General features: G+C 68.4%; 48 protein-coding genes (1 of these 48 running past the window's edge). 21 read left to right on the top strand and 27 right to left on the bottom strand.

What is annotated here, in order from left to right; translation table 11 throughout:
• A protein-coding gene (locus ABD705_RS00240) for a cation:proton antiporter (RefSeq protein ID WP_344779328.1) crosses the window boundary here: on the bottom strand, positions 1-1,061 show its 5' portion. Its footprint begins 685 nt before the window's first position; the window shows 1,061 of its 1,746 coding nt (coding positions 1-1,061); the start codon lies at positions 1,059-1,061; its stop codon lies off the left edge, out of view.
• Between the two features lie 261 nt (positions 1,062-1,322).
• On the opposite strand from ABD705_RS00240, the gene pip reads away from it, so the two are divergent.
• Positions 1,323-2,300, top strand: coding sequence for a prolyl aminopeptidase (gene pip, locus ABD705_RS00235; protein WP_344779326.1), 978 nt, complete (start codon positions 1,323-1,325; stop codon positions 2,298-2,300).
• 18 nt (positions 2,301-2,318) lie between these two features.
• On the opposite strand, the gene ABD705_RS00230 is transcribed toward pip, so the two are convergent.
• From ABD705_RS00230 to ABD705_RS00205, 6 genes are all read right to left on the bottom strand, one after another.
• Positions 2,319-3,944: a GMC family oxidoreductase gene (locus ABD705_RS00230; protein WP_344779324.1), complete on the bottom strand. Its 1,626-nt coding sequence runs from the start codon at positions 3,942-3,944 to the stop codon at positions 2,319-2,321.
• A gap of 13 nt (positions 3,945-3,957) precedes the next feature.
• Complete coding sequence (locus ABD705_RS00225; RefSeq protein WP_344779321.1) at positions 3,958-6,108, bottom strand: aldehyde dehydrogenase family protein; 2,151 nt, start codon at positions 6,106-6,108, stop codon at positions 3,958-3,960.
• A gap of 214 nt (positions 6,109-6,322) precedes the next feature.
• Positions 6,323-7,576 carry a kynureninase gene (locus tag ABD705_RS00220; protein WP_344779319.1) on the bottom strand — a complete coding sequence of 418 codons (1,254 nt, stop codon included), beginning with the start codon at positions 7,574-7,576 and terminating at the stop codon, positions 6,323-6,325.
• Entirely contained in the window at positions 7,566-8,537 is a 972-nt protein-coding gene (locus ABD705_RS00215) for a hypothetical protein (protein ID WP_344779317.1), read from the bottom strand. The genes ABD705_RS00220 and ABD705_RS00215 overlap by 11 nt, the downstream gene beginning before the upstream one ends.
• A gap of 1 nt (position 8,538) precedes the next feature.
• The gene (kynA, locus tag ABD705_RS00210) at positions 8,539-9,399 is read right to left on the bottom strand and encodes a tryptophan 2,3-dioxygenase (RefSeq protein WP_344779315.1); all 861 of its coding nucleotides are present in this window, start codon (positions 9,397-9,399) and stop codon (positions 8,539-8,541) included.
• 28 nt (positions 9,400-9,427) lie between these two features.
• Positions 9,428-9,688: a glutaredoxin domain-containing protein gene (locus ABD705_RS00205; RefSeq protein WP_344779313.1), complete on the bottom strand. Its 261-nt coding sequence runs from the start codon at positions 9,686-9,688 to the stop codon at positions 9,428-9,430.
• Positions 9,689-9,874: 186 nt separating this feature from the next.
• Here ABD705_RS00205 and ABD705_RS00200 point away from each other — a divergent pair, with 186 nt between their 5' ends.
• From ABD705_RS00200 to ABD705_RS00180, 5 genes are all read left to right on the top strand, one after another.
• Entirely contained in the window at positions 9,875-11,020 is a 1,146-nt protein-coding gene (locus tag ABD705_RS00200) for a glycosyltransferase (RefSeq protein ID WP_344779311.1), read from the top strand.
• 46 nt (positions 11,021-11,066) lie between these two features.
• Entirely contained in the window at positions 11,067-11,234 is a 168-nt protein-coding gene (locus ABD705_RS00195) for a hypothetical protein (RefSeq protein ID WP_344779309.1), read from the top strand.
• 267 nt (positions 11,235-11,501) lie between these two features.
• A complete protein-coding gene (locus ABD705_RS00190; RefSeq protein ID WP_344779307.1) occupies positions 11,502-12,533 on the top strand; it encodes a glycosyltransferase in 1,032 nt (343 codons plus the stop codon).
• A 49-nt stretch (positions 12,534-12,582) separates the two neighbouring features.
• The gene (locus ABD705_RS00185; RefSeq protein WP_344779305.1) at positions 12,583-13,365 is read left to right on the top strand and encodes a phosphatase PAP2 family protein; all 783 of its coding nucleotides are present in this window, start codon (positions 12,583-12,585) and stop codon (positions 13,363-13,365) included.
• Between the two features lie 146 nt (positions 13,366-13,511).
• On the top strand, positions 13,512-17,720 hold the full coding sequence (locus tag ABD705_RS00180) for a LamG-like jellyroll fold domain-containing protein (RefSeq protein WP_344779303.1): 4,209 nt from the start codon (positions 13,512-13,514) through the stop codon (positions 17,718-17,720).
• On the opposite strand, the gene ABD705_RS00175 is transcribed toward ABD705_RS00180, so the two are convergent.
• The 11 genes from ABD705_RS00175 to ABD705_RS00125 form a co-directional block, all read right to left on the bottom strand.
• Positions 17,721-18,698, bottom strand: a complete 978-nt coding sequence (locus ABD705_RS00175; protein WP_344779302.1) for a glycosyltransferase family 2 protein — start codon at positions 18,696-18,698, stop codon at positions 17,721-17,723.
• The gene (locus ABD705_RS00170; RefSeq protein WP_344779301.1) at positions 18,688-19,776 is read right to left on the bottom strand and encodes a glycosyltransferase WbsX family protein; all 1,089 of its coding nucleotides are present in this window, start codon (positions 19,774-19,776) and stop codon (positions 18,688-18,690) included. Before ABD705_RS00170 ends, ABD705_RS00175 begins: the two co-directional genes overlap by 11 nt.
• Entirely contained in the window at positions 19,773-20,465 is a 693-nt protein-coding gene (locus ABD705_RS00165) for a polysaccharide deacetylase family protein (RefSeq protein WP_344779300.1), read from the bottom strand. Before ABD705_RS00165 ends, ABD705_RS00170 begins: the two co-directional genes overlap by 4 nt.
• A 131-nt stretch (positions 20,466-20,596) precedes the next feature.
• Positions 20,597-21,256, bottom strand: a complete 660-nt coding sequence (locus ABD705_RS00160) for a hypothetical protein (RefSeq protein ID WP_344779299.1) — start codon at positions 21,254-21,256, stop codon at positions 20,597-20,599.
• 140 nt (positions 21,257-21,396) lie between these two features.
• Positions 21,397-22,830 (bottom strand): hypothetical protein, encoded by a 1,434-nt coding sequence (locus ABD705_RS00155; protein WP_344779298.1) that lies wholly within the window; start codon positions 22,828-22,830, stop codon positions 21,397-21,399.
• Positions 22,831-22,853: 23 nt separating this feature from the next.
• Complete coding sequence (locus ABD705_RS00150) at positions 22,854-23,792, bottom strand: glycosyltransferase family 2 protein (RefSeq protein WP_425562000.1); 939 nt, start codon at positions 23,790-23,792, stop codon at positions 22,854-22,856.
• 22 nt (positions 23,793-23,814) lie between these two features.
• Positions 23,815-24,795 (bottom strand): glycosyltransferase family 2 protein, encoded by a 981-nt coding sequence (locus ABD705_RS00145; protein WP_344779296.1) that lies wholly within the window; start codon positions 24,793-24,795, stop codon positions 23,815-23,817.
• Positions 24,792-25,625 (bottom strand): hypothetical protein, encoded by an 834-nt coding sequence (locus tag ABD705_RS00140; protein WP_344779295.1) that lies wholly within the window; start codon positions 25,623-25,625, stop codon positions 24,792-24,794. Before ABD705_RS00140 ends, ABD705_RS00145 begins: the two co-directional genes overlap by 4 nt.
• Before the next feature lie 5 nt (positions 25,626-25,630).
• Positions 25,631-26,461, bottom strand: coding sequence for an ABC transporter permease (locus ABD705_RS00135; protein ID WP_344779294.1), 831 nt, complete (start codon positions 26,459-26,461; stop codon positions 25,631-25,633).
• 1 nt (position 26,462) lies between these two features.
• Positions 26,463-27,536 carry an ABC transporter ATP-binding protein gene (locus tag ABD705_RS00130; RefSeq protein ID WP_344779293.1) on the bottom strand — a complete coding sequence of 358 codons (1,074 nt, stop codon included), beginning with the start codon at positions 27,534-27,536 and terminating at the stop codon, positions 26,463-26,465.
• 176 nt (positions 27,537-27,712) lie between these two features.
• The gene (locus tag ABD705_RS00125) at positions 27,713-28,771 is read right to left on the bottom strand and encodes a glycosyltransferase family 4 protein (protein WP_344779292.1); all 1,059 of its coding nucleotides are present in this window, start codon (positions 28,769-28,771) and stop codon (positions 27,713-27,715) included.
• Between the two features lie 64 nt (positions 28,772-28,835).
• On the opposite strand from ABD705_RS00125, the gene ABD705_RS00120 reads away from it, so the two are divergent.
• The 3 genes from ABD705_RS00120 to ABD705_RS00110 are packed head-to-tail and all read left to right on the top strand — an operon-like array spanning position 28,836 to position 32,097.
• Positions 28,836-29,990, top strand: coding sequence for a glycosyltransferase family 4 protein (locus tag ABD705_RS00120; protein ID WP_344779291.1), 1,155 nt, complete (start codon positions 28,836-28,838; stop codon positions 29,988-29,990).
• Positions 29,987-30,901 carry a glycosyltransferase gene (locus tag ABD705_RS00115; RefSeq protein WP_344779290.1) on the top strand — a complete coding sequence of 305 codons (915 nt, stop codon included), beginning with the start codon at positions 29,987-29,989 and terminating at the stop codon, positions 30,899-30,901. The genes ABD705_RS00120 and ABD705_RS00115 overlap by 4 nt, the downstream gene beginning before the upstream one ends.
• Before the next feature lie 26 nt (positions 30,902-30,927).
• Entirely contained in the window at positions 30,928-32,097 is a 1,170-nt protein-coding gene (locus ABD705_RS00110; RefSeq protein ID WP_344779289.1) for a glycosyltransferase family 4 protein, read from the top strand.
• Positions 32,098-32,117: 20 nt separating this feature from the next.
• Here ABD705_RS00110 and ABD705_RS00105 read toward each other — a convergent pair whose 3' ends face one another.
• On the bottom strand, positions 32,118-33,260 hold the full coding sequence (locus ABD705_RS00105; RefSeq protein WP_344779288.1) for a glycosyltransferase family 4 protein: 1,143 nt from the start codon (positions 33,258-33,260) through the stop codon (positions 32,118-32,120).
• Between the two features lie 62 nt (positions 33,261-33,322).
• On the opposite strand from ABD705_RS00105, the gene ABD705_RS00100 reads away from it, so the two are divergent.
• The 5 genes from ABD705_RS00100 (at position 33,323) to ABD705_RS00080 (ending at position 39,121) form a co-directional block, all read left to right on the top strand.
• On the top strand, positions 33,323-34,651 hold the full coding sequence (locus tag ABD705_RS00100; RefSeq protein WP_344779287.1) for an O-antigen ligase family protein: 1,329 nt from the start codon (positions 33,323-33,325) through the stop codon (positions 34,649-34,651).
• On the top strand, positions 34,534-35,676 hold the full coding sequence (locus ABD705_RS00095; protein WP_344779286.1) for a glycosyltransferase family 4 protein: 1,143 nt from the start codon (positions 34,534-34,536) through the stop codon (positions 35,674-35,676). Before ABD705_RS00100 ends, ABD705_RS00095 begins: the two co-directional genes overlap by 118 nt.
• A gap of 8 nt (positions 35,677-35,684) precedes the next feature.
• Positions 35,685-36,815, top strand: a complete 1,131-nt coding sequence (locus tag ABD705_RS00090) for a glycosyltransferase (protein WP_344779285.1) — start codon at positions 35,685-35,687, stop codon at positions 36,813-36,815.
• 70 nt (positions 36,816-36,885) lie between these two features.
• Entirely contained in the window at positions 36,886-38,562 is a 1,677-nt protein-coding gene (locus tag ABD705_RS00085) for a polysaccharide biosynthesis tyrosine autokinase (protein WP_344779284.1), read from the top strand.
• Between the two features lies 1 nt (position 38,563).
• Positions 38,564-39,121, top strand: coding sequence for an arsenate reductase/protein-tyrosine-phosphatase family protein (locus ABD705_RS00080; RefSeq protein WP_344779283.1), 558 nt, complete (start codon positions 38,564-38,566; stop codon positions 39,119-39,121).
• A 120-nt stretch (positions 39,122-39,241) separates the two neighbouring features.
• On the opposite strand, the gene ABD705_RS00075 is transcribed toward ABD705_RS00080, so the two are convergent.
• Complete coding sequence (locus tag ABD705_RS00075) at positions 39,242-40,756, bottom strand: sugar transferase (protein ID WP_344779282.1); 1,515 nt, start codon at positions 40,754-40,756, stop codon at positions 39,242-39,244.
• Between the two features lie 264 nt (positions 40,757-41,020).
• The gene (locus ABD705_RS00070) at positions 41,021-42,196 is read right to left on the bottom strand and encodes a glycosyltransferase family 4 protein (RefSeq protein ID WP_344779281.1); all 1,176 of its coding nucleotides are present in this window, start codon (positions 42,194-42,196) and stop codon (positions 41,021-41,023) included.
• A gap of 79 nt (positions 42,197-42,275) precedes the next feature.
• Here ABD705_RS00070 and ABD705_RS00065 point away from each other — a divergent pair, with 79 nt between their 5' ends.
• Positions 42,276-44,225: a glycosyltransferase gene (locus tag ABD705_RS00065; RefSeq protein ID WP_344779280.1), complete on the top strand. Its 1,950-nt coding sequence runs from the start codon at positions 42,276-42,278 to the stop codon at positions 44,223-44,225.
• Here ABD705_RS00065 and ABD705_RS00060 read toward each other — a convergent pair.
• Positions 44,202-45,974 carry a DUF4012 domain-containing protein gene (locus ABD705_RS00060; protein WP_344779279.1) on the bottom strand — a complete coding sequence of 591 codons (1,773 nt, stop codon included), beginning with the start codon at positions 45,972-45,974 and terminating at the stop codon, positions 44,202-44,204. The two genes, ABD705_RS00065 and ABD705_RS00060, sit on opposite strands and share 24 nt — an antisense overlap.
• 557 nt (positions 45,975-46,531) lie before the next feature.
• Between ABD705_RS00060 and ABD705_RS00055 the strand changes: the two genes are divergently transcribed.
• Entirely contained in the window at positions 46,532-47,383 is an 852-nt protein-coding gene (locus ABD705_RS00055) for a nuclease-related domain-containing protein (protein WP_344779278.1), read from the top strand.
• A gap of 33 nt (positions 47,384-47,416) precedes the next feature.
• Here ABD705_RS00055 and ABD705_RS00050 read toward each other — a convergent pair whose 3' ends face one another.
• Both ABD705_RS00050 and ABD705_RS00045 read right to left on the bottom strand, forming a co-directional pair.
• Positions 47,417-48,826 carry a dihydrolipoyl dehydrogenase family protein gene (locus ABD705_RS00050; protein WP_344779277.1) on the bottom strand — a complete coding sequence of 470 codons (1,410 nt, stop codon included), beginning with the start codon at positions 48,824-48,826 and terminating at the stop codon, positions 47,417-47,419.
• Between the two features lie 53 nt (positions 48,827-48,879).
• A complete protein-coding gene (locus ABD705_RS00045) occupies positions 48,880-49,932 on the bottom strand; it encodes an EamA family transporter (protein ID WP_344779276.1) in 1,053 nt (350 codons plus the stop codon).
• A 39-nt stretch (positions 49,933-49,971) separates the two neighbouring features.
• Between ABD705_RS00045 and ABD705_RS00040 the strand changes: the two genes are divergently transcribed.
• The 4 genes from ABD705_RS00040 (at position 49,972) to ABD705_RS00025 (ending at position 53,824) form a co-directional block, all read left to right on the top strand.
• Positions 49,972-50,550, top strand: coding sequence for a CGNR zinc finger domain-containing protein (locus ABD705_RS00040; RefSeq protein ID WP_344779275.1), 579 nt, complete (start codon positions 49,972-49,974; stop codon positions 50,548-50,550).
• Between the two features lie 225 nt (positions 50,551-50,775).
• Positions 50,776-51,735, top strand: coding sequence for a cytochrome c oxidase assembly protein (locus ABD705_RS00035; RefSeq protein WP_344779274.1), 960 nt, complete (start codon positions 50,776-50,778; stop codon positions 51,733-51,735).
• Complete coding sequence (locus tag ABD705_RS00030; protein WP_344779273.1) at positions 51,732-52,604, top strand: cytochrome c biogenesis CcdA family protein; 873 nt, start codon at positions 51,732-51,734, stop codon at positions 52,602-52,604. Before ABD705_RS00035 ends, ABD705_RS00030 begins: the two co-directional genes overlap by 4 nt.
• On the top strand, positions 52,601-53,824 hold the full coding sequence (locus tag ABD705_RS00025; RefSeq protein ID WP_344779272.1) for a redoxin domain-containing protein: 1,224 nt from the start codon (positions 52,601-52,603) through the stop codon (positions 53,822-53,824). The genes ABD705_RS00030 and ABD705_RS00025 overlap by 4 nt, the downstream gene beginning before the upstream one ends.
• Before the next feature lie 25 nt (positions 53,825-53,849).
• Here the strand turns inward: ABD705_RS00025 and ABD705_RS00020 are convergent, their stop codons facing one another.
• Positions 53,850-54,734 (bottom strand): alpha/beta hydrolase, encoded by an 885-nt coding sequence (locus ABD705_RS00020; RefSeq protein WP_344779271.1) that lies wholly within the window; start codon positions 54,732-54,734, stop codon positions 53,850-53,852.
• Between the two features lie 103 nt (positions 54,735-54,837).
• Here ABD705_RS00020 and ABD705_RS00015 point away from each other — a divergent pair, with 103 nt between their 5' ends.
• Complete coding sequence (locus tag ABD705_RS00015; protein ID WP_344779270.1) at positions 54,838-55,860, top strand: LLM class flavin-dependent oxidoreductase; 1,023 nt, start codon at positions 54,838-54,840, stop codon at positions 55,858-55,860.
• 106 nt (positions 55,861-55,966) lie between these two features.
• On the opposite strand, the gene ABD705_RS00010 is transcribed toward ABD705_RS00015, so the two are convergent.
• Both ABD705_RS00010 and ABD705_RS00005 read right to left on the bottom strand, forming a co-directional pair.
• Complete coding sequence (locus ABD705_RS00010) at positions 55,967-56,821, bottom strand: cation diffusion facilitator family transporter (protein WP_425561999.1); 855 nt, start codon at positions 56,819-56,821, stop codon at positions 55,967-55,969.
• Positions 56,822-57,009: 188 nt separating this feature from the next.
• Positions 57,010-57,378, bottom strand: coding sequence for an ArsR/SmtB family transcription factor (locus ABD705_RS00005; protein ID WP_344779268.1), 369 nt, complete (start codon positions 57,376-57,378; stop codon positions 57,010-57,012).
• Positions 57,379-57,671 lie beyond the last annotated feature (293 nt).

Here is a 57,671-nt window from a genome sequence, read left to right as displayed (position 1 = left end):
TCGGCGACGGCATCCAGCCGGTCGCCCAGGTGCTCCAGTCGGGCGCGGTTCATCCGCCGTGCGCGGCGTCCCTGCCCCCAGACGACGAGCGACACGTATCCGGCGCGCACGGCCAGCACGATGCCCAGCGCCGACAGCGCCAGCCAGGTGCCGTGCCACAGACCGGAGCTGTCGATGAGGTTCTGCGTGACGATGTCGCGCAGCTCCAGGCCCATGATCAGGAAGACCGCGCCCTCGAGCACCAGCTCCACGGTGCGCCAGTTCAGGGTGTCGCTCAGCCGCTCCTCGGGGGTGAGGCGCCGGGGCGCGCCCTGCCCGGTCACGATGCCGGCCACGACGGCGGCGACCAGGCCCGAGCCGCCCAGCTGCTCGGTCGGCAGATAGGCCAGGAACGGCACCGCGAAGCTGATGGCGGTGCCTGCCGCTGAATTGCGCACCCAGTGCCGCGCGCGCAGCAGCAGCCATCCGACCACCGCGCCGACTGCGATCGCGATCAGCACGCCCCAGGCGAACGCGCCGACCGCCCCCCACAGCGAGAAGCCGGCGGCGATGGCGGCGATCGCGGTGCGCAGCAGCACCAGGGCGGTCGCGTCATTGAGCAGGCTCTCGCCCTCGAGCATCGTGACCACGCGCGGCGAGATGCCCAGGCGCTTGACGATGGAGGTGGCGACGGCGTCGGTGGGGCTCAGGATCGCACCCAGGGCGATGCCCAGCGGCAGGCCGACGCTCGGGATCACGAGCCAGAAGAACACCCCCAGCACGAGTGCGCTGACCACGACGAGCACGACCGAGAGCCCGGCGATCGGAGCGAAGTCGCGACGGAACTCGATGGCCGGCAGGCTCACCGCAGCCGAGTACAGCAACGGCGGCAGCACGCCGATGAGGATCCACTCCGGCGCGATCGGTGGAACATCCACGAACGGCAGCAGCGCGATGCCGCCGCCGACGGCCACCAGCAGCAGCGGTCCGGCGACGCCCAGCCGCCGGGCGAGCCCGTTGATCAGGGCGATGAGCACTACCGCGAAGACGGCGATCAGCAGCGTCAGCAGTGCCTGATCCATCAGTGCCCTTCCGTGCTGACCGCTCAGGCGCATCCCGGCCGCATCCCCCGACGGCTACCCGAACTCATCCTCTCTCGAGAATCAGCATCCCGACCGAGACCTTGTGCGACGCCCTGAGTCTCGGCCAGAATACTGATTCTCGCGGGTCGGCGGCAATGCCGGGCCTTCGGGGCGCGGCGCCAGGATCCCCGCGCCGGCGGCGATCACCGGGTAGCGTGAACGCATGACGTTCAAAGAATATGCGGACGTCGGGGGGAAGCTGTGAGTGGTCTGACACATCTTGACGACATTCTGTATCCGTCGATCGAGCCGTACGGCGACGGGATGCTGGTGGTCGGCGACGGCCACCGGGTGTATTGGGAGCAGAGCGGAAACCCCGACGGCAAACCGGTGATCTTTCTGCACGGTGGCCCGGGCGGCGGCACGGCGCCCTGGCATCGGCGCTTCTTCGACCCGGAGAGGTACCGGATCGTGCTGATGGACCAGCGCGGCAGCGGCCGATCGACGCCGCACGCCTCCGCGCCCGACGCCGACCTGAGCCGCAACACGACCTGGCACCTGGTCGCCGACATCGAGCTGCTGCGCAAGAACCTCGGCATCGCCGCGTGGCAGGTCTTCGGGGGATCATGGGGCAGCACGCTGGCGCTGGCCTATGCGCAGGCGCACCCGCACGTGGTCACCGAGCTGGTGCTGCGCGGCATCTTCACGCTGCGCTCCCACGAGCTGGAATGGTTCTACGAGGGCGGCGCCGCAGTGCTGTTCCCCGACCTGTGGGAGGACTTCCTCGCGCCGATCCCGGTGCTTGAGCGATCGCGGCTGATCGAGGCGTACCACCGGCGGCTGTCCGACCCGGACCCCGCCGTGCACGTGCCGGCGGCCCTGGCCTGGACGCGCTGGGAGGCGGCCACGGTGTCGCTGCTGCCCGATCCGCAGCGGGTCGACGAAGCCAGCCGGTCCGAGCACGCCGTGGCGTTCGCCCGCATCGAGAACCATTACTTCGTGCACGGCGGGTGGCTGCGGGAGGGTCAGCTGATCGAAGACGCCGGCGTCCTGGCCGAGATCCCCGCGGTGATCGTGCAGGGCCGTTACGACGTCTGCACCCCGATCATGACGGCGTGGGACCTGCACCGTGCGTGGCCGCAGGCGCAGCTGCAGGTCGTGCCCGATGCCGGGCATGCGGCATCCGAGCCCGGCATCGCCCGCGCGCTGCGCGCCGCCACCGACCGCTTCGCGGCCTGACCACTCCGGCGCTGCCGGTCAGCGGCCGCGGATCAGGTCTGCCGCGACCTCGCCGATCACGATCGACGGGGCGTTGGTGTGCCCGCGGATGATGGTCGGCATGACGGATGCATCGGCCACGCGCAGTCCGCGCACTCCGCGCACGCGCAACCGGGGGTCGACGACGGATGCCGTGTCCTGCCCCATCCGTGCGGTGCCCACCGGGTGGTACAGGGTGTGCGAATAGCGGCGCAGCGACAGCTCGTCCCGCTCGTCGGCGCTCATCGACCCGGCGTCCTCCGGCTGCACCCATCCGCCGGTGAGCACCGCACGAAGCGCCGGGGTGTCGATCAGCCGCTCGCAGACGGCGAGTCCGGCGCGCATCGTGCGCGCGTCCGCACCGTCCGGGTCGGAGAGGTAGGCCGGGTCGATCAGCGGCGCCCGGGCCGGGTCGGCCGAGGCCAGCCGGATCGTGCCACGGCTGCGCGGCTGGATCAGGATCGCACCGACCGTGAGCCCCTCCGCCGGCAGCGGCACGAGGCCTTCGCCGACATACGGGGCCGCCGCGAAGATGATCTCGATGTCGGGCAGGTCGTCGGGCGCCCCGACTTCGTCGGCGACGCCGGTGCGCACGAAGCCGTACGCCTCGGCGACGTTGGAGGTCAGCATCCCCCTGCGCCGGGTCAGGTAGGCGACCAGCTGCGCCGGCTTCTCGGCGGTGTACAGCGTGCCGCCGACCGCGGCGGGGGCGAGCCCCGCGACGAGGTGGTCCTGCAGGTTCGTGCCGACGTCGGGCGCGTCCACGCGCACCGTGATGCCGTGCTCGGCCAGGTGGGCCGCCGGCCCGATGCCCGAGAGCATGAGCAGTTGCGGCGTGTTGATCGCCCCGCCGCAGAGGATCACCTCGCGGTGCGCGAGGGCCTGCCGGGTCACGCCGTCGATGTCGACATAGACGCCCGTCGCCCGCGGCGTCTGCGCGTCGGCGCCCTCTGCGAACGTGACCCGTCGCACCAGCGCGCCGGTGATCACTCGCAGGTTGCGCCGGCGGCGGGCCGGGCGCAGATACGCGTCGGCGGTGGATGCCCGTGCCCCACGGTGGTGCGTCACCATGGTCTGCGAGAAGCCCTGCCCGTCGGGCAGGTTCGGCGCCGTGACCGGGTAGCCGGCCTCTGCGGCGGCGGCCAGGAACGCGGCGGTGTGCGGCCGCGGGTCGCGCTGATGCTCGACCGGCTGCGCGCCGTCGGTGCCCTGTGTGGGGTCGGCCGGGTCTGCGGTGCATTCCACCCGCAGGAAGTACGGCACCAGGGACTCCCACGACCATGCCGGTCCGGCGGCATCCGCCCACGCGTCGTAGTCGGCGCGGAAGCCGCGCACCCACATCATCGCGTTCAGCGACGACGACCCGCCGAGCGTCTTGCCGCGCGGCCAGTACACCGTGCGGCCTTCGAGCTGCGGCTGCGGCACGGTGTCGTAGTTCCAGTCGTAGCCACCGCGGAACAGCTTCGAGAACGCCGCCGGGATGTGCAGCTCGAGCGCCTTGTCGGGTCCGCCGGCCTCCAACAGCAGCACCGAGGTGGTGGGGTTCTCGGACAGTCGGGCGGCCAGGGCCGCTCCGGCGGATCCGGCGCCGACGATCACGTAGTCGGCTTCGAGGGCGTCTGTCATGGTGCTCCGTCGGTCAGGATCGCATGGCCCGGGTCAGGGTGGCCAACAGGCGCGGCACGCTGTGGTCCATGTACCAGCGGGTCAGGCCCTCGGCGACGAGGGTGCTGGTGCGCGAGTCGACGAACCACGGCGGCTTGGGCAGCACCGAGAACCGGTTCTTGCCGCCGAGTGATCGCGGGAACGGCCGGAACGGGCCGCGCAGCACCGAGCGCTCCACGCCGGCCAGCAGCAGCGAGTTGTGCACGACGCCCACGCCGCTGGCGACGTCCTGCACGGTCGCACCCGGGTAGGCGCCCCACGACAGGATCGGGGTGGCGAACAAGACACCGGTCCACCCGTTGATCGCGATGCCGCCGTAGCGCAGCTCGGCGATCGCCCGGTCGAATCCGTCGCCCAGCACCGCCTCGGTGGCCGGGTCGATCAGCACGTTCGCGCCGAGCGTTCCGGCCAGCTTCTCGTTGGCGTGCGCGACGGCGGCGTCGAGGAACTCCTGGCCGTTGCCGGCCAGTTCGACCACGCCCAGCACCGGGGCGAAGTACTCGGTGGTCTCCAGAGCGGTCGCATCCGCGCCGGCGCCGATGTCGATCAGCGCCCGGGTGCCGTCGGCGCTCCATGCGGCATCCGGATAATCGGCGCGTGCGCGCGCCAGTTTCTCGTCGCTGCGCGGGTACCAGACCGGCCGACGCGGCGCCGCGGTGTAGGCGGACCGCAGCGCCGCCAGGAACGCCTCGCGCTGCGGCCAGTCCGCGCCCACGATCACGACCTGGCCGGCGATGCAGTTGTGCCCGCTGTTGTGCAGGCGCATGGTCGCGATGTGCGACGCCTGATAGGCCAGGTCGTCGTCGGTCCACTCACCGGGCACCACGATGATCGGGGCGACTCCGCCCAGCTCGGCGGTGATCGGGACGGTCAGCTTCGGGTCGTCGGCCTTCTTGCGACGCGTCGCCTCGACGCCGGTGCCCCACACGATCGCGTCGAACGTGGTCGTCGAGCCGGTGATGTGGATGTGCTCGAAGGCCGGATGCCGGGTCAGATAGGCACCGACGTCCCCGCCCCCGCGCACGATGCGCAGGAAGCCCGGCTCGATCAGCGGGGCGAGCACCCGCTCGTACACCGGCACGAGGTCGTCCTGTGTAGGGCCCACCTTCAGCACCGACACGCGGTTGGCCGCCAGCAGCTCGTAGAGCACGTCCAGCAGCGGGATCGAGGTGATGTTGCCGGCGCCCAGCACGAGCCCGGCCGTCGCCCGAGCGGACCGATCGCGCTGACCGAGCCCCGCCTCGAGGCGGGCCTCGGCCAGCGTGTAGCCGGGCTGCATCCACACCTCGCCGGTGAAGCCGGACAGCAGCAGAGAATCCATCCGCGTTGCAGGGAACACGTGCGCGCGCAGCCGCCGGCCCGGTACCAGGTCGGTGCGCACACCGTCGAGCGGGCTCTTGCCGGCGGCGAGGGTGCGCAGCGTGGCGATGTAGCCGTCCAGGGCGCCGAGCAGGGAGTAGGGGCCGGACAGCCATTCCTCGCCGACCAGCGGGTGGGACTCGTTCAGCCCCTTCGACCGTGCTGCCGTGATCGCCCATTCCTCGGCCGAAGCCACGACTGCCGCGCGGACGCGTTCGAGCAGCCGGATGCGCTGCTCGCCGGTGAGACTGCTCCAGGCGCGCGCGCCGTCCTGCACCTGGGCGATCGCCGCATCCAGCGGCTCGCGGATGGCGTCCGGGAGGGTGTCGGCGGGTTCGGTCGCTGCCGCCTCGGCGACCCGCGGCTTCGGCGTGGTCTTGCGCTTCGGGGCCGTCGTCTCCGCGGTCTCGGGCTTCGCCGCGGTCGCCGTGGCGGATGCCTTCGAGGGAGCAGCCTTCGAAGTCGCGGGCGGTGCCGCCTTCGCCGCCGCCATTGGCTTCGGGGCCGCCTTTGGTAGCGCCTTCGGCTTGGTGGCAGATGCCTTCCGGGGAGCGGCCTTCGCCGCGGTGGCAGATGCCTTCGAGGGAGCAGCCTTCGGCTTGGCTGCGGGTGTGGGCTTGGCCGCGGTCTCGGGCTTCGCGGTGGCCTGCGAGTCGGCCTTCGTGCTCGCTGCCGTCCTGGCCTCGGTCTCCGGCTGGGCCGCAGCCGGAGCACTCCCACGGCTCTTCTTCGCGGGCGGTGTCGGGCTGGTGGCAGGTGTCGTCACGACGCTCTCCTTCGTGCGGCGGGTTTTCAGTCTACGCGTGGGACTCAGTGGCACGGCCACTGCGACCGGATGTCAGACTCCGGTGTCGCCTGGCTGCCCCGCCCGGCGGGCGGAACTCCTCCGAAACCGACGGTTGTGGCCTCCAGAGCCCGCGCCAGGCCCACTCCGGGCGCGGATGGGAGGAGTTCTGCCCGCCGCGGGCCGCGGCTACATATCAGCCGAGCTCGCGCAGCGCCTCGGCGACGCGTTGCAGGCCGGTCGCGACCTCGGCGAACGACGTCGACAGCGGCGACAGACCGATCCGCAGCCCGTCGGGGTCGCGGTAGTCCGGGATCACATCCTGCGCCCACAGCCGCGCGGTCACCGCGCGCATCGCCGGGTGCGCCAGCGTGACGTGCCCGCCCCGCCGCGCACAGTCCCGGGGCGAGGCGACCCGCACCCCGAGCGGTGCCAGCCAGGCATCGGCCAGCCTGATCGCGAACTCGGTCAGAGCCACCGACTTCGCCCGGATCGCACTGATGCCGACCTGCTCGATCAGTGCCAGCGCGTCGCGCAGCGGCAGCATGCCGGTGATCGGCGGCGTGCCCGACAGGAACCGGCGCGCGTCCGACGCCGGCGCGTACTCCGGGGCCATCGCGAACACGTCCGCGGCGCCCATCCAGCCGTGGATGGGCTGATCCAGCACACCGAGGTGGCGGCGCGCGACATAGGCGAACGCCGGTGCGCCGGGCCCGCCGTTCAGGTATTTGTAGGTGCAGCCGACGGCCAGGTCGAACTGCCACGCGTCGGCGTCGACGGGCGCCGCGCCCACCGAATGGCACAGGTCCCACACGATCAGGGCGCCGGCGTCATGAGCGATCCGGGTCAGGTCCGCCGCGTCGGCCAGGTATCCGGAGCGGTAGGCGATGTGGCTCAGCAGCACCACTGCGGTCTGCCCGCCGACCGCAGCCCGCAGCGCATCGGCGGTGACGCCGGCGTCCGGGTCGGCCTCGATCCAGCGCACCTGCCCGCCGCGCTCAGCCGCGATGGACTCGACCAGGTACCGGTCGGTGGGAAAGTTGTCGCGGTCCACGACGATCTGCACCCGCGCCGGGTCGCTCCCATGCACCGCGTCGAACGCCGCGCGCAGCAGCTTGTACAGCAGCACCGTGGTCGAATCGCCGATCACGGTCTGCCCGGGCTCGGCGCCGAGGCACACCCGGCCCAGCTGGTCGCCGAGTGTCACCGGCAGCGACATCCACTCTTCATCCCAGCCGCGGATCAGCCGCCCGCCCCACTCGTCGCGCACGAAGGCGGCGGCGCCGTCGACGCTCGCGCGCAGCGGCCGGCCCAGCGAATTGCCGTCGAAGTACACGAGCGGCGTCTGCGCGCCGACGAACGCGTCCCGGTGCGCCCGCAGCGGGTCGGCGGCGTCGAGGGCGGATGCCTCGGCCGGCCCGTCGGCGGCGGGCAGCGCCTCACTCGCCATCCGTGATCAGCTCCTCCGCCGGCACGACGACGGCGCCGCCCAGCCACGCGGCGATGCCGTCCGGGCCTTTCGGAGGCGGCCCGGGCACGAACGTGGCCACGCCGGTCTCGGGCTCGGGCCGCGGCCAGGGGTCGGTGAGCGTCGCGATCAGCGCCGGCCCGCGCACCCCTGCCGTGTGCAGCGCGTGCAGCTCGGCGACGTCCAGGGCGCTCGGTCGGTTGCCGTTGCCGAGGTCGGTGCCGTACAGCACCCGTCCGCCGGCGGCCGTGAACGCGGTCACGTTCGAGATCGCGATCGCCGGGTCGGCGTGGATGGCCAGCGTCGAGATCCAGCGCTGCCCGGCGCCGACCGCCCGGGCGATGAGCTCCTCGTCCAGCGGCTCGGAGAACGGCGCATGGGCGAGCAGATCGATCCCGGCATCCAGAGCGAGTCGGGTCATCCCGTCGCCTTCCACATGGGCGATCACCGGCAGCGAGCGACCGTGCGCGGCGTCGACCACCGCCTGCAGCGTCGCGATGTCGAACACCGGTCCGACGGCCCGGTTCAGCGCGATTTTGACGACGGATGCCCCGGCATCGGCCATCTCGTCGACGAGGGTGCGCGCGCCGCCCGAGGCGCCCGGCGCGTTCGACGGCGACGTCACGATGCGCATGATCTGCGGGGGCGCCCAGGACTCGAACGAGGGGTAGCCGCCCGGCACGGTCAGGAACGCGCCGGCATATGCCACATGCGGAATGCCATCCTTCGGGTGCCGTGCGAAGAAGGCGGGGTCGCCGCCCAGGTCGACGACGGCGGCGACGCCGTGCGCGGGCAGCGCGTGCTCGTCCACCAGATGCAGGTGCACGTGGTGGTCGGTGAATGCCGCCAGGGCGGTGCCGACGTCGCCGGTCTGTCCGCGTCGGCAGAAGCGGGCGGTGCGGCCGAGCAGCGCCTGCAGCGCCTCGGCGTCGGGGTGGCTCATCTCAGCGTCCGATCTCGGTGCGCACCGCGTACAGCTCGGGGAAGAAGGTCAGATCCAGCGCGCGTTTGAGGAAGTCGACGCCGCTGGAGCCGCCGGTGCCGCGCTTGTGCCCGATGATGCGCTCGACGGTCTTCACGTGGCGGAACCGCCAGAGCTGGAAGTTGTCCTCCAGGTCGACGAGCTCCTCGCACGTCTCGTAGGCGCCCCAGTGCGCGGCCGGGTCGGCGTAGATCGCGCCGAAGACGGGCACGAGCTCGGCGGTGAACCGCCACGGCTCGGTGACATCGCGCTCCAGCACCGCGGCGGGCACGGCGTGGCCGCGGCGGGCCAGCAGCCGCAGGAACTCGTCGTACAGGCTCGGCGCTTCCAGCGCCCGCCGCACGAGCGCCAGGCTCGCCGGATCGGACGCGAACACCCTCAGCATCCCGGCGTGCTTGTTGCCGAGGGTGAACTCGACGGCGCGGTACTGCGCGGACTGGAATCCGCTGGCGTTGCCCAGCACGCCGCGGAACTGGGCGTACTCGGTCGGGGTCAGGGTCGCCAGCACCGACCACTGGTCGGTGATCGACTTCTGGATGTGCTTGACCCGCGCGACGCACTTCAGCGCCGGGGCCAGCTCGTCCGCGCGCAGCAGCGCGCACGCGGCCTCAAGCTCATGCAGGATCAGTTTCAGCCACAGCTCGGTGGTCTGATGCTGCACGATGAACAGCAGCTCGTCGTGGTGCTCCGGGTTGCTGAGCGGATGCTGCGCGTCCAGCAGCGTGCTCAGCTGCAGATATCCGCTGTAGGTCATCCGATCTTCGAAGTCGGTGACCACCGACTCCTCGATCGTCCGGGTATTGCCCTCGACGCCGTCGTCCACGCTGACAGCCTACTCAGGCCGTCCGGTCTCAGATCAGTGCGAGCTCGCGCAGCTTGGACTCGACATCCGCGTTGGACGGCTCGACCTGGTGCGAGGCATCCGGGTAGACCACGACAGGGATGTTCGTGCGGCCGGAGATGTCGCGCGCCACGTCGGCCGCGGCTGGGTCGGCCTCGAGGTCGACGTACGTGTAGGCGACACCCAGCGAGTCCAGCTGCTTCTTCGTGCGGCGGCAGTCGCCGCACCAGGCGGCGCCGAACATCGTGATGGTGTCAGTTGAAGTCGTCATGCCTCTATTGTCCCAGCCCGCAGCTGTGACGTCGCCGGATGCCGCGGCCCGCGTCGGAGCCTATGGAGGCTGAGACGGTATAAGCGATCGCTGTGCATTCGCCATCGTCGCCGTGCGATACCCGGCCGGGCATGGGACGATGGATGCTGGTGCGCTGCCCGCGCGCCGCCCAGAACCGGAAGACCCATGCAGCTGTCGATCATCGTCCCGACGTACAACGAGGCGCCCAACGTGACCGAGCTCGTGCGTCGCATCGCCGCGGCGATGACGGGCGTGGACGCCGAGATCGTCTTCGTCGACGACAGCACGGATGCCACCGCCGACGTGGTGCACGAGGTCGCGGCATCCGCCCCGCTGCCGGTGCGACTGATCCATCGCGACGTGGCGACCGGGGGACTGGGCGGTGCGGTGGTCGAGGGCATGCGCGCGGCGCAGAACGACCTGTGCCTGGTGATGGACGGCGACCTGCAGCATCCGCCGGAGGACATCCCGATCCTGCTGCGCCGGTTCGCGGCCGGCGACGTCGATCTGGTGGCGGCATCCCGCTATCTGCACGACGGGTCGGCGCAGGGGCTGGCCGATCGCACCCGGGTGCTCGTGTCGCGGGCGTCGACGATGATCACCAAGGCGATGTTCCCGATCCGACTGCGCGACGTGTCCGACCCGATGACCGGCTTCTTCCTGCTGGATCGGCGTGCCGTGGACTATGCGGGGCTGAAGCCGCGCGGCTTCAAGATCCTGCTCGAGATCCTGGCCCGCAAGAGCCTGCGCGTGGCCGAGGTGCCGTTCCGGTTCGCCGACCGGTTCGCCGGCGAGTCGAAGGCATCATTTCGGCAAGGCGTGAACTTCCTGGTGCAGCTGACCGGCCTGCGGTTCGGCAAGATGTCGCTGTTCGCCATCATCGGCGGCCTCGGCGCGATCGCGAACCTCGCCATCATGTGGGCGCTGATCGAGCTGGGCATGCACTACATCCCGGCGGCGATCATCGGCGCCGAAGTGACCATCATCGGCAACTTCATCCTGCAGGAGCGCTTCGTCTTCCAGGACATGAAGGGTGAGGCATCCGGCATCTGGTCGCGATTCGCGAAGTCGGTGGGGTTCAACAACGGCGAGGCGCTGGTGCGCATCCCGGTGATCGCGCTGCTGGTGAACACCTGGCACCTGTCGAGCATCATCGCGGCGGCCATCACGCTGGTGCTGGCGTTCATCGTGCGCTTCATGTTCCACTCGCTGGTGGTCTATGCGCCGCGCAAGGCCGGCGCGAAGACGTCGACCGCACGCGAGGTCGCCGAGCAGCTCGATTCGCAGGCCGTCTCACCGGGAGAGCTGTAGGCGGTCGCTGCCGGTCGCCCGGCGCAGCGGGCGGTACCGTGTCGGAATGACGTTCAACGACAACGCGCGCGTCGGGCCGAGCCGGGCCAGGCGTCGCGGCAAGGGCATCACGGTCGCCGGCGTCGTCGTCGGCGTGCGCGCGATCGCGGTGCTGCTGCTGAACCTGTTCACCGGCGGCGACTTCACCTTCGCGGCGGCAGCGCGCGGCCTGTGACGCCGAGCCGCAGCCGCGGGTTCAGCGATTGCCGATTCCGATCACGGGCGGTAAGGTGTGGGCACAGAGGCAGTGGGATGCTTCGGCCGATCCGGGTGGGACCAGGTTCGGCACTGGGGGAAGAGAGCGATGGGATCGCTCGCAAAGTGAATATCTGGGGAACAAGTGGCTGTTGGGGAGCCTGTGGTCGCGCTTGCGCACGATTATGTGACGCAGCGCGGGGGCGCAGAACGAGTCGCGCTGTCGATGACGCGCGCGTATCCGGGTGTGGCATTGCACACGACCCTCTACGATCTGCCGGGGACCTTCCCCGAGTTCGGGTCGGTGGACGTGCAGCCCATGCCGATCAATCGCTGGCCGATGTTGCGAAAGCATCATCGGCTCGCGTTGCCGTGGCTGGCCGGCGCTGTCTCGAACAGTCCGATCGTCCATGCTGACGTCATGCTGGCCAGCTCCAGCGGCTGGGCTCATGGGATCCGCACGACGGGACGCAAGGTCGTCTACTGCCATGCGCCTGCGCGCTGGCTGTATCAGACCGACCGCTATGCCGGCCCCGTCGAGGGCACAGCCATGCGCTCGCGGGCGGTGACGGGTGCGGTGCGGATGCTCGGACCGCGCCTGCGCGACTGGGATCAGCATGCCGCGGAGTCCGCGGACCGCTACCTGGTGAACTCGACGGTGGTCCAGCGTGCGGTGGCCGAGGTGTACGGCATCCAGGCCGAGGTGCTGCCGCCGCCGCCGGCGAATCTCTTCGCCGAGGGCGAGGCCGAACCCGTCGTGGGGGTCAGTGAACCGTTCGTGCTGTGTGTGGCGCGGTTGCTCCCGTACAAGAACGTCGCCCAGGTGATCGAGGCCGTCGGACAGATCCCGGGGCTCAACCTCGTTGTCGTCGGCGACGGGCCCGAGCGTGCTCGGCTGGAAGAACAGGCGGCCCGGGTCGGTCACACTCTGCTGGCCGGCCGCGTGGCGGACGCGCAGTTGCGTTGGCTCTATGAGAACTGCACGGGTCTGGTGGCGGCATCCTACGAGGACTTCGGTCTGACGCCGTTGGAGGCAGCCGCCTTCGGCAAGCCCACTGCGGCGCTGCGCGACGGGGGCTACCTCGACACGGTGATTGAAGGGGTCAGCGGCATGTTCTTCGATGAGCCGACGGTCGGCGGCATTGCCGATGCCGTCAGTCTGCTCGTGGCGCGGAGGTGGGATGCGCCCGCCATCGGGGCTCACGCCGAGCTGTTCAGCGAAGAGCGGTTCATCCGGCGGTTGCATGCCGTCGTCGAAGAGGAGCTGGCACGCGTCTGAGCAGCGGCGGGTCGCGGTGAATTGGGGCGTCGCGCGAAATGAGGTCGGTGTGCGCCTCGCCTGGTCGGTGGCGTTCGCGATGGCGCTCGTGCTGCTCTATCTGCTGGCAGTGCGCACGGTTCCGGGGCAGACGCGCGACGCCGAGAGCATGAGCATGTTCGCGTGGATGGGCACGGGAGCCCGATCGGCATTGGGTGCGGTGCGTTATGTCTTGCCGACGGTCACGATCTTGCTCACCGTGGCCGTGGCGGGATGGGCGCTGATGCTTCGCCGCTGGCGTGAGGTGGGATATTGCGCCCTGTTGACCCTGCTTGTGCTCGGTGTGACCGGGCCACTGCGTGATCTCGTGTTCAGTCGTCCCTACCTGGGTGAATTCGGTTACACCCAGAACTCCTACCCGAGTCGACACGTGGTACTGGTGTTCGCCTTCGCGTTGGTCGCGGTACGGCTGTGCCCGGCTGGCACCGCGCGGCGACTGGCCGCCTGGGCTGCTGTGGCGCTCACGCTGCTGGTGGCCGTTGCCTCGGTGGCGTCATACGCCCACCGGCTCTCAGACGTTGTCGGCGCCGTGCTGCTGGTTGGTGTCGTAGCGCCGTGGCTGGCGCGGGCGGGGGAGGGCGGTGTCCGTGCGCATCGACTCCGCCTGGGCGCCGCAGTGCTGTGGGCAGCGGTGATTCCGGTGGCGTGGCTGTCAGCGCTGCTGATCTCAGGCCCCGGGCTGACGGCGCTGCTGTGCCTTGGAGTCCTCGCACCCGCCGTCGTTGCAACCGACGTTGTCGCCCACGGACCCCGACCGCGTCGCGGCCGGGGTCAGACGAAGCCGCCGTGCTGACGCAGGCCGCTCCGCAACGGTGATCGTTCCCGCCGGAGGCTCCGGAGTCTGCTCGTCGTTCCCTTGTGATCACGCGTGTGTCCGCGCTACGATGAGCCAGCGGTGTGTGGGAGTACTGCGTAGGGGAGTTTGGGGAGTCTGGGGACATGGCGGGATATCGTCGGCGCCGTCGCGCGCAAGCTAAGGCCGCCGGAACGGCACCGCAGAAGTCGCAGCGCCGGGTGGCGCTCTGGTTGCGGTTCGGTGTGCCCATTGCGGCCACCGGTGCCGCAGCCGCTCTCGTGTTCTCAGCGGTCGGCTTCGCACCGGGGACGATACCCGAAGCGGCCGGTGCCCCGGTTCTGGTCGCCGGCGCCCCGGATCCGGGCGAGACTGCGAATCCGAATCCGGTCCCGCAGTCCAACCCAGATGACGCCAAGGCCATCGGCGGAGCACATGGCCAGGACATCCTGCCGAACTTCCCCCGCGACCCGCACCGAGCCAAGGTCGCCCAGGCTTCGCTGTGGTGGTCCTGGCGGGCGCCGGCCGACAAGAAGGTCACCTTCGCGACCTCCGGCTCAGAGGTCCCGGTACGGCTGGTGGTGCGCAAGGGCGGCGCCACCGGACCCGTGGTGGCCACCGGCGCGACGGGCCAGTCCGTGACCGTCGCAGCCACGACGGACACGACGTACTCGGTGCAGGCCGCGTCGACGCAGACGCAGCCGACGGCCGGTCTCGTGGTGCTGTCCTGGCAGTCGGTTCAGACCACCGCGCAGACGCCCTCCGCCGAACCGTACACCGCGGTGCAGATCCCGCTCGTCGGCACGACGGCGCAGAAGCCGCAATCGAAGCTGTGGCAGGCGCACGGCACCTGGTGGGCGGTGATCCCGTCGACCAGCACGACACCCGCGGGCACCTGGATCTGGCGTCACGACACCGCCGGCTGGGCGGCCGTCGCTCTGCTGACGACCCACACGGATGTCGAGGCGGACGTCCTGCCCGTCGGCGACGTCGTGCACGTGCTGATCCACGGTTCGTCATCGGCGTTCTACGACGGGATCTCGTCGCCGCCGACCCCTCCGTCCGGATCCGTGCAACCGCAGCTCATCTCGATGCAGTACGACTCGACGACGAACTCCTACGTGCCATGGGCGAGCCGGGCCACGCCGACGATCCTGCCCGCCACGGTATCGGATGTCGAGACCGCGACCATCGACGTCGACTCCACAGGCCGCATGTGGATGTCCGCAGGTGACGGCTATGACGTGTTCGAGTACTGGTCGGATCCGCCATATGCGAATTTTTCAGGCCCAGTGAACATCGCGTCCGGCGTGCAGGTGGGGGACCAGTCCGTCGTCGTGGCCATGCCGAACCACACCGTCGGTGTGCTCTTCTCCGACCAGAACGCCAAATCGTTCGGATTCCGCTACCACGTGGACGGCGCCGACCCCACGGTCTGGTCGCCGCTCGAGCGTCCCGACTTCCCCGGACTCGCGGCCGGACGAGGGTTGGCAGACGATCACCTGAACGTCAAGGTGAGTTCGAACGGCACGCTGTACGCGGCAGTGAAGACCTCTTATGACACCGTCGGCGATCCCACGATCGGTCTGCTCGTGCGTCACCCCAACGGCACCTGGGATCCGTTCCGCACGGTCGCCGTCCACCCGTCCGGCACGAACGAGCCGACGCGGCCGATCGTCCTGATCGACGAGGCCACGAACACGCTGCGGGTGCTGTACACCAACACCGAGTACCTCGACGACATCATGGTGAAGACGACGTCGCTGAGCGCACCGGACTTCTCCCAGCCGGCGACCGTCGCCATCAGCGGTGCGTACAACAACGTCACGAGCGCGAAGCGCAATTCACCTGGATCGGTCATGGTCATGGCCGGGGGCGCGAGCACCGCCGGGACGGCGATGCTGCAGTGGACCGCAGCCGGTGTTCCGATGGCCGGCGATTCCACGGCGATCACCACGACAGGGCATCCGGTGACCGCGAATCTGAACGTCTCCGGCGGCATGGTGACGAGCACGCAGATCGTGAAGGCATCCGCACACGGCACTGTGACGCTGCCGACGCCCACGTCGTTCACCTACACGCCGGCGGCCGGCTACACCGGCGTCGACTCGTTCTCTTACCAGTCGCGCATCGGCACGGGTGCCTGGTCGGGCACCGGGACCGTCACGCTCGGCGTCACCGACTCGAACCGACTCGCGGGCGACTGGGAGATGGACGAGGGTACCGGCACGTCCGTGGGAGACCAGTCGATCTGGCATGATGCAGGAACCGTCCAGGGGAATGCGACATGGATCGATGGCGTCGGCGGCGGCCACGCCCTTCGTCTTGACGGCGCCTCCGGACAGGTCGTCATCCCCGATGGGGCGGCCCTCAGTCCGAACACGATCACGATCTCAGCATGGGTGAAACCGGAGATCCTGGGCACGCAATACATCGTGAAGAAGGCGGATTCCGACACCGTGGACGGATACGAGTTGAGCTTGGCCTCCACCGGCCAGCCCTTCTTCCGGCTCAATCAGGTGACGTCTGGAAACACCTACCGGATCAACGATCCGAGCATGATCCCGGCAAACGGCAAGACCTGGACGCATCTGGCGGCCACTTTCGACGGCAGCACGATGAAGCTGTACGTCAACGGCGTGCTCGCGGCATCCGGGGCCGGACCCGCCGGCATCGCGACGAACTCGCTGCCGCTGACGATCGGCGGGCAACCGAGCGGCACCTATGCCTTCCAGGGCGGGGTCGACGACGTGCGCGTGTATGGCAGCGCGCTGTCCGCCGCAGACATCGCGACGCTCGCTGGGGAGGGGGCGGGTCCGACGCCCACGCCGACCGCGAGCCCGACGCCGACCGCTAGCCCGACACCGATGCCCACGATCGTGGATCCAGGCTCCGTGGCCCGCTGGAACATGGACGAGACGTCGGGATCGGCCGTCGGTGACGCGTCCGGTTCCGGCAACAACGGCGTGATCTCCGGCGGTGTCCAGCACGTGCCCGGGGAGTTCGGCAACGGGCTGGCCTTCGACGGGTCGACGGGTCGCGTCACCGTCGCAGACAGTTCTTCGCTGGATCAGGCCGGCGCTCTGACGATCACAGCATGGGTCCGTGCGGGTCGGACCGCGACCCAGTATCTCGTCAAGAAGGCGAACGTCAACGCCACCGACGGGTACGAACTGTCGTTGGCGAGTTCCGGCAAGCCGTTCTTCCGCCTCAACCAGGCCACATCCGGAGATACATATCGAGTGAACGCACCGGCGGCGATCACTGCCGACGGGACAACCTGGGTGCACCTGGCGGGGGTCTACGACGGCACTACCATGACGTTGTATGTGGACGGCGCTCCTGTTGCGTCGATCCCCGGGCCGCCGTCGATCGCGGCCAACGGTCTGCCCTTGACACTCGGCGGCGAGCCGTCCGGCGACTATCCGTTCCAAGGAGCGCTGGACGACACACGCGTCTACGACCGTGCGCTCACCGCCGCCCAGATCGATAATGTGGTGGCGGGAGAGCCGGCGTCGTCCGGCTTGAGCGCGAGCCCGTCGCCTACGCCTACCGCAACGCCGTCACCGACGCCCTCGCCCACGCCCACGGCGTCACCGACACCGTCGCCTTCGCCTTCGCCTTCGCCTTCGCCCTCGCCCTCGCCCTCGCCTACACCGTCACCCACGCCCACGCCCACGCCGAGTCCGACGTCGAGCCCGACTCCGACTCCGACTCCGACTCCCACGGCGACGGGAAGCGTTGGCCTGTGGCCGATGGATGAGACCTCGGGGACGGTCGTGGCGGACGGATCAGGCACGGGGAACACCGGCACGATCTCGGGTGGCGTGCAGCACGTGACCGGCAAGATCGGCGGCGCGCTCTCATTCGACGGACTCACCGGTCGAGTGACGGTCGCCGACAGTGCGTCGCTGGATATGACGCACGCGCTGACGGTAGCCGCCTGGGTTCGCAGCGATGCGACGGGAACGCAATACCTCGTGAAGAAGGCCGACATCGACACGGTCAACGGGTATGAACTGTCGTTGGCGGACACGGGGAAACCGTTCTTTCGACTGAACCAGGCGACCTCGGGCAACACGTACCGGGTCAATGCGCCGACGGCGATTCCCGCGAATGGCTCGACGTGGGTGCATCTGGCAGCGGTGTATGACGGGACGACGATGACTCTGTATGTGAACGGCGCCGCGGTCGCGTCGGCTCCCGGGCCCGGGGCGATCGGGACGAACTCCGGACCGCTGGTCATGGCCGATCAGCCCTCGGGAGGGTACCCGTTCAGAGGTGCGCTCGACGACGTGCGCGTGTACGACCGTGCCCTCACGGCGACCGAGATCGTGGCGCTGGCAACGCCGTGATCAGTTGCCGAGGAAGGAGGCGACGTCTTCGGATGCCACCTGTGGGCGCGTCCGGTCGATGGGTCCGAACCGGTGTCCCAGCCACGAAGCGAAGACACCCCACTCGCGAAGAAGTTGCGACGGTTGCCGCAGCACGCGCAAGAGGCGACGAGGCATCCGTCCGAGCCGTCCGAAGCGATGTGCACGACGCGGGGCGGGCTCGCTGTCGGTGCGCCGGACAGCGAAAGCGGCCTTGCGGAATGCTGACGCCACCTGGGCGTAGTCGTGCTCGAGCTGGTGCACCGCGACGCCTTTGAGGAAGCCTTGGCGGAACGTGGCGCGGAACCCCTCCCGCTTGCGCACGTGCACGACACCCCCCCACTCCTGGTGGAGAGGGTACCCGGCCAGTTGCACGCGCCAACTGAGGTCCGCATCCTCGCCGCTCGGCCGCGTCTCATCGAACCCGCCGACTGCTGTGAATATCTCGGCCCGTATGCCCAAGTTCCCAGACCCGGCTGCCGGCAGCCAGGGAAGGAATCCCTCGCGATAAGCGGGCTCGACCCAGCCACCGTCCCACGCTGCATGCGGGTTGAGCAGGGCGTGTTCGGTCAGACCCGCGACGAAACCATGCTCGGACGTGGCAGCCGCCATGATCTGCACCCAGTTTCGGTCAACGACGTCGTCTGCGTCGCAGAACAGAAGGATGTCGGATCGGGCCTGAGCGGCGCCATAGTTGCGGGCGGCCGACGCACCCCGACGCGCCGACGCGTCCACGAGCCGCAGTTGTGGCAATCGGTCTCTCCATGCGTGGGCAATCGTCGTCGTCGCGTCTGTTGAACCGTTGTCGCAGACGAGCAGCTCGAACTCCGGCGCTTCGCGTTGTCGCTGCAATGCATCGAGTTGTTCACCGAGAGTGTCTGCGGCGTTGAATGCGGGGATGATGACGGACACGATCGCCGTCGCGCCGCGCCCACGTGAAGTGGCGGACTCATCGTCCACGCCGCGTCAGCCCCTCACGCAAGGCTTCGAGCCACTGGCGCCCGTACTCCTGGTCGGGCTCCAGGTAGTTGCCCTCGGCCCACTCATTCCACGACTTCACCCACAGCAGTCGTTCCTGTTCCGGGCGATCCTGCAGTGTCTCTACAGCAGCCGCGACATTCGTCGCAAAGCGCTCTGGTGTGGCCCCAGTGAGAACGAACCCGCGTCGATGTGAGCGGGGGGTGGAGTCCCAGTTCGGCAGCACCGCGGGCTGCCACTGAGGGTGGGCGCGCACCTGGTCCCACAGCTCGTCGCGGGTCGAGTATGGGTACACCTCGAGTTGACGCAGCTTTCGCATCACGCGCATCGAGAATCCACGCACGCCATGAACGTCTGCAGGATGTCGCATGTGGACACCGGCATCGAATCCATCCTCGATCGCGGACGTATAGGGCATCCACCGCCCAAAGCTATCGGTCACCTCGGCGACGAGATACAGGCCCTCCAAGCCTGCGGCACGTGCCATTACCTGCCATCGCTCGACGAATGCGGGTGCGTCCGGCAGGAGATGCGGCCGGTACACGTAGAAGACGGGCTTGTCATTGACGCGGAAATACCGCTCATCGCGGAAGGCCGGAAGGATAGCGTCGAAATGTCGCTGATCATCCTCGGCGCCGAGATAGGTCTGCTCGCGCAGGATGCGACCGGGGGCGCCATGCCAGACCCCCGACCAGGACTCGTTCGCCCAGCCGAGACAGAATGGCAGTGATGGGCTACCGCTGGCCAGCACCTCGGCGAACGGGCGCTCCAGGATCTGGCTTCCCGCGCCGAACCAGTAGTGCCAGTAGCAGAATGCGGCGATACCGTATTCCGCGGCCAGCGCTGCCTGGGCTTCCCGCGCCTCAGGCAGTCTGAGATCGTAGAAACCGAGGTCTGCGGGCAGATGTGGCTGTTTGTGGCTTGGGAACAGTCGCTTCGCGCGGGTGACGTTCGTCCATTCCGTGAAGCCCGGCCCCCACCACTCATCATTCTCGGGGATCGGGTGGTACTGCGGCAGATAGAACGCTATCGCCCGCGCAGCCAGTGGATCATCTGTCATCCTTGGCGCATCCTCTCTCTGGCCATGCTGTGCACGATCGGATATCGACTGATCATGTCCGATACCGTCGCGGTCGAGTATCCATCGGCGTGGATGGACTGCAGAACCCGGTCCAAGACATCGCCCCGATCGAAGTCGGGCATCCGCTCACCGGGCTGGAGTGTCTCGGGGTCGGCGCGTGTATCATGCAGCAGCACGATCGAACCTGGGAACACGCTCATGACGGCACGGCCGGCGACATCAGATGGGGGTGCGTCCACCCAGTCCTCGGCATGTCCGGACCAGATGATCGTGCGCAGTCCCAGCCGGTGGATCGCACGTCCCTGTGCGGCCGTATGCTCCCCGTAGGGGGGGCGGTAGAGGCGCACGCGTGCACCGGCGAGATCCTCGACGATCATTCGCGACGCCCGGACCATCCTGGTCGCATCGGCAGTCGTGCGGGTCAGCAGGGATCGGTGGTCGGTGCCGTGCAGGGCGATCTCGTGGCCGTCCGTGACGATGCGGCGGACAAGATCGGGGTGTTTCTGCGCGGCGCCGGACAGCACGAAGAACGTCGCGGTCGCCCCATGTCGCTCCAATACGTCGAGCACCTTCGGGGTCGACCGTGGGTCGGGACCGTCGTCGTAGGTCAGCGCCGTGACGGGCGACACCGTGTCGACGCAGAAGATGCCCAGATCGCGCAGCAGCACCGTGGGCAGGAATCCTCTCCCGAGCGAGTACGCACGAAAAGATCCGGCTGGCCGGTCGGATGACTCGATGATGCGTCGGGGGACCAGGCGCGCTGCACCGACGGTCCGTGCAGCGCCCCTGTGGGCGTGACTCATGTCGGCTGTCCTTCCAGCGCGGCCAGTTTGCGAGCCGTGTCATGATGTCCATCAGGAGCGTCACGCAGTTCCTGGCGCGCCCGGGCGACCGACTCATCAAGGGTCACGCCCAGTGCGCAGTAGAAGGACCAGGGGTCGGCGGGGTCGAAGGCGGGGTCGAACCTCCGCTCGTACGCGGGGTCATACCCGGTCACATCTGCGGATTCGAAGAACGAGATGCCCGGGGTGCGTCTGGCGAAGGTGGCCCAGTCCGTCACGACCGGTCGACCGTCGAGGAACCACAGGTTGTGCGGCTGGAAATCGCCGTGCAGATGACCGCTCAGATAGATCTCCAGAAGCACGTCGACCGCCCACGATCCGAGGCCGACCCGTTCGTCATGGCTCATGGCGCGCGCACGGACATCCAGCCGGTTCTCGTCGTGGATTCGGGGCGCGAGGATGCGGCGCTCGTCAATCCGCACGAGTGGCATTCGCCACGGGCGAGTGCTGAAAGCCGCCCAGCTCTCTCGCTCGGCAGCCACTTCTGCACGCGCTCGCGGTGTATCGACGAAGTACTTGCCCACCAGACGCTTCCCGCGCCGCGTGAGGAACACCGTTGCGTTGGTCTCACGGTCACCGACGAATTCGCAGAAGAACGGCACGCCGTATCGGCGCATCACTTGCATGCGACCCCGCAGGCGGCTCAGCGCTGTGCGGCGGCCGGTGTCTCGCTCGGGCCGTCCGAGTGGTGCGAACGGACGCTCATCCAGGGCGGATGGGTCTTGTGCGGGGCCTACCCCGCCCGAATCGCGCGAACTCATGAGTGCACCGCGCGGCCCCGGGCGCGCCAGCCGCGCATACGGCGGACCACTGCGCGTAGGCGATCAGATTCGGCGGCCCGTGACCCCATCCGCGAATACCGCAGGCGCGACCACAGGTAGGTGCGCACGACCTGCGCGACAGACGGCTCCACCGGCGTCATCCGCAGGGCCTGCGTGAACGTCGCGTTGCGCTCGACATCCAAGTCGCTGGGCTGCGGGACGATGTAACGATGGCCGGTCAAGTAGCCGTCGAGGGCGGCGGCGGCCACCTCGTCCTCGGTGATCCCGGCGGCGATGTCCACGGGAAGATCCAGCTGCTCCGCCAGCAGTGCAAGCGTCCCGGCATGCGCCGGCTTGACGTGTGTCTTCTGAATCTTGGTGTGGTAGAGGAGCGAGAAGAAGTGGTCATCGGGCCGGGGTTGCGCGATCGCGTCGCCTGGGACGACGCGTCGCTGCAGCATCCGATCCTGCCACCGGGCGTCGAAGTAGCCGTCACCCACCTCGCGCACGTCGAAGATGACCTCCGAACCGTCGATCACGGTGCGAACTGCGCTGCCGGACGGGTCGCCCTTCGCGTTGACGATCGCGGCGAAATCGAGTCTCTCGCGCGTCAACACATCGATTTCAGGATCGACGCTGAGGCTGCCGGGAAGCTCGGTGAAACCGCGCAGTGCGAGGTACTCCGTAGCGCGTCGCAGCACCTCGATGACCTCGGTCAGGTCGCGCCAGCCGTTGGCGCCGACAAGATCGTCGTGCAGCACGTCGCAGGCAGGCAGGTCGTTCGAGATCGGTCTCGCCAATACCGTGTCCAAGCGATTCGGGCCGAGCATCAGCGTCGCATCGCGGAAGAACTCCTCGAGCCGGTTGCTGGAGTGCACCGTGTAACCCCCGGCCAACTCGCGGGCGGCGCGCTTCACACGGGCCGCCCGAGTGCTGGTGATCTCGAAGAAGCCCGAAACGTTTCGTCGGTACTGATATACCGGGTCGGCATCCTCTGCGACGATCAGCAGAAACGGACCGGTGCCGACGTCCTCTTCCTTTCCAGAGCCGAGGCCGACGCCCGTGGCATACAACCGCTCGAAGTTGTTCACGAGGCGTTCCTGGCTCCACCGGACCTCGAATCGGGCGAGAACTCTGAACTCCGTTGCGATCATTTCGGTGATCTGCTCTTCGTAGCGGCGGGCTGCGGCCCAGATCACGAATAGCTGGATGTCACGCGAGTAAACGTGCTCAAACGCGTGGCGGTCAGCGTTCCATGTATAGCCATTCGCTGACGGCACGAAGGACTCCACAGCGACCTCAGAGCGCGACGCGAATGTCGTGCTCCGATCCCCACTCCATGACATGATGCCATCCCCCTGCCCGTTCGGCTTGGCATACAGATCGCCATAGAATGCCCCAGCATCCAGACCAATCGCGGACCTGTCCATTGTGTCAGACAAACGTGACCATGTCAGCCGCGCGGGCGCCTCGAGGCGTGTCGCCACCTCGTGCCCTGCACGGCTCCTGCGACGATGCCGGCCATTTCCATCGCAGCCGCCGCTACGGGAACCGGGGCGTCCAGCCGACGGCGCCATGGTCGCCGGGTGCCGTCCGCGCGGTCCCGGTACGCGGTGGTCAGCACGGCGGCCTCACGCAGCCGCTGCCGCTGGTCACGAAGCACACCGGCCGCGTAGTACCGGGCGGTCGGACTGAAGACCCCCACCCGCGCGGCGAGCATCGTCATGTGGGCGCGCCGTCGCTGATACAGCGAGCGCAGGCTGACGCGTCGATGTGGCGGAGTGGGGCGGGCGCCGGCGGCCTCGGGGATGTACATGATGCGTCGCCCGGCCAGACGGAGACGGACGGCCAGATCCGTGTCGGCGTAGCGACCGGCGTCCGGGAAGCGCGCATCGATACCGCCGACGGCGTCGAGGTCCGTGCGGCGCACGGCGTAGTTCGCTGAGGGAACATCGTCCACGTCGACCGGTTGCCCCGGGTCCAGGTCGAACCCGCCGGTGAGCCGCCCGTCGGCGAGCATACGGCCGATCTCGTTCGTACGATACGTGACCCCCACCGGGGTTCGCCCGACTCGGACCGGGCCACAGAAAGCCGCCACGGCGACGTCAGCGGCGGCCTCGCGCAATGCTGCGAGCCAGCCTGCGTCCACGACGAGGTCGTCGTCGAGGAAGGCGACGATGTCCCGCGTCGCTGTCCGCGCACCCAGACGCCGGCGCTCGGACACCGTTGCCTCCAGCGGCGCCGGCACCAGGCGCGCGTTCGGGAACTCGCTGATCAGCTGCATGAGGGCGTCCGAACCGGAGCCCACCAGCAGGATGTCGTCCCGTGTCGCGGTCTGCGCTGCGACTGCCCGCAGGCACTGTGTGACGTCGTGTCCGATGCGTGGAGCCACGACGATGCTGACGGAGGGAGCCTCAGCGGACACCGGAGCCACGTCGATCCTGTCCACGCGCGAAGAACGCGGCGGGGAATCCCGCCGCAAGGCCGACCAGTTCGGCACCCGATCGGGTGAGTGCTCCAATGAACCGCGCCCGCGAGCGCAGCGAGCCGTCCGGCTGGTCGGGGTCGCGGGCGAGCAGACGCTGCCCGGCGAGCCGCAGATACGTCGATTGCCCGCGCAGCGTCGCACCCACGTACCGAGGGATCCGCACGTCCGTCCAGCCGAAGACGCGGGCCAGCATCACGATGTGGTTGCGCCGCGAATAGTACAGCCAGCGCCGGTCGAACCGTCTGCCGCCGATGCCGTACGGGGCGGCGACGTGGTGCACGATCGCTCGCGGAGCGAACACGAGCCGACCTCCCGCGCGCGCGAGCCGCAGAGAAATATCGGATTCCTCGCACAGGCACGTCCCCGGGTAATTGCCCCGGATGCCCCCGATTGCATCGATCGCACTGCGCAGGAACGACATGTTGGCGCCGAGCAGGTGGTCGACATCGACGATCCGTCCGGGATCGGCCGCGAAATTGCCCGTCAGCCGGCCGTCCGGCAAGAGCCGCCCGATCTCGTCGAGTCCCCTGGTATCCTCGCCCTCGATGCCGTTCAGCGCGCGCCCGCCGACTCCGACGATGGCGGAGTCGTAGTATCCGGCTACGAGCTCATCCAGCCACTCCGGTTCGACGAAGGCGTCGTCGTCCACGAAGGCGATCACCTCGCCCGTGGTCGCGGCGAAGCCGATCTGGCGCGATTCGGGTGTCGTCCCGCGTCCGAGATCATTGCGCAGGTATGCCACGTCGGGAAATTCCGCGACGACGTCTCTCGTGAGCGTATCCGGTGAGCCGTCGACCACGACAACCTCGAACGGGGCAGTGATCAGCTCCGAGAGCCGGGTGAGGCAGGTGCGGATGTGGTTCGGCCTTCCATATGTCGCGACGACGACGCTGACGCGCAGGATCATGCTTCTTCCCGAGGTTCCGAGATGTGCGACAGCCGGAACCAGTCGTCCCGACGGGCGGGCGTGCCAAGCGCGGTGAGCAGCGGCCTCCGCTGCCTGCCCGCCCATCGGCGGTACACTTCGGGCTTCGAGTATGCTTCGGCGTGACCGGACCATCTGAATTTCCGTTGCATCGTCTCGTCGTCGCGAACCCATGAGTAATGTGCGATACCCGCTGACGGCGCAATGACGGCATGCACGGGTGCCGTGTGAGGGTGCGCGGGATCGGTGTTCCACGGCCGGAAGTCCACACGATGCAGCGGGACATCTGCCTGACGCGCGAGACTGAGGCGGGTCCCTGCGCGGACCGCCATCGGGCCGGGATAGCTGGCTCGGGCGCGCCAGAAGCGGGTGCTGGACTCCAGGAAGAGGTCGTCTCCGACGTTCGAATACAGCCAGCGCGACGGATAGTCGAGCCCGGAGGCGCCCGTCGCGTCGGCGCGTTCAAGCGCGCCGAAGAACGCGCCCGGGTCCAGCATCACCTCGTCGGTATCGAGTTGGAGCACCCAGTCGGTGTCGTGGGATGCGGCATCAAGGGCCTCCTGCCGCTGATACGTGTCGCAATCCAGCGGGTGCTCCCTCACCCGGGCGTAGCTCCCCGGCAGATGCCGGCATTTCCCCTCGACATCGAGAGCGTCGATGATCCTCAGGCACTCGGCAACGGGGAGAGGCGTCCCTGTCCATGATGTCGACGTTGCGTCGTAGGACAGGACGATCTCGTCGACCCGGTCGTAGTAGGCTCGGACGCTCGCGCGAAGGAATGCGGGGTCGGCAACGAGGATGTAGGCGGACACGCGCATCAGATGTAGTCCGCGAACTCGCGCTCGTTCTTCTGGAAGACCAGCATCCCGAACAAGAAGACAAGAGGTGCCGCCACCACGATCGCGATGATCTGCCAGGCAGGTGGCATGGGCGTGCCCAGGGTCGACCACCGGAACGCTTCCAGGAACCAGGTCACCGGATTGATCTCGAAAAGCCACCGCAGGCTCTGGGGGACCGCCGACAGTGCATATGCGAGCGGGCTCGCGTACATCAGCACCTGCAGGACCCACGGGAGCACGTAGCCGACATCCCGATACTTCACCAGGTAGGCCGCGGCCATAAGGCCGAAGCCGAGCCCGAGCATCAGGATGAGGACCATCCAGACCGGAACCAGGAGCATGGCCCACCCCGGGTTGAGCCCGAAGACGAAGAGCAGGATGACCAAGAGCACGAACCCGACGAGGAAGTCCACGGCAATCGAAGCGAGGCTCGAGATGGGCACGAGCAGTCGCGGGAAGAAGACCTTCTGCACCAGAGACTGGTTGCTGACCATCGATGATGACGCTCGCCCCAGCGCCCCATTGAACAGATTCCACGCGAGCATTGCGGAGAGTGTGAACACGAAAGTGGGCACGCCGCCCGTGGACAACCCGGCGATCACTCCGAAGACGATCGTGAAGATGCCGGCAGTGACCAGCGGCTGGAGGATGACCCAGCTGAAGCCGAAGATCGTCTGGCGATACCGGACGATGATGTCGCGCTGGGCCAGACGGACGGCTACTTCGCGCGCGCGCCAGAGTTCCCCCCACTGCGGCAGGTTGAGCCGACCCGGAGGGGTGATGACGGTGTGCTCTATCTCATGTTCCATGTCACACCCCCTCATAATCGAAGTTGACGAACACGAGACCCTTTTCGGTCCCTGACGACTCGGTGAACTCCGGATAGGGCAGATCGGGTAGGACCTCGAATCGCCATGCGCCCTCCCACGCGTCCAGCACGCCGGCCTGGCACACGTACACGTCGACGGTGTACTGACCGGGCTTCAGCCACAGGTCGCGGATGATCAGTCGGCCCGACTGCACTTCGGCGGGATCGAACCACTTGCCGACCAGGCGCGAGTCGCACTGCGCGATGACGGAACCCTGGTCATTGTTGATGTGCGCAGAGACGAAATAAGTGCCGATCAGATTCTTCGATGCCGGGGCGGTGAAGTCGATGACGACGTCCTCGCCGGACTTGACGAACTCGTCGTCCATTGACACCGTCTCGAGGCGTAGCCGGCCGTTGCCCGCTCGGTTCGACGGGTCGCCCTGCGTGAGAGCGAAGCTTTCGAAGCTGTTCCGATACGCCTCGAGGGTCCCGTCCACCGTGCCCGTGTAGACCAGGTGGCCGCGGTCCAGGAGCATCGCCGACGTGCACAGTGCCTGCACCGTCTGCAGCTGATGGCTGACATAGAGCACGGTGCGGCCGCCCTGGGCGGCCTCGCGCATCTTCGCGAGCGAGCGGCGCTGGAACTCCGCATCGCCGACGGCGAGCACCTCGTCGATGGCGAGGATCTCGGTGTCCAGGTGTGCGGCGACCGAGAACGCCAGCCGTACATACATGCCGGACGAATAGCGCTTGACGGGCGTCGCGAGGAATTTCTCGATACCGGAGAATGCGACGATCTCGTCGTACCGACGGCGGATCTCGCCGCGCGTCATCCCCAGGATCGCTCCGTTGAGGTAGATGTTCTCCTGCCCGGTCAGCTCCGGATGGAAACCGGTCCCGACTTCCAGAAGCGAGCCGAGCCGACCGTTCAGCTCGATGCGCCCGCGCGAGGGAGCGGTCACCCGGGTCAGAAGCTTGAGCAGCGTCGACTTTCCTGCGCCGTTGCGCCCCACGATGCCGACGGCCTCGCCACGGGGCACCTCGAAGGTCACGTCGTCGAGGGCATCGAACATGGTGTAGCGCTGGCGCCCGGTGTTTCGCAGCCACTGCACCGCGGCCGCGGCAGCCGTCGACTGCCTCTCCCCTGCCGCCCCTAGTCGGTACGTCTTCCCCAGACCCGACACGGAGACAGCGGGACCATCCACTTGACCCATGTTGACGAATCTATCGGATGCGCGGGTGGCTGGCCTCATCGGCCTTCCGCGGCTGCCGCCCTCCAGACCTCGGCATGCGCGGCCGCACTGCGCTCCCACGTGAACTTCACGGCGCGCGCGCGACCACGGCTCACCTGCTGATTGATCACGCTGTCGCCGGTCAGCGCCCAGACCACGCCTTCGGCGATGCCGTCGGGAGTCGGGTCGACCAGCGTCCCCCCGTCCTGGATGACTTCAGGCAGCGAACTGGTCCGTGCCGCCACGACCGGGGTACCTACTGCCATCGCCTCCAATGCGGGCAGGCCGAACCCTTCATAGAGCGATGGCACTACGACGACCGATGCCGCGGCGGCCAGACCGGGGATGAGATCGGCGGCAAGACGACCGACCAGGACGGTGCGCGGCAGGCGCGCGAACAGGTCGGTGCGGCGGGGGTGATCCGGGCCGCAGAGCACGAGGCTGACGTCAGGGCGCGCGTGTGAGATCGTCTTCCATGCTTCGGCGAGACCTTCCAGGTTCTTGCGCCTGCTGGCTCCGCCCATGTGCAAGACGAACGGACCGGTGATTCCCAGTCCGCGCAGGGATGCGTCGGGGAGTGCAGGTGCGTCGTAGAACCGGATATCGACGCCATTGGGGATGACCTGCACGTGAGGCGGCGCGAACAGCTCGGCGATGTCGTCGGCAGACGACTGCGACGGCGTGATCACGGCGGCCGCCCGGCGCAGCTCGGCCGCGACGAAGGGCTCGGGCCGGGATTCATCATCGAACCGCCAGGCGATGGTGTCGTGCACCGTGATGACCTCGGGCACATGCGCCGGTGGCATGCCCAGCCCCATCCGGTGCACGACGTCCGCGCCTCGGTACAGTGCGGCTCCGGCCATGCGGCGGATGCTGGTCGGTGCGCGAGCTGTCAGCCACGCCGGCAGTCGCACAGTGCCGGGGAGCTCGGAACGCAGCGATCGGGCGATGGTGCGGGTGACCTTCGCCGTGGGGCCCAGCACGGTCTGCGCACGGGCTATCAGCTCCTCCTCGTAGACCTGCTGCCCCATCGGAGTCGATGTCGCCGAGGTCGCGAATGCGATACTGAATGACACGTCGTCTCCTCATGCGATTCGGCGGCACCGTACCGTCTGTGAGACTCTATCGAGAGCGGGGGACATGGTCGACGTCGCACTGATCACCAGCTCCTATCTGCCGCACGTCGGGGGCGTTGAGGAGCACGTGCGGAACGTCGCTCGGCACCTGCTGCGACAGGGGCTGAGCGTCGTCGTATGGACTGTCGAGCACGGGGAGCGATCGCCGGACGTGGTCGATGGCATCACGGTGCGCACGTTGCCCTGCCCACTGCCCGCGCGCACCGCTACCTCGGTCATGTCCTTCGCGTGGCGTGGCCCGTTGGCTCTCGTGCGCTGGGCGAGCGCACTGCTGCGTGATAGGCCACGAGTGATGCATGTGCACTGTTTCGGCCCCAATGGGGTGTGGGCGCTGGGAGCAGCGCAGGGGCGGCGGCTCGTCATCACCAGTCATGGTGAGACCCGCGGCGATGCGCACGATGCGTTCGGCACCTCTGCGCTGCTGCGCACCGCGCTGCGGAAGGCGCTGCGACGGGCAGATGCCGTGACCGGCGTTTCGGCGTCGGTGCTCGACGATCTCCACGCGCGATTCGCGCTGGCGAGTGGACGGGCGACGGTCATCGGGAACGGAGTCGACTTGACCGAGCGCGCAGGGGCGATGCCGCCCGCACTGCCGGCCCGGTACGTGCTCGGCATCGGCCGCCTTGTGCACACGAAGGGCTTCGACCTGCTGCTGCGGGCGTTCGCACGCGCCGGGCTGCCGCCGGATGTGGGGATCGTGCTGGCCGGGGACGGGCCCGAGCGTGCGTCGTTGACTGCCCTGGCAGCCGCGGAGGGCGTCGCCGGCCGGGTCGTGTTCACCGGGCGACTGGACCGTGGCGAGATCGTCGCGGTGGCCTCGGGTGCGCTGGCGCTCGCGGTGCCCAGTCGGGTGGAGGCGTTCGGGATCGTCGTGCTGGAAGGATGGCGGGCCGGGATCCCCGTGATCGCCGGTGCCGGCGAGGGCCCTGCAGAATTGATCCGCGACGGCGTCGACGGCATCGTGGTCGATGCATCGGACAGTGGTGCTTTCGCTGCCGTGCTGACCCAAGTGGTCGCGGACCCGGACGGCATGCGCGCGCTGGCGGCGGCCGGGGCCGCGCGGTGCCGGGCATACTCCTGGGAGAACGTCGCGGCGGCGTATCGCGCCGTCTATGCGACGCTCGGCGTTCGGGCCGAGGTGGATAGCATCAGCGCATGACCTCTGCACCTCCCCTGGTCAGTGTCGTCGTGGCGACGAACCGGTCCGGCCCCTTCCTTCGGGAGGCCTTGGACTCGGTGATCGCCCAGACGTATCCGGCCGTCGAACTGATCATCGTCGACGACGCGTCACCCGTCGCAGACGAGATCGCCGGCCTCGCCGCGCACGCCGGCGCGACACTCCGGCGGCTGTCGCCGTCCGGTCCGAGCGTGGCCCGCAACTCAGGTGTCGCGCGTGCCACAGGCGAGCTCCTCGCCTTCCTCGACGACGACGATCGATGGGATCGGGACCGGCTGGCCATGGCAGTGGACGCGCTGCGCGCGGAGCCGTCGGCCGTGCTCGCCTATTGCGGAATGCGCACGATCGACGCAGCCGGCCACACCCTCGTCGAAGCCGACCAGACGGCGGTGCACGGCCGGTTCGACGTCGCGCGGCGCGCCACGGGCATCATCCTGCCCAACATCGTCGTGCGTGCCGAAGCGTTCAGGACGGTCGGCGGATTCCACTCGCGCATCCGGTTCGCGGAGGACCTCGACCTGATCCTTCGCCTGGCCGAATGCGGGCCGTTCGCGTTCGTCCCGCGGACGCTTGTCGACTACCGCGCGCATGCCGGGAACACCACTCGGCGGCACCGCGTCGTGTTCGCCGGAATCGGACAAGTTCTCGCACTGCACCGCTGGGCAGCGCTCGAGCGTGGTGATCGGGCACTGGTCGACGCGCTCGATGAGAGCCGACTCAAGAACGACCGCTATGCGTGGTGGAGTGCGTGGCGTGCCGTGCAGGCGCTGCCCGGCCGGCGCAGGGCGGCGGCCGCGATATCAGAGCTGTGGTGGGCGCTGCGTGTCGCCCCGCGGGGGCTCAGCGGCCTGGGGCGTTCACTCGGCCGCGCGATGAATCGGCCCAAGCCGTGACGGGGCCCGCAAGCGATGGGCCGAGGGTGCCATTCGATGCTCTCCCCGTCTACCACGTCATCACGCCGGGCGACCATTTCTCACCACGCACCGGCTCCGCCATCCCCACCGTTGTGGACGGTCTCGCCCGTGCTGCGCGCGCCGCGGGCGACAGTGCCCGCTACCCGCAGCGGGTCGTTGTGCAGGAAGACACCTATCAGCCGCGATACGACTCGGCCGACCCGGTCGCCTACCCTGGTGTTTCCGCGCCGGGTATGCGTAGGCGACTGGCCGACGTGGCGCTGGGGCGCCTCGGCCTGCCCCGTTCGGGGGTCCGGGCATACTTCCGCCCGGCGGCCGACGTGATACGCGACCGCGCGCCGGGGATCGTGCTGGCACACAATGCTCCCGCCCTCGTGCCCTTGGTGCGAGACCAGGCGCATCGCGTCGTCCTCTATGCGCACAACGACATCCTGCGCAGCTACTCGCGGCGCGAGGCGGCGCGGGCGCTCGGCGGTGTCGCAGCGGTCATCTGCGTGAGCGACGACCTCGCCGCCCAAGTCCGCGAACAGGTGCCGCTATCGATGCGCGCGCGTGTGTGCACGGTGGTCAACGGCGTGGACACCGAGCAGTTCACCCCCGCGAGACAGCGGGCCGCCGGCCCCGTGCGGGTGATGTTCGTCGGACGGATGTCGGCGGACAAGGGCGCTGACATCCTGCTCGCCGCCGCCGCACAGGCGAAGCTGAGTGATACGGAGTACATCATCGTCGGCAGCCACGGCTTCGACTCCACCGCCCCGCTGTCGCCGTATGAGCGTCGGCTGCGCGCGCTCGCCGAGTCGGTCGCCGGTGATGTGCGCTTCCAGCCATTTGTCGGTCGTGACCGGATGCCGCAGCTGCTGCGCGAGGCTGACATCCTCGTCGTGCCCTCGCGATGGCGGGAACCGCTGACCCTGACCGTCGGCGAAGGGCTCGCCACGGGGCTGCCGGTGGTGGCCGCTCGCCGCGGTGGCATCCCACAGGCACTCGGCGACGCCGGCATGCTCTTCGAACCGGACCGGCCGGCGGAGCTGGCCGAAGTGCTGACGCGGCTCGCGGACGATGTCGGGTTGCGCGCCGAACTGGGTGCGGCGGCACGCTCCCGAGCGCTCGCCCATGACTGGGGGTGGGCGTGGGGCGCACTCCGCGACGTGCTTGACGAGGTCGGCGGCCTCTGACTCCACTCAGGCGGGCAGCATCAGCGCCCAGGTCGTGCCGTCCGCTCGGCCAGCACCTCCTCGTATACTTCCCGGGTTCGCCGAGCCACGGCATCCCACGTGTAACCGGCGACGGCGTGCCGCGCTGCGTCTGCCATGCGGCCCCGCAGTTCGGCGCTGTCCACCAGCGGACGCAGCGTGCGCGCGATCGACGCCGAGTCCCGTTCGATGAACATTCCGTTCTGGCCCTCGACGACGAAGTCCTCGGTGCCGTTGACACGCGTCGTGACCAGCGGCAGCCCTGCCGCCGCAGCCTCGAGCGTGACCAGCGCGAACGCCTCGTAAAGGGTGGGAAAGACGAAGATGTCGCCGCCGGTGAAATAGTCCTCCACGTGCGACGAGTGGCCCGCGAAGATGACGCGGCTGCCTACGCCGAGCCGCTTTGCCAGCGCCTGATACGGGGCCCGGTCGTCGCCGCCGATGACGAGGGCCTTCGCATGGGGGGGTAGGTGCGGCAGAGCCGAGATGAGCGGCGCCAGGCCCTTTCGGCGAAACTCCTTGCCCACCCACAGCAGCACGACGTCATCGCGATCGATGCCATGCTGTGCGCGCACACGTGCACGGCGTGCGGCGGCGTCTGCGGGCTGGAAGCGGGCGATGTCCACGGCGTTCGGGATGACCCGGATTCGGTCGGCGGGGACGTCGTAATGCGCGGTGACTTCACGGCCGACGCCGCCGGAGACCGCGATCACCCGAGAGTACGCGCCGGGACGGTAGTTCAGACGCTCCATGTGCAACACGACGCGGTGGTGCGGGTTCAGCAGCGCCCGGGCCTTCTCGCCGTGGGCGAGCTTCATCTTCCACCATGCCCGGTGGCAGCTGTGCGCGGTGATCACATCCTGCTGCCGCAGCGCGCATCCCCCCTGATTGTGGAGAATATCGAACCCGTGATCCCGCAGCGCCCGGGTTGCGCGGCCCGGGTACACGCCAGGGATGAGGAAGCCGGGCACGCGAGGCATGGTGACGCGCTGCCAGGACAGCGGCTGCTCCGGTGCGGGGTCGACGTCCTCGGCGAGCAGCGTGACGTCTTCGCCCTGCGCGGACAGCTGACGGGCGAGTTCGTAGGATGCGCGCTCGATGCCGCCCTGCTGATTGAACCGGTAGGCCGACATCCCGATGCGCATGACGCCATGCTAGGGCAGGGTGCCGACCCGCGGAGCCGCGCAGAATCCGTAGACTGACCCGTGTGTGGGGATGGGTGGCGGACGCCGCCACGCGGGGATGGGCGCGCGCGCTGACGGCTGTGGTCGTGGTCGCTGTCGCGGCGATCGTCGGCGTGCTCAGTGCAGGGAGCCCCGACACCGCACTGTTGGTCGCGTTCGGCGTCTTCACAATCGGCGTGCTGGTCGTCGACCCGACGCTTCTGCCGGTGTTCGCACTTCCGGCGACATTGCTCATGGCGCGGGTCGGTGGTCTGCTGAGCATCTCAGACGTCGTGCTCGCCGGCGCCACGATCCTGGCAATCATCCTGGTGCGGGGCGGCGAGATGCGGTCGATGGCGCCACTGTTCTGGGGCGGTGCGGCGTATCTGGCTGCCGCGTTGCCGACCACGATCCTCAATCCCTACTCACAGAACATCATCGAATGGGTTCATGAGGCCGTGCTCGTCCTGGGCAGTCTCGCCGTCGGATTCGCCGTCGGCAGACTGGGCCGGGCGCGCCTGGCGACGCAGCTCTACATCCTCGGTTGCGTGGGCGTCGCGATCGTCACCATCATCACCGGGATGGGTCTGCTGGCGCAGACCGGAAGCTTCGGCCCCGTGTATCTGCCCGAACTGCACAAGAATCTGATTGGAAGCGCACTGGCCGGAGGGATCGTGATTCTCTACGGTCGGCCGAAGTGGTACTCGATTGCACCAGTGTGGGCCTGGAGTGCGATCGTCCTGTGCGGCGTCGGGGTGCTCGCTTCGCAGTCCCGGCAGGCGATGATCGGTCTCGCTGCGGGTCTTGTGGTCGTCGCGATGCGGCGCAACCCCGAAACCGGACGGTTCCCGAAGCTGCCGTGGCTGGCCGCGATTCCCATCGCCATCGGCGTGCTGCAACTCGTCGGTGATCAGCTCGCATCCGACGACCGATTCAACTCCGCTTATCAGCGCCTGGACTGGTACGACCAGTCCATCGCGATCTGGCAGAACTCGCCCTGGTTCGGCGTGGGGCTGCGCTGGTGGTACACCGGAAGATTCGGCGGGGGGTTCCAGCCCCCGAACGCCGAGCTCGAGGTGCTCTCTTCTGTGGGTGTGGTCGGGCTCATCGGCTTCGCCATCATGTTCGTCGTGGGGATCATCACGCTATGGCGGATCGACCCCGCATACGGCACCGTCGGGGCGGCGGTCGTGATCTCGCGTATCGTTCAGGCGCAATTCGACCTGTACTGGGTGGCAGGCCAGTCTTCTTGGCTGTGGATCATCGCCGGCCTGTGCATCGGGGCGCTGGAGCACGACCGCGCGCGGGCGCGGGCAGATGCGCAGGGAATGGGATCGGGCACCCCTGTGTACCTTCGACGAAGTGGGGTGTGATCATTCATATTGTGCATGTTGTGTGCTCCGACGGATTCGCAGGCGTCGAGCGCTATATAGCCACGACAGCACGGGGGCTGTGCGAGCAGGGGCTGCGGGTCACAGTGATCGGCGGAGCGGCAGGCGACATGCGACGCCAGCTCGACGGACTGGATGTGACGGTCCTGCCCGGTGACTCGATCATCCAGGCGTGGCGCTCTCTGCGCGGCGTCGATCGGCCGGACGTCGTCAATACGCATATGACCGAAGCGGATCTGGTCGGCGCGGTGTATCGGCGGCGCGCACGTCGGGTGGCGCACATCAGCACCCGGCACTTCGGTGCACCGCGCGGCAGTTCCCTGCCGTCCCGCGCCGCCGCAGGCTTCGTTCGGCGCGGGCTGCGGGCACAGATCGCCATCTCCCGTTTCGTTGCACGATCCATCGATGGTGCGAGCGATGTCGTCCATACTGGGGTCGAGAATTCCGCAATGCCGCCGCGTCGGGAACGCGAACCGGTGGCGCTGGTCGCACAGCGGCTCGAGCCCGAGAAGCATACGGCGCTCGCTGTGCGGGCCTGGGCAGCATCGGGTGCCGCAGCCACCGGATGGCGACTGGACATTGCCGGTGCCGGTTCGCAACGCCGAAGCCTCGAGCAGCTCAGCGCCGAGCTGAACGTCACCGATTCGGTGCGCTTCCTCGGGCTGTGCACGGATCTGGATCAGCGCATGGCACGCGCGGGAGTTCTCATCGCACCCACACCCCGGGAGGGGCTGGGTCTTTCGGTTCTGGAGGCGATGGCGCACGCACTCCCAGTGGTAGCGGCGCGCAGTGGAGGGCATCTGGAGACAGTGGGGGCGGTACCGGGGGCGGCGCTGTTCGAACCGGATGATGCCGTTGCCGCCGCTTTGCAGATCAATCGGCTCATTAGCGACCCCGGGTTGCGCGACGCGTACGGCGCCCAGCTGCAGCAGGCACAGCGCGAGCAGTTCAGCATCGCCGCTCAGATCGATCGCACGATCGCGATCTACCGGCGCGTGGTCGAATGAGGCATCTCGTGGTGTTCTCACTCGAACCGTGGGACGGGGTCTGGCGACGCAACCAATATCTGGTGGACGGGCTGCTCCGCGCCGACGATTCACTGCGGGTGCTGTTCATCGAACCGGGGCGTGATGTGGTGAATGACGCTCTGAACGGACGACGTCCGCGAACCGGCGCGGGGTTGCGAACGGTTCCCGGGTACGACGCTCGACTGACACTGTTCCAGCCGACAAAGTGGATGCCGCGGGTGGCGGGGCCGTTTGCTGATGGGATGCTGCGTGCCGGTGTGCGACGCGCCATGCGTCGCACCGGTGTGCGCCAGCCGGTGCTGTGGATCAATGATCCGAATTGGGCGAGTCTGGTCGAGCCGTCGGGTGCACCGGCGCTGTATGACATGACCGATGACTGGATCGCCGCAGAACGACCGCATCGCGAGCACGATCGGCTGGTCGCCAACGAGCGTCGGCTGCTCGAGCGCTGCGCGGCAGTCGTGGTGTGCTCGTCTGCGTTGCTTCAGTCACGGCGCGGTGCGCGACCCGATGCAGTGCTGGTCCCCAATGCAGTCGACGTCGCCAGATACCGGACACCGGCGGATCGCCCTGCCGATGCGTCGCGGCGTCGCTATGCCGTCTACGTCGGGACATTGCACGAAGACCGCCTCGACGTGGATCTGGTGGTGGACTGCGGCCGTCGATTGGCCCAGTTCGGAGCCGAGGTTCTGCTGGTCGGACCTGACGCGCTGACCGCCGCGAACTCGCGCCGGCTGCGCACTGCGCCAGGCGTCAGCCTGCTCGGCGCACGCGAATACCTTGCGGTGCCGGCGTATCTGCAGCATGCGCACACGCTGATCGTCCCGCACGTCGTCACCGCCTTCACCGACAGCCTCGATCCGATCAAGCTGTATGAGTACCTTGCCGTCGGCCGCCCTATCGTGTCCACGCCGGTTGCGGGCTTTCGGGACTTTGACGGACGAGGCGGTGTCGAGATCGTCGCGGCCCCTGCCTTCGCCGATCGGCTTGCAGACGCGATGGCCAGGCCGGTGACCGATATGGCTCCCACCGAGGTACCAGACTGGTCGGTCCGGGTGGGTCAGATGGCGGCCGTCATCGACGCGATGTCTCATATTGCTCAGAGTCACAGCAGATGACCAGGAGCCATACCCGCCGGTCACGCTATCGTGATAGCCGTACTGTGTCCAGACGAGTGACGGGGAATTCGTGACGCTTCTTGAGGTGATGGAGGCGCTGTGGCGCCGCAAATGGATCATCATCGGAGCGGTGGCGGTGGCTGCCGTCATAGGGGTTCTCTATCTCGGTCGACTCACCCCCGACTACAAATCGACCGCTACGACGCGGATCAGCCCGGTCATGTCGCAGGGCGTTTCGACCGGAGTGCTGGCCGGCGTCCCGGTTGACGTCGACCCCTCGATCATCAGCAGTTCGCGGATTCTGGCACCTTCCGCGACGGCGCTCGGCGTAGCGGAGAGCTCGTTGGAGGGCAGCATCACCGCCGATGTCGGGCAGTCTCAGCTGAGCTCGACAGTCACGCTGACCGTGGTCGTGACAGCGCATGCGCCGACGCCGATACAGGCGCAGCGCCAGGCAAAGGCGGTCGTGTCAGTCTATTCAGCGACGCTTGATGACGTTGTCGCCACTACCCTGAAGACGCTCCAGGCCCGCAAGGCCGACGCTGAGAAGCAAGCTACGGCGTACTCGACCCAGCTGGCGAGGAGTCCGGGCGATGCCGTCATACAGGCGAACCTGGGAGACGCCGTCTCGACGATCAGCGCTCTCAACTCCGCCATCTCGTCCCTACAATTGGCAGGGCCCTCTGCCACCGTCATCTCGAGTGCTTCCCCGGGCGCATCGACGAACCCGAGCACCCTCGTTGTGGTCGGGTTCGCGTTGCTTTGCGGTCTGCTCGCCGGAATCGGCATCGCCCTCGTCCGGGATCGATTCGATGACCGCTTGCATGATCCCGCCGGGCTCAGCAAGATCAGCGGCGTGCCGACGCTGATCGCGCTGCCCAACGATCGCCGGGTGAAGCGGCACGTTGTACGACTGCCCGCGGCCGATATACGCCGCACGGCACTCAGCGAAGCGATCCGCTCGTTGCGCACGAGCATTCAAGTTCTCCTGCCCTCGGGCAAGGGTGTTGTCGCGATCACCAGCGTGGAGCCGGGGGACGGAAAGACCTTCGTATCGTCGAACCTCGCTGTGTCGTGGGCGCGAGCGGGACGCACCGTAATCCTGGTCGGTGGTGATCTGAGACGTCCGGAGTTGGACCTGTACTTCCCGGGTGCCATGCGCGGTGAGGGCCTGGCGGGGCTGCTCACCGCTGCCACAGATGGTGAACGGATCGACCACGAGCGAGTCGAGGCGGCGCTGCAGCCGACTGCCCATCATGGCTTGCGTACGCTGCCCCCCGGCCACAGCGTCGATGAGCCTGCCGATCTGCTGGCCGAGCGGGCGTTGGCCGGCATCGTCCGCACGCTCGCCGACCAGGCGGATATCGTGGTCATCGACACGCCACCTGCTCTCGCCCTCGCGGACGCATCGGTCTTGGGCGCGCAGGCGGACGGTGTCGTCCTTCTCGCGCTGATCGGAAGGTCGCGCCGTGCTCTGATCGCTGAAGCCGGCGCAGCACTGGCCTCGAACGGTGCGGTCTTGCTCGGAACTGTCGCTAATCGCGAGAAGCGGGCGAGACTTCCTCGGTCGTACGGGTCCTATTACCTCACCTCCGAGTCCGCGGCTGCCCGCGAGTCGAGCGACGAGGGTGCCGATTCGGTGCGAAATACCGTGGCCGGAAATGCCGGCGAGCAACGGTCCGGTACGCCCGAAGCGGCAACCGCAGTCGATAGCCCGCTATCGCGCACTGCTGTGAACGACAACTGACGTGACAAGGGTCATTGATCGCATCATGTTCGTGTGCACGGCGAACGAGTGCCGCTCGCCCTTCGTCGAGGCATATGCGCGCCGCGCCGGTGAGGGGGCTCCGGTTCGATTCGAGTCTTCCGGCACTGAGGCCACCGGGCGTGCGGTCCCAGAGCAAGGTCTCGCGCTGGCGGCGGAGCATCGTCTCAGCGTGGCCCAGCACCGCAGCAGGCAGGTCGATGTTGCAATACTTGCCGACCAGGACCTGATCCTGCCGATGTCGCGGATACATGCCCGGGAACTGCTGCTGCTCGCGCCTGCCGTGGCGCCGCGGTTGTTCACGTTGAAACAGTTCGCCCGGTGGATTGCACAACACCCACGCCCACCGCGCTCACATCTCGGATCATGGCTGGATGCTGCAGCCGCAGATCGCCCCCGCACCAACTTCGTGGGCGACGATCGGCTCGATGATGTTGCGGACCCCGTGGGGCGACCGATGCACTATTGGCGCAGGATGGCCGAGGACGTGGTACCCGCGATCGACGCGATCCTCGACGGACTCTACCAGTCGGGCCGCTGAGCGCTACCTCGCCTCCGACGGCGAGAGGTGGCCGACGACCTCATTGCAGTGCGGGGCGCGACGGGGAGGGGAAAGATTCGCGTCCGCGCGCACTTCCTTGATCCGGCTGGAGCGGGTGCGTCAGTACGACCCATTCGGGTGCACCACCGCAACGGCTGTGCGACAGATCAGCATGAGGTCGCCGGTCACCGACCAGTTCTCGACATACCGCAGGTCGAGACGTACACTATCCTCCCAGCTGAGGTCACTGCGGCCACTCACCTGCCATAGGCCGGTGATGCCAGGGCGGATATACAGCCGTCTGAACACATGCCCGTCGTATGTCGTGACCTCAGATGGCAACGGCGGGCGCGGCCCGACCAGACTCATGTCTCCCTTGATGACGTTCCAGAATTGCGGAAGCTCGTCGAGAGAATACTTGCGGAGGAACGCACCGACGCGAGTGATGCGCGGGTCGTCCTTCATCTTGAACAGGGGCCCCGCGCCTTCGTTGCTTGCCAGCAGGTCGGCCTTACGAGCTTCGGCGTCGACGCCCATCGACCGGAATTTCACCATCTCGAACGTCTGGCCGTCGCGCCCGACCCGCTCCTGGCGAAAGAACACGGCGCCCTCACTGTCGAGCTTGATCGCGAGGGCGATGAAGGGGGTGAGGAGGCCGATGCCCACGAGCGCGAGACTTCCGATCGTAATGTCCATCGCCCGCTTGATGGCATAGCGGGGTCCATCGAAGGTCGGGATCGTCACCTGCACGAGCGGCAGCCCTTCAACCGGTCGCAGCGACATGCGAGGGCCGGCGACGTCCATCAGAGGGCTTGACAGCACGAGTTCGGCCGCTGCGCCTTCGAGTTGCCAACTCAACTGCTTCAGATATTCGGGATCATCGGGAGTGCTCGCGACGATGACCGTGTCAGCGCCGAGTTGCTCGGCCACATGTGCGACGGTGTTCAAGGTGCCGACGGCGCGGAATGACTGGCCATCGACCGTGATCATCCGGGCGGTGTCGCCGTCCAGCGTCACACCGACGACGCGGTAGCCCGTGATTCCCACGACACGTGCAGAGCGCGCCACGTATTCGACATCGCTGCGCCGTCCAACGACGAGAGCCCGTGGGATGCACTCCCCGATCTGCCGTTGACGGACCAGCCAACGGCGCCACCCCCACCGGGCGAGGAGTATGGCCGGGATGCCGACAGGCAGTCCGACCATCAGCTGCGTGCGGATGCCCTGTGACTGAATGAGCACGAACCCGATCGCCAGCAATCCGAATGCCAAACCACTTGCGTGGAGCACGCGGCGGTATTCGACGGTGCCGTGCCCGATGATCTGCTGGGCACGAGTCTGGAAGAGTGCGAGCAGGAGCAACCAGATCGCCATCGTGATGATGTGAACTCGCAGATATGGCACGGGGGCCTCGAGGGGGTCGACCCCCGCCACTCCGAGCATCTGCACGAGCGCAGCGATGCCCGATACGACCAGCACGACCGCAACATCAGTGAGCAGGAGGTTTCTGCGATATCGTCGTTGCCACTTCTGTCGCCGCTCAAGAGCCGCAGTTGCACGCGGCGTCACGACCGGTCGAGGCACGACCAGAGTCAACCGTGGCGCAGCGATCGGCGGCGCCAGGACCCGGTCCATGACCGACCTGATCGGCGATGCGGCTGAATTGGCCGTACGCAACTGCGGCGCACCTACGCCAACAGCCTCCCCCACAGAGGCGCGCAACATATCTAGTCCCCAATGTTCCCCAGTTGCGACGCGAACGCCGCACATTTACCTCCCTCGACCCGCACTCCCACTCCCCAGCGGTGGCGCGGATTCCCGTCTTCGGGAGGTTCGGTCCCACTGTATCCCGTTGACTCCGGCAAGGGAAGGGCAATTGCAGACGTGTCGCCGGCTGGGTCAGCGCAGCGCGTGCGCCCAGGCATCCTGCGCCCGCGCGGCGCTGATCGCGATGTCGAATCGCGCGCGCGCCATGGTCTGAGCGCGTGCGGCTGCATGCGCCGCGTCGACGGGGTGGGCGACCACCCACGCCATCGCTGCGGCCATCGCCGCCACGTCGCCCGGCGGAATGAGAAGCCCATACGGCGTGCGGGTCACGCCCTGGCCCGCCGCCTCGCCGGCGCCGTCGGGGTCGACTATCTCGGGCACTCCACCGGCTGCCGTCGCGATGACCGGGACGCCGGCGAGCATCCCCTCAATGACCACCTGCCCGAAGGGCTCCGGCACCGGCGAGGCGTGGATCAGTGCGGTCAGGCCGGCAAGTGCTGCGGCGGGATCGTCCACCCAGCCTGCGAACGTCACCCGCTCCTCGATTCCCAACAGCCGAGGCAGCGTACGCACTTCGTCAGCGAACACGTGATCGTTGAACATCGCGTCGCCGAGGATCTCGAACCGTGCATCAGGCATCGTGCGCGCGAGTTCAGCCGCCGCATGTACGAACTCGAGCTGGCCCTTCGTCGGCGCAATCCGGCCGAGAAGGCCGAAGGTCGGCGTCGCGGGCGAGCGCGGCGGGATGGGGGCCGTGTCCGGGACGGCCGGGTAGACCACGACAGTGCGCCCGGCAGGCATATTCGGGAGCGTGCGACCCGTGGCCTCCGAGTTCACGACCACCATTCGCGGGCCGACACGGGCCAGCAGTCGCAGGGCACGCACAAGCACACCGGGCAGGTAGTCCCGTGCAATACGGTCGTGCAGGTGCCACACCCAAGGGCGACCTGCCAATGGGGCGGCAAGCGCCGTGATCACGGCCGCCTTCAGACTGTTCGCCACCACGAGGTCGGCCCCTGCTCCACGGATCGCGGCGCTCAAGCGGGGAATGAGCATTGCCGTGCGTGCGGCATTCAGCAGCAGTGCGAGTGGCGATGCGGCGACGTCGGCGCGACCGGCCGTCGTGAGCGCGCGTGATGTGGGCAGCACGGCGGTGCGCACGGACGCCTCGCGTAGCCGCTGCACGAGAGGCCCGTCCTCGAGCAGTACAACGCTCGGTGTGAAGCGGACGCGGTCGATCTCCGCGAGCAGACGTGCGAGGGCGACTTCCCCACCGGCCAAGCCGGCCGTGTGGTCGATCGCAAGCACCCGAATGGCTCTGCACTGATCACGGCGACGCATAGGTCTATTGTGGGGGCAAGCGTTGTGGGGACGAGAGTGGGGAACGATGCGTGTGCTGCGGGTCGCGCACCATGGAGTGGTGTCTGCGTGGCGTGAGCGCGAGCGCCGGTTGATCGCACAAGGTGCCGACGTCCAGCTTATTTCGGCGGCTGCGTGGAATGAAGGCGGCCGCACAGTGCCGTTGGACGTCGAAGGCGACCGGTTCGTCACCGGTGCCCGCACCATTGGTCGCCATCCCAGCGTGTTCCTCTTCGACCCGCGGCCGATCTGGCGCGCGATCGGCCAGCGACCGGACCTCATCGACCTGCATGAGGAGCCGAATGCGCTGGCGACCGCCGAGGTGCTTCTGATCCGATGGTTGCGTCGGTGCCGCGCCCCCTACGTGCTGTACTCCGCGCAGAACATCAGCAAGCGGTATCCGATCCCGTTCAGATGGATTGAGCGACTCTCACTGCGTGGCGCCGCCGCCGCATACGTCTGCAACAACGATGCCGGCCGCATCCTGATCTCAAAAGGCCTGCGCGCCCCTGCCGTGCTTGTTCCTCTCGGCGTCGACACGGGCGTCTACGCGCCGCGTGAGCGGGAGGAGCCGTCCACTGAGCCGGTGATCGGCTACGTCGGCAGGCTTGAGCGACATAAAGGAGTGCATGTCCTGATGCGTGCCGTCGCCTCGCAGCCGCAGTGGCGACTGCACATCACTGGAGATGGCTCGCAGCGCGTCGAACTCGAGGCGCTCGCTCGCGACCTCGGCGTGAGCAATCGCGTGCGCTTTCTCGGGCATGCGCACGGTCACAGCCTTGCGCAGCGCTTTCGCGATCTTGACGTTCTCGCCGTTCCATCGCTGCCCACCCCGCGATGGCTCGAGCAGTTCTGCCGGGTAGCGGTGGAGTCGATGGCATCCGGAGTCCCCGTCGTGGCCAGTGATTCGGGTGCGATCCCCGACATCGTCGGCGGGGCGGGGGTCCTCGTACGACCCGATGACGCGGTTGCGCTCGCGGCGGGAATAGCGGCGGCGCTGGAGCGCTGGCCGGAGCTGCGCGGCTATGGGATCACGCGGTCCCGACAGTTCACCTGGGATTCGGTCGCGAACGCGCAGCTGCAGATGTATGCGGAAGTGCTCGGTGACACCGCGACTACGCATGAGCCCGAGGCTCTGGTCGTGGCGTACGGACCGCCTGACGACCTCGATGAATGCCTCCGGGCCCTCGACCGACGCATTCCGGTCACCGTCGTTGACAATTCATCATTGTCTGCGACGCGGGAGGTCGCCGAGCGTCATGGCGCGCGCTATGTCGATGCCGGCCGTAACCGGGGTTTCGCGGGCGGAGTGAACCTCGGCTTGCGGACGCTCGTCCGTGCGGGCCTGTCAGATCGCGACGTGCTGTTGCTCAATCCCGATGCCCGCATCGGGCCGGACGCGGTCCACCAGATGCGCGATGTCTTGCGCGCAGGCAACCGCGTTGCCGCCGTTGGCGCGACGCAGACCGAACCCGGTGGTGGTGGTGCGGTGCGCGTGTGGTGGCCGTTCCCCACGCCCTGGGGGGCATGGATTGAGGCGCTCGGCCTCGGAACTCTGCAGCGGCGCCGGGGTTTCGCAATCGGATCGGTCTTGCTTCTCAACGCCGAGGCGATCGCGCACTTGGGAGGCCTCGACGAGAGGTTCTTTCTCTACGCCGAGGAAGTCGATTGGCAGTATCGGGCGCGGCGGCACGGATGGGACATCCTCGTGGCTGACGTGGACGCGACTCATGTCGGCGCGGGGACGGGAGGCGACCCGTCGGTGCGCGAGGGCCACTTCTATGCGAGCGGCGAGTTGTATGTGCGGAAGCACTACGGGGCGCTGGGCTGGCAGATCTATCGTGGCGCGAACGTCGCCGGCGCGCTGGTTCGTTCGACGCTGCTGCCCGGCGAGCGTGGCGCGGCGGCACGCCGCCGGCTGCGCTTGTTCACTGCCGGACCTGTTGCGCTGCGGTCAGCGGCAGGAAATGGGCGTTGACAAGATCTTCGGGTCGTTCATCATCGGCGTGTGCAGAATGGTCGGGCTGGCCTTGCCTGCATGCGCGGCGGTGAAACGGAACTGGACGGTCTTCTTCTGACCGGGCTCGAGCAGTACGGTCGCCGCGCTGGTCGGGAACCCGGCGTCGACAACGTCTGGGGTATTGGTGGCGCGGCCGTCGACCGAGACCCCGCCGAGGAAAGTCCCCGCGGGCGCTGCCACCGTCACGATGGTGCGGATATCTCCCGCCGGCGTACCGTTCAGGCCCCAGCCGGTCACCGGTCCGGGCAATGAGGTTGCGGCATCCTTCGGCGCACTGCTGCTCACGCTCACGCGGATGACCACGTCGCGCCGCCCGTCGGGGCGGCACTGCCTCGTTCCGCTGGTGATCGTCGTCTGCAGGAATGGATCCATTTTGGCGCCGGTGGCATCGTTGAAGTACACAGCGTATGCGTCGTTGCCGGCGAGCCTGTGCCGGACGGAGGGCCCCCCGAGGACTCCGGAACCGAGTACCTTCTGCTCGTCGCCATGGGAGCTCCAGAGTGAGATCCTGCCCTCCGCCAAGGGCTGTCGCAATGCGTTCACGAGGGCAAGCGGATCGGCGCTGCCGTCGGTGAGGCGCTGGAAGACTGCGGTCGCAACGGCGCTGAAGAATGGATCCTGATTCTCCACAGCCAGCTGCAGGTACGAATTGACCAGGAGCTCGTGGACGGCATTGTCCGCCGTCAGCGCAACGCCCTCGATCGTGACCGGCCCGGTCACTCTCAGCAGTGCAGCCAGCACATGGGGATCGATGGCGGCGACGACGTCGGGGTCAGCCTTGGCATGCGTGCGCCACCACGCTGACGCCAGCCGTGCCGTGACGGCAAAATCTGCGGGCATTGTCGAGTTCTGTACGTGCGTACCTACGACGCCGCCATACAGCGCGGACGTTGACGTGGGCACAGTCGCGACAGGTTCCCCGGCAGCAGGGAATTGCGCGTCGCTGGCCACGCCGCCGAGTGTGATCTCGCCTTGGTTGGTGACGAGGTCGACGAATGTTCCGCTGATGCCCCCGGCTGTCCGAACCTCTGCGTTGTTCTGCACAATGACCAGGGTGTGGCGGATGCCGTCTGCGCCGAGCAGCCCTGGTGCGATGCGCATGAACGGGGCGGCGGCATGCACCAGAGGAGCGACCTCATTCGTGACGACGTCAAGCTGGGCCATCCCTCTGGCGACCACGGGTATCAATGCATCGGGATTGACTGTGTCCAGATCATGCTGTCCACGCTGGAGTGCGAAATCGGCGGTAGAGAGCGCGTCAGCGACTTTGGCCAGCGCGTCGACGTCGATTGTGCCGGGCTTGGCCCGTAACCGCTGCAGCTCAGGAAGAAGCGGGACGGCGAGGTCATTGATCAGAACATCCAGCTGCGCGGACGCGACCCGTACAGCGGCGAGGTTCGGTCCGATCACCGGGAGCACTTCAGTGGCACGCCAGATCGGGTCGGATGTCAACGAGGCGGCATCGGAGACATGCGGAGCCATCTGTCTGGTGATGTCGTCCACGCGTGCAAGGTCTTGGTCATGGACCGCCGACTGCAGCTCAGAGATTGCGGGCAGCACTGCATCAAGCTGTTGCTTTGCCAGAAGGGCCCGTGCGCCGACCCAGGCCACGGCCGCCAACAAGACGACCACCGCCGCCGTGAGCCCCAGGAACAGCCACCGTGCACGTATCGGCTGACGCTCTGGTCGCGCATCGCTGTGGGGCATACCTGTGAATTGTAGGCCACCCCCTCACTGTCGCCGCTGCTCACCGGCATAAGGGGTTTGCAGGGCCGGTTGTTCTCCATTCGCGGCGTTCTCAGCGGCAACAGTGTGCCCATGACCGCCGCAACGTGACGAACCTGAGGATTGCCTCAAGAGTGCTCGGTGTCCCCCGAACGGGGGACACCGATCGGGTATGGTGAGAACTGTTCGAACGCACTGGGGGCGTGAAGAATACAGGCACCTGACACCGGCGAAACCACTGGGGAGTGAGACCGGCTGGGTGCTCAAGAATATTCTGCACGCGATGCCACAGGCGTGGGTGTCGCGAGCAGAGGCCGAGAAAGCCGTCTCACGACACCCACGAGGTGGTCATCCTCGTGACGCGGCACGTCTGGGGAACGCGCGCAGGCCGAACTGGGGGCTCGGTGCGTCGAGAGGCGTCAACCAGGGTCAGGCTACCGTGAGCCTACTGCTGGCGGCGCGAGGGACACGAGCTGTGATCAGAGGAGATTCGCCCGCCGCTCGGCGACGGTCCGCTGCGCACTGATAGCTTCAAGCCCATGACGCCTCAGCCCTTGTCCGACGACAAGCGGATGCGCCTGCGCTATGCGGGCACCTGCCATCTGTGCGGCACCGCGTTGCCGGCCGGTGAGCCCGCCGTCTACGAGCGCGGGGCCCGGCGGGTGCGCTGCATCGAGTGCGCCGTGCCTGCGGCACAGCCGGCTGCGCAGCGGGCAGCATCGATACCGGCCCCTACGGCAGATCTCGATTCCGGTGTCGCAGGCGCCTCCGCGCGCCGCGAGTACGACCGCCGCAAGGCGAGCCGCGAGAAGCGAGTCCGCGAGCGTCACCCGAAGCTCGGCGGGCTCATCCTGGCGGTCTCCGACGATCCGCAGACCACCCGGGCCTGGCAGCAGGGCGCCATGGGCGAAGAGCTCCTCGCCGAGCGGCTGCGGGACCTGGCCGCGCCGGTGCAGGTCCTCAACGATCGCGGTATCCCCGGCACGAAGGCCAACATCGACCACATCGTCGTCGCGCCGTCCGGCGTATGGGTCGTCGACGCCAAGCGCTACAAGGGCAAGCGGCCGGCGCTGCAGGTCGACGGCGGCATCATCCGTCCGCGGGTGGAGTCGCTGCGCATCGGCGGCCGTGACGGGACCCGGCTCGTCGAGGGTGTCCGATCTCAGATCGCCCGGGTCGCGGCCGCTCTCGACGACCCGAGCATCGAGATCACCGGCGCGCTGTGCTTCCTCGACGCGGACTGGCCGCTTCTGGGCGGCGGCTTCACTGTGAACAGTGTGCACGTCGCGTGGCCGCGGCTGCTGGTGGGTCAGATCAGATCTGCACCGGATCGGGGCGCCGACATCGCCGCGATGCACGCCCGCCTGGCCGCGGCCTTCCCGGTCGCCTAGCACTGAGGCGGGTGCGCCGGGCCGCCCGGTCGGTCAGGGCTCGAGGTAGGCCGGTGTGAACAGCAGCGTGAAGCCCTCCGCCATCGTCGGATGGGTGATGATCGTGTCGCGCAGGCGCGCGTAGTCCATCCCCGCCTGCAGGGCGACCTGCACGACGGTGATCGCCTCGCTCGATTCGGTGCCCAGCAGCGCCGCGCCGAGGATCTGCCCGGTGGGCCGGTCGATCACGGCCTTCCACGAGCCGTCGAGGTGCCCGACCGTCCGCGCCCGGGGGATCGCCGCGACGGGCATCCGGGCGATGCGCACGTCGTGGCCGGCGGCGCGCGCCTCGGCCTCGGTCATGCCCACGCGTCCGAGCTCGGGCGTCGTGAACACGCAGTACGGGATCAGCCGGCCACGGGTGCTGCGCATCGAGGCCTCGCCCGCCGCGGCGAGGTTCGTCGACAGCACGCGATAGTCGTCGTACGAGGCGTGGGTGAACTGCGGCGTGCCGGCGACGTCGCCGGCGGCCCAGACGTGGTCGGCATCCGTGCGCAGGTACTCGTCCGTGACGATGTACCCGCGCTCGTCCAGTTGGACGCCCGCCCGCTCCAGCCCCGCGCCGGCCGTCATCGGCGTGCGTCCGAGCGCGACCAGGATGTCGTCGGCCGACACGGTGTCGCCGGAGGCGAGCGTGACCGTCACGCGTCCGTCGGCGGTCCGGGCGATCTGCTGCGCCCGCGCGCCCAGGTGCAGGGTGATCCCGGCCTTCTCGAACTGCGCCTCGATGAGTGCCGAGACATCGACATCCTCCCTCGGCAGCAGGTGGGCGGGCCCCTGCACGAGGGTGACGTCGACGCCGATCCCGGCGAGCAGATCCGCGTACTCGCAGCCGATGTAGCCGCCGCCGAGGATCACGATGCTCGCCGGCAGGCTCGTCAGCCGCAGGATCGTGTTCGAGGTCTGCACGGATGAGGTGGCGAGGCCCTTGATCGGCGGGAGCGCCGGTTCGGTCCCCAGGTCGACGACGACGTCGGCGCCCCGGAGCATCCGCACGCCGCCGTCGTTCAGCTCGACCTGCACCGTCCGCTCGGCGACGAAGGTCGCCTCGCCCATGATGAAGTCCATGCCCGAGCCGATGAACGCCTTGCGCTGACCGGCCACCATCGTGCCGACGACATCCTCCTTCCGGTGCCGCAGCAGGTCGATGTCCACGTGCACGTCGTCCACGCCGGCGACGCCGAACTCGCGCGCGCGGCGGATCGTGTCGAACACCCGGCCGCTGTTGATGAGGGTCTTCGTCGGGATGCAGGCCACGTTGATGCACGTGCCGCCGATCATCGACCGCTCGATCATCGCGACCTTCGCGCCGGCGCTCGCCGACTCCATCGCCAGGGTCTTGCCGGCCTTGCCGCCGCCCACGACGAGCAGATCGACATCCTCGACCGCGGTGGCGTCATCCATCGGCTGTCCTCTCCGTGCGTCGTCGTCGGCACCCGGGTCTGCGGCGCCCGACGTCACCCAGTATGTGACGCGGTCGGCTCGGTGTCGATGGGAGGCTCGGTGTCGATGGGAGGCTCGGTGTCGATGGGATGCTCGGGCACCGGCTCGACGAACGCGGCCGCCGCCGGCTCGCCGAGTTTGACGACGATGACGCCGGCGAGCACCAGCACCCCTCCGACGGCCTGCAGCGGATCGGGGAGCTGACCCAGCATGATCCACCCGAACAGCAGCGCGGCGCCCACCTCGGCGAGCGCGACGAACGAGGACAGTCGCGAGCCGAGCATGCGGGTCGAGGTGATCCCGAGCACGTAGGCCAGCGCGGTGGCGAGCAGGCCGATGGCGAGCACCGGGACGAACCACGGGACGGTGCCGAATCGGTAGGCGACGTCGTGGGTCGACCAGGCCATCGGCAGGATGCCCACGGCGCCGGCAATGGTCAGGCCGGCGGCACCGACCAGCAGTCCGAGGCCCGCGAGCGCGATCGGCGGCAGGCCGGTGTCGCCGCGGCCGGAGAGCACGAAATACGTCGCCGCGCCGACCATCGCGCCCAGTGCCCACAGGATGCCGACGCCGCTCACGGTGGCGCCGGTGAGGATGTCGAGCATGAGCACGAGGCCGGCGAACGCGATCACCGCTCCGAGCATGCTGCGCTTGCTGGGCCGCTCACCGCGCCGTGCCCAGAGCCAGCCGATCACAGCGATCGGGGCAGTGTATTCGACGAGCAGCGCGATGCCGACATCCATCACGGCGACGGCCTGGAAGTAGAACAGCTGGGCTCCCGCCACGGCGAGCAGTCCGTACGCCGCGATCATCCCGGCGCCCCGGCGCACGACGCGCCAGCGGCCGCGCAGCGCGATCAGAGTGGGGACCAGCAGGACGAGCGCGGCGGTCCAGATGCGCGCCGTGACGGCGGCGCCCGGCGACCAGCCGGCATCGATCAGCCCGCGCGCCCAGGGGCCCGACATCCCGAATGAGAAGGCCGCGCCGAGTGCGACCAGCACGCCGGCTCCGATCCCGGAGCCCTGGCGCGCGGAGGGCGCGCGCATGTCACTGGCCACTGTGCTCATGGTCAATGACATTACGCGGGGATGAGGTAAGGTGCCAACATGATTTTCGCCGAGGACACACAGGAGTCGCTGCGTGCGGCCGTGTGGCTGGCCAACAGTGCACAGGAGCCGGACACGCTCACCGATCAGGCCGCCCTGGCCGCGTTCCTCGCCGAGTTCCCCTACACCGGGCGCATCGACCGCGACGAGGCCGAACTCACGGCGCTGCGCGAGCTGCGGCCGCAGCTGCGGCGGATGCTGCTGGCCCCGCGCGACGCGATGGTCGAGCATGTCAACAGCGCGCTCGCGGCGGTCTCGCTGACCCCCCGCCTGGTGCGGCACGACAGTGCCGACTGGCACCTGCACGGCGTCGCCGACGACCATCCGCTGGCCGAACGCATCCTCGTCGAGACGGCGATGGCCCTCGTCGACGTCATCCGCACCCATGAGGGCAGCCGGATCTCGGTCTGCGCCGATGCCGACTGCGCGGCGGTGGCCCTGGATCTGTCCCGCAACCGCTCCAAGCGCTACTGCTCGCCGACCTGCACGAACCGCAACGCAGTCGCCGCGTATCGCGCGCGGCGCAGCCGCGCGACCAGCCCGGATGAGCAGCGTGGCGCGATGAGATCACCGCACTGACGGCACCAGAAGCGCTGACGCGGGTTCATCGCCCGGGCCTCCGGCAACCCCGGTGACGTCGACATCACGGCATCCTGACAAAGCCTGCGGGGTTACGATGGCGTCGATGTTCGTGTTTCTGGTCGTCGAACGGTGTTGATCGGGGTTCTCTCCGGCATGCCGATGCCGCCAGGTGCGGGCTCCGCCACCGGCGCTGCCGCGATGGCGGGCCCAATGTGGATGCCGATGCACGCGGCCACCACGGCGCGCCTGTTCGCGTGGCATCCGCAGCCGATCCCGATGCTGCCGGTGATCGGGCTGGCGCTGGCAGTGGCGTACGTCATCGGCGTCGTGGTTCTGGTGCGCCGCGGCGACGGGTGGCCGGTGATCCGAACCGCGTGGTGGATGGCGGGCGTGTTCACGATCGAGCTGATGACTGCGACCGGGTTCGACGGCTACGGGATGGTGCTGTTCAGCGTCCACATGATCCAGCACATGATGCTGACCATGGTGACGCCGATCCTGCTCTGCCTCGGGGCGCCGATCACCCTGTTGCTGCGCGCGCTGTCGGGCGGCGGTGCCCTCCGGCACCGGCTGCGCACGCTGATTCTGCGCGTGGTGCACTCCACGCCCGTCGCGGTCATCGCGAACCCGGTCGTGACCGGCACGCTCTTCCTGTTCAGCCTCTACGTCATGTACTTCACCCCCCTCTTCGACGTGCTGATGAGCAATGTGTGGGGGCACAACCTCATGCTCCTCCACTTCGTGCTGATCGGGATGCTGTACTTCTGGGGGATTCTCGGTGTCGATCCGAGTCCGCGTCGAGGCGGCGGCCTGATGGGGCGCGTCGCCAGTCCGGTCGCCCGCATCGCCGAGATGGCGCTGCCCATCCCCTTCCACGCCTTCTTCGGCGTCGTGCTGATGATGGCCAGCACCGTCGTGGTGGCGTTCTACGCGCATCCGGGGAGCGGACTGCAGGTCACCGCGCTCGGCGACCAGCGGACCGCCGGGGGCATCGCATGGGGGTTCACCGAACTGCCCACTCTTCTGGTGCTGTTCGTGCTGTTCGTGCAGTGGCAGCGCAGCGACAAGCGGCACACCGCGGCCGCGGATCGTCGCGTCGAACGCTTCGGCGACGTCGAACTGGACGACTACAACGCCCGGCTGCAGGCGCTGGCGGCACGTGACGGTGAGCAGGGGCGATGACCGGAGGCACCGTCGGCTTCGCCTTCGTGCTCGGGATGGTCGCGCTGCTGAATCCGTGCGGGTTCCCGCTGCTCGCGGTCTATCTCGCGTCGTTCGTCAGCGGTGAGCGCCGCACCTGGGCCGCCCGGATCTATGCGGGTCTGCGCGCCGGACTCGCGCTGACGATCGGCTTCGTCGCCGTGTTCGCGGCGGCTGGGCTGCTCGCGGGATCGCTGCACGCGGTCGTCACGACCCTGGCGCCCTGGCTGATGGTCGCCGTCGCCGTGGCCATCGTCGCCCTCGGCGTTCTCACGCTGAGCGCAAGAGTGATCCCGGTGCACGCAGCCGTGCCGTTCCGCAGCGGGCCGGGGTTCCTCCCGATGACGGGATTCGGCATCGCTTATGCGGTCGGCTCGCTGAGCTGCTCGCTGCCGATCTTCGTCGCGGCCGTCGGCAGCGGCCTCGCGTCGGGCTCCGGCGTGGTCACGGCTGCCGTCGTGGTCGGCTACGGGCTCGGGATGGGGCTGTTCGCCACCGTGGTCGCGCTGATCGCCTCCTTCGCCGGGGCCGTGACGTTCGGCCGGCTGCGGCGCGTCGCAGCCGTGCTGCCGCGCGCAGCGGGCGCGGTGTGCATCGTGATCGGGCTGTATCTGATCGCCTATTGGGTGGGGCAGGCGGGCGGGCCGCAGGTCGTCGGCCAGGCCACTCTCGTGCTCGACACCGTGCAGGAGGCGATCGTGGCGGCGATCGAGGACGCGTGGCTTCCGATCGGCGCGGCGCTGGCCGCGATCGTGATCGTGGCGCTGGTGGTCGCGGCCCGCCGCACCCGCCCCGCGGCGCGGGTTGCGGCATCCGCCGACCAGGGCCCCCGAGGAGGAGGAGGACGATGACGGCGGGACCGGACGAGGGGCCGCGCAGCCCCTGGGAGCGCACATGGGTGCTGTGGACCTCGTCGGCTGCACTGCTGGTGGTGATCGTGGCCCTGGTGGCCGTCGCGCTGGGAGGAGGCGGCGGATCGGCCGCGGCTCCCCGGGCCGCCGCCCCGGTGCCGGCCGGGCTGAACCAGGCGACCGCGGCCCTGCTGGGTGTCGCGCCGGGGGCGAGCGACCCCGTTTCGGCCCCGCCCTATCGCCTCACCGACCAGCACGGCCACGTCGTCGACTCGATGAGTCTGCAGGGCAAGGTCGTCGTGCTCATGTTCAACGACGACGAGTGCACCGACCTGTGCGCGATGCTGGCCAGCGACATCGTCGCGGCCGATCATGACCTGTCGGCGGCGGCGAAGACGCACGTGGAGTTCGTCTCGATCAACGCCAATCCGTACTACCCGAAGCCGTCCGACGTCGCCGCGTGGTCGCGGCAGCATGGCCTGGACGCGCTGCCGAACTGGGAGTACCTCACCGGCACGCCGACACAGCTCGCCGCCGCTGCAAAGGCCTACGACGTGCCGATCGAGCTCGACGCGGCCACGCGGACGATCTCGCACGGCAGCCAGATCTTCGTGATCGATGCGCAGGGTCGCATCGTCGAGCAGGCCGCGTTCGGGACCGAGTCGGCCGACACGGCACCGTACGCGCACGGGCTGGCGGTCCTGGCCGACGACGCGCTGCCGAGCCCGGAGCGCGGGCACGTCGCCGGCGCGAATCTGGCAGCGGTCATCGCCGGCGGCACCGGTGTCGGCGACTCGCCGACGCCGATCACCGGGCCTGCGCTGAAGGGGACGACAGCCCTGAGCACGGCATCCACTCGCGGGCGCTACACGGTCGTCGACTTCTGGTCATCGACGTGTGCGGCCTGCGCCGTGCAGCTGCCCGAGGACCAGGCCGAGGCGAAGAGCCTGGGTGGCGCGGTCGCCTTCCTCGGCGTCGACGTCGACGACCCGGCGGTCGCCGGCCGCGCTCTCGCGACCCGCACGCACGCGACGTTCCCGACCGTCCGCGACGCCGATGGCAGCCAGGCCGCGCGCTTCCGCGTCAGCGAACTGCCCTACACGGTCGTGCTGTCGCCGACCGGGAAGGTCGTGCTGCGGCATCCCGGCCTGTTCACCGCCGATGAGCTCGACTACGTGCTGCACAGCATCGATCAGGCGCTGCCGGGCGGGGGTGACTGAGGGGGAGCTCCTGACTGCGCGGGTGTCAGCTGTTGACCTCGATGAACCCGGCCAGCAGCGGGCCGAGCACGTCCCAGCGCGAGCCGATGGCATACACCGGGGTGAGGTGGTTCTGCCCGTAGAGGCGCTGCATCGGCGGGTAGCTGCCGTGGCGCGCGTGCCAGGCCGTGACGAACTGCGCGGCGTGGTCCTGGAACTCGGGCTCGTCGAACTCGCCCACCGTCAGCAGCAGCGGCAGGTCGGTCTCGAGCAGTCCCGGCAGCGATGCATAGTCGGCCCAGGCCGCAGTGTCCTCGCCCCAGTAGGCACGGTGCGTGGCGTTGTGCGACGCGCGTGAGACGTCGTACAGGCACGACACCAGGATGGCGCCGGCCACCGCCCGTCCGTGCGGGCCGTAGCCGCCGTGCCCGACCACGTAGTCGGCGATGTGCATGGCGCCCGCGGATTGGCCGGCCAGGAAGATCCGCGACGGGTCCCCGCCGTGCGCGGCGACGTTGTCCACGGTCCAGGTGATCGCGGCGGCGACATCCTGGGCGCCCGACGGGTAGCCGAACTCCGGGGCGAGCCGGTAGTTGATGACGACGGCGACCCACCCCTGTTGCGCGGCCCATGCGCCGAGGTTCGCGAAGTACGGCGTCTGGTCGGAATCCTTCGCGCCACGCACGAACCCGCCGCCGTGGACGTAGACGAGCACGGGCCGGCCGCCGGGGACGTCGGTCCGCCGATATACGTCGAGGACGTTCCGCTGGTGGGGGCCGTAGCTGAGGTCCTTGACGGTCTCGACGCCCTCGTAGATCGCCGGGTCGATGTCGGGGGCCGTCAGGGCGATCGTGCCCTCGACCATCTCGGGGACGAGCGCGGTCCCGAGCGCCAACAGCGCGCTCCGGTGCTGTGCGAGGGATTCTGCCATGGGTTCCTCCATCGCCTTCGACGATACGGCACGACGCCAGGTCTCGGGATGCTGCGAGTGCGGCAGACTGAGGGGCGGAGCAGAAGGCGAAGGAGCCGGTGCAATGGTGGATCTCGAATTCGGTGTGTTCGACTGGGTGGATGTCGCCAAGGGGCGCAGCATCGCCGACACGTATGACGACCGGATCGCGGTCGCGCAGCGTGCCGACCGCGGGCGATTCGAGCGGTATCACATCGCCGAGCACCACGGTGCGACGCTCGGCCTGGCAGCCTCGCCGGGGCTGTTCGCGGCGGCGGTCGCTCGGCAGACGCAGCGCATCCGGCTCGCGCCGATGACCTTCGTCGTCCCGCTGTACGAGCCGCTGCGGCTCGTGGAGGAGATCGCGATGATCGACCAGCTCTCGCACGGCCGGCTCGAGCTCGGCATCGGCAAGGGGTCGTCGCCGATCGAGGCGCGCATGTTCGGGCTCACAGCTGATCAGATGCGCGAGCGCTACGAGGCATCCCTGCCGCGAGTCATCGAGGCGCTCGAGACCGGTGTCTATCGCAATGAGGCCGGCGAGGCCTTTCCGCTCAGCATCCGGCCCGTGCAGGGTGCGTTCACGACCTGGTATCCGACGTCCAACCCCGACTCGATCCGCCAGGCAGCGCTGAACGGCCAGAATACGATCTTCGGGTTCGCGTTCAAATCGCCCGGGGTGGATGTCATCCGCGAGCGCAGGGACATCTACTTCGACACCCGAGGAGGCCTGGCCTCGGACGGCAAGGATCCGCGGTTCGGGGTGCTGCGGCATGTGTGCGTCGCCGCCACCGAGGCGCAGGCCTGGGAGCGGGCCGAGGCGGCGTTCGCCGACCACTACGACAATTTCACGTGGCTGTGGCGACAGCATGGCGTCGACCAGCCGCCGCAGCCCGATCTGCACCAGCTCGTGGCCGATCACCTGTTCTTCGTGGGATCGCCCGAAGCCGTGACCGCGCAGGTCGCGCACGTCGTCGAGGCGACCGGCGTGAACTACGTGGCCGGCGCGTTCAGCTGGGGTTCCCTCCCCGTCGCCGACGCGCTGACCTCGATCGACCTGTTCGACACGCAGGTCATCCCCGCGGTCCACAAGCGCCTCGCCGGCTGACCGGGGAAGGGGCCCCCGCGGGTAGGAGGATGGTGAAGTCGACGTCGGCGTTGGTGCGCATGTGGTCGGGCTTTTGCCTGCGGACCCTGGCCGTGAAGAAGATTGATCAGTGGCAGCGGATGGTGATGGCGAAGTCGTCCAGGTTTCGTAGCGCACCACGCAGGTGTGCTTCAGCATGCTCCGCTACCGACGTCGCAGCATCCAGACCAGAGGCATCCACCTCGATCGTGGCGGAACCGGTCAGGCGGTGTCCGATCCAGCGCATCCGCAGTTCACGCACTCCGTGCACACCGGTTGTGCTCGCGAGGGCGTGCTCGGCCCTGTCGACGAGTGTGGGATCGATGGCGTCCATCAGGCGGGCACCGATTGACTTCACCGTCCCCCACAGCAGTACAAGGATGGATGCCGCGATCAGCAGACCGATGATCGGGTCCGCGAGCGGGAAGCCCAGGAGCACGCCGATCGCCCCGAGAACCACCGACAGCGACGTGAACCCGTCGATGCGGGCATGCACGCCGTCGGCAACCAACGCAGCTGATCCGATCCGCTGACCGACCCGGATGCGGTAGACTGCCACCGCCTCATTGCCGGCGAACCCGATCACCCCGGCGGCGACGAGCACCCAGGGGTTGTCCACCGTCGTCGGATGGATGAAGCGGTCGACCGCCTCCCAGCCGGCAAGGACAGCGGACAGTGCGACCACCACGACGATGAACATGCCGGCAAGGTCTTCGGCACGCCCGTATCCATACGTATAGCGGCGGCTTGCTCCCCGGCGGGCGAGGGCGAAGGCCACCAGCAGCGGGACTGCTGTCAGCGCATCTGAGAAGTTGTGGATCGTATCGGCGAGAAGTGCGACCGACGAGGTGAAGACCACGACGACCGCCTGTAGGGCCGTCGTCAGGAGGAGAGCCCACAGACTGATCCACAGCGCCCGGACACCGGCTCTGTTCGCTTCCATTGCGTCATCGATGGAGTCCGCCGCGTCGTGGCTGTGGGGCACGAAGAGCCCGTAGAGGAGTCCCTTGACCCCCGTCGGGTGTGAGTGCCCATGCTCATGAGTGTGGGTATGTGCATGCTCGTGCGCATCACCGTGAGAATGCGTGTGCTCGTGGCCGTGCGGCGCCGGCAGCTGTGGGGGATGCTGGCTCATTCTGATTCACCCGCTTGCGGGTGGTGATGCCTCGGGGTGCCGCCCAGCGAATGCTCGGCCTGAAAGATCGCGTCCGAGACGAGCTGTCGGGCGTGCTCGTTCTCCAGGCGGTAGAAGATTCGTTGCCCGTCCTGGCGTGTCGTCACAATGCGGGCCATACGCAGCTTCGCCAGGTGCTGCGACACCGACGACGGTTGCTTGTCAACGATGTCAGCGAGGTGGTTCACCGATAGCTCACCCATGTCGCGCAACGCCAGAATGATCCGCACCCTCGTGGCATCGGCGAGCATCGAGAACACCTCGACCGCCAACTCGACGTACTGGCTATCGACCAGACGCCCGCAAACTTCCGCATCTGCATCCATACGCAGATATTATGGCGGATTGCCCATGGCCGCAGCCGGTATCGCCGGGTCCGACGCCGGTGACGTCGCGATTTTCAGCTATTTTGGAGAGTCTCTTGGGTGCTCACTGGTGCTCATTCACCGCGTGATTCCGCGGCTCGGGTGCTCATCGACGCTCGTTGGTAACAGCCGTTTTCGTGGAGGTCCCGGCACGTTGGTGACGTCCCCTGGGGTGGTGTAGTTCTCGGTGCTGAGTGTCACGTCGTTGACGTGGTGAGCCATCGTGCGATGGTCAGTGAGAACCGACTAAAGCT

It is taken from the genome of Microbacterium kribbense, from assembly GCF_039537285.1.
In the GTDB taxonomy this organism is placed as follows: domain Bacteria; phylum Actinomycetota; class Actinomycetes; order Actinomycetales; family Microbacteriaceae; genus Microbacterium; species Microbacterium kribbense.
This window is presented reverse-complemented; position numbering and strand designations above follow the sequence as displayed.

Bases quoted from the DNA above. Each gene is read 5' to 3' on its own strand.
- ABD705_RS00035 (WP_344779274.1), top strand. From the start codon at position 50,776: ATGCACGCGGCCACCACGGCGCGCCTGTTCGCGTGGCATCCGCAGCCG.
- ABD705_RS00060 (WP_344779279.1), bottom strand. From the start codon at position 45,974: ATGCCCCACAGCGATGCGCGACCAGAGCGTCAGCCGATACGTGCACGG.
- ABD705_RS00195 (WP_344779309.1), top strand. From the start codon at position 11,067: ATGACGTTCAACGACAACGCGCGCGTCGGGCCGAGCCGGGCCAGGCGT.
- ABD705_RS00130 (WP_344779293.1), bottom strand. From the start codon at position 27,536: ATGTTCGATGCCCTCGACGACGTGACCTTCGAGGTGCCCCGTGGCGAG.
- ABD705_RS00155 (WP_344779298.1), bottom strand. From the start codon at position 22,830: ATGGACAGGTCCGCGATTGGTCTGGATGCTGGGGCATTCTATGGCGAT.
- ABD705_RS00115 (WP_344779290.1), top strand. From the start codon at position 29,987: ATGACCTCTGCACCTCCCCTGGTCAGTGTCGTCGTGGCGACGAACCGG.
- ABD705_RS00055 (WP_344779278.1), top strand. From the start codon at position 46,532: ATGACGCCTCAGCCCTTGTCCGACGACAAGCGGATGCGCCTGCGCTAT.
- ABD705_RS00065 (WP_344779280.1), top strand. From the start codon at position 42,276: ATGCGTGTGCTGCGGGTCGCGCACCATGGAGTGGTGTCTGCGTGGCGT.
- ABD705_RS00015 (WP_344779270.1), top strand. From the start codon at position 54,838: ATGGTGGATCTCGAATTCGGTGTGTTCGACTGGGTGGATGTCGCCAAG.
- ABD705_RS00075 (WP_344779282.1), bottom strand. From the start codon at position 40,756: ATGGACCGGGTCCTGGCGCCGCCGATCGCTGCGCCACGGTTGACTCTG.
- ABD705_RS00180 (WP_344779303.1), top strand. From the start codon at position 13,512: ATGGCGGGATATCGTCGGCGCCGTCGCGCGCAAGCTAAGGCCGCCGGA.
- ABD705_RS00220 (WP_344779319.1), bottom strand. From the start codon at position 7,576: ATGGCGAGTGAGGCGCTGCCCGCCGCCGACGGGCCGGCCGAGGCATCC.
- ABD705_RS00145 (WP_344779296.1), bottom strand. From the start codon at position 24,795: ATGATCCTGCGCGTCAGCGTCGTCGTCGCGACATATGGAAGGCCGAAC.
- ABD705_RS00020 (WP_344779271.1), bottom strand. From the start codon at position 54,734: ATGGCAGAATCCCTCGCACAGCACCGGAGCGCGCTGTTGGCGCTCGGG.
- ABD705_RS00160 (WP_344779299.1), bottom strand. From the start codon at position 21,256: ATGCGCCGATACGGCGTGCCGTTCTTCTGCGAATTCGTCGGTGACCGT.
- ABD705_RS00120 (WP_344779291.1), top strand. From the start codon at position 28,836: ATGGTCGACGTCGCACTGATCACCAGCTCCTATCTGCCGCACGTCGGG.
- ABD705_RS00200 (WP_344779311.1), top strand. From the start codon at position 9,875: ATGCAGCTGTCGATCATCGTCCCGACGTACAACGAGGCGCCCAACGTG.
- ABD705_RS00045 (WP_344779276.1), bottom strand. From the start codon at position 49,932: ATGAGCACAGTGGCCAGTGACATGCGCGCGCCCTCCGCGCGCCAGGGC.
- ABD705_RS00205 (WP_344779313.1), bottom strand. From the start codon at position 9,688: ATGACGACTTCAACTGACACCATCACGATGTTCGGCGCCGCCTGGTGC.
- ABD705_RS00005 (WP_344779268.1), bottom strand. From the start codon at position 57,378: ATGGATGCAGATGCGGAAGTTTGCGGGCGTCTGGTCGATAGCCAGTAC.
- ABD705_RS00030 (WP_344779273.1), top strand. From the start codon at position 51,732: ATGACCGGAGGCACCGTCGGCTTCGCCTTCGTGCTCGGGATGGTCGCG.
- ABD705_RS00105 (WP_344779288.1), bottom strand. From the start codon at position 33,260: ATGCGCATCGGGATGTCGGCCTACCGGTTCAATCAGCAGGGCGGCATC.
- ABD705_RS00040 (WP_344779275.1), top strand. From the start codon at position 49,972: ATGATTTTCGCCGAGGACACACAGGAGTCGCTGCGTGCGGCCGTGTGG.
- ABD705_RS00215 (WP_344779317.1), bottom strand. From the start codon at position 8,537: ATGAGCCACCCCGACGCCGAGGCGCTGCAGGCGCTGCTCGGCCGCACC.
- ABD705_RS00135 (WP_344779294.1), bottom strand. From the start codon at position 26,461: ATGGAACATGAGATAGAGCACACCGTCATCACCCCTCCGGGTCGGCTC.
- ABD705_RS00230 (WP_344779324.1), bottom strand. From the start codon at position 3,944: ATGACAGACGCCCTCGAAGCCGACTACGTGATCGTCGGCGCCGGATCC.
- ABD705_RS00010 (WP_425561999.1), bottom strand. From the start codon at position 56,821: ATGGAAGCGAACAGAGCCGGTGTCCGGGCGCTGTGGATCAGTCTGTGG.
- ABD705_RS00170 (WP_344779301.1), bottom strand. From the start codon at position 19,776: ATGACAGATGATCCACTGGCTGCGCGGGCGATAGCGTTCTATCTGCCG.
- ABD705_RS00050 (WP_344779277.1), bottom strand. From the start codon at position 48,826: ATGGATGACGCCACCGCGGTCGAGGATGTCGATCTGCTCGTCGTGGGC.
- ABD705_RS00025 (WP_344779272.1), top strand. From the start codon at position 52,601: ATGACGGCGGGACCGGACGAGGGGCCGCGCAGCCCCTGGGAGCGCACA.